The 57,286-nt window shown below is 53.1% G+C and carries 49 protein-coding genes, 1 tRNA gene and 4 pseudogenes (1 of these 54 cut by a window edge); 20 read left to right on the forward strand and 34 right to left on the reverse strand.

The features are described from left to right. Positions 1–7: 7 nt before the first annotated feature. The 5 genes from recF to mutM form a co-directional block, all read right to left on the reverse strand. Positions 8–1,120, reverse strand: coding sequence for a DNA replication/repair protein RecF (gene recF / locus AGA_RS07955; RefSeq protein WP_059023777.1), 1,113 nt, complete (start codon positions 1,118–1,120; stop codon positions 8–10). Positions 1,121–1,188: 68 nt separating this feature from the next. Beyond that, positions 1,189–2,313: a DNA polymerase III subunit beta gene (dnaN, locus tag AGA_RS07960; RefSeq protein ID WP_059023778.1), complete on the reverse strand. Its 1,125-nt coding sequence runs from the start codon at positions 2,311–2,313 to the stop codon at positions 1,189–1,191. 130 nt (positions 2,314–2,443) lie between these two features. Beyond that, entirely contained in the window at positions 2,444–3,880 is a 1,437-nt protein-coding gene (gene dnaA, locus AGA_RS07965) for a chromosomal replication initiator protein DnaA (protein WP_059023779.1), read from the reverse strand. 338 nt (positions 3,881–4,218) lie between these two features. Then, positions 4,219–4,488: a 30S ribosomal protein S20 gene (gene rpsT, locus AGA_RS07970; protein ID WP_059023780.1), complete on the reverse strand. Its 270-nt coding sequence runs from the start codon at positions 4,486–4,488 to the stop codon at positions 4,219–4,221. Between the two features lie 137 nt (positions 4,489–4,625). After that, positions 4,626–5,465, reverse strand: coding sequence for a bifunctional DNA-formamidopyrimidine glycosylase/DNA-(apurinic or apyrimidinic site) lyase (mutM, locus tag AGA_RS07975; protein ID WP_059023781.1), 840 nt, complete (start codon positions 5,463–5,465; stop codon positions 4,626–4,628). Positions 5,466–5,494: 29 nt separating this feature from the next. On the opposite strand from mutM, the gene AGA_RS07980 reads away from it, so the two are divergent. The 5 genes and pseudogenes from AGA_RS07980 (at position 5,495) to AGA_RS08000 (ending at position 11,139) form a co-directional block, all read left to right on the forward strand. Then, positions 5,495–6,277, forward strand: coding sequence for a class I SAM-dependent methyltransferase (locus AGA_RS07980; protein WP_059023782.1), 783 nt, complete (start codon positions 5,495–5,497; stop codon positions 6,275–6,277). A gap of 6 nt (positions 6,278–6,283) precedes the next feature. After that, positions 6,284–7,509 (forward strand): annotated as a pseudogene (gene coaBC / locus AGA_RS07985) (bifunctional phosphopantothenoylcysteine decarboxylase/phosphopantothenate--cysteine ligase CoaBC). A 38-nt stretch (positions 7,510–7,547) separates the two neighbouring features. Then, positions 7,548–8,027 carry a dUTP diphosphatase gene (dut, locus tag AGA_RS07990; protein WP_059023783.1) on the forward strand — a complete coding sequence of 160 codons (480 nt, stop codon included), beginning with the start codon at positions 7,548–7,550 and terminating at the stop codon, positions 8,025–8,027. Continuing rightward, positions 8,024–9,769, forward strand: a complete 1,746-nt coding sequence (locus AGA_RS07995; protein WP_059023784.1) for an ABC transporter permease subunit — start codon at positions 8,024–8,026, stop codon at positions 9,767–9,769. Before dut ends, AGA_RS07995 begins: the two co-directional genes overlap by 4 nt. Before the next feature lie 15 nt (positions 9,770–9,784). Continuing rightward, positions 9,785–11,139: pseudogene (locus AGA_RS08000) on the forward strand (ABC transporter ATP-binding protein). Here AGA_RS08000 and msrA read toward each other — a convergent pair. The 5 genes from msrA to AGA_RS08025 form a co-directional block, all read right to left on the reverse strand. Then, a complete protein-coding gene (gene msrA, locus AGA_RS08005) occupies positions 11,140–11,679 on the reverse strand; it encodes a peptide-methionine (S)-S-oxide reductase MsrA (RefSeq protein ID WP_059023785.1) in 540 nt (179 codons plus the stop codon). A gap of 60 nt (positions 11,680–11,739) precedes the next feature. After that, the gene (locus AGA_RS08010; protein ID WP_059024762.1) at positions 11,740–14,436 is read right to left on the reverse strand and encodes a valine--tRNA ligase; all 2,697 of its coding nucleotides are present in this window, start codon (positions 14,434–14,436) and stop codon (positions 11,740–11,742) included. Between the two features lie 133 nt (positions 14,437–14,569). Further along, positions 14,570–15,196 carry a DUF2497 domain-containing protein gene (locus AGA_RS08015; protein ID WP_059023786.1) on the reverse strand — a complete coding sequence of 209 codons (627 nt, stop codon included), beginning with the start codon at positions 15,194–15,196 and terminating at the stop codon, positions 14,570–14,572. A gap of 30 nt (positions 15,197–15,226) precedes the next feature. Continuing rightward, positions 15,227–16,666, reverse strand: a complete 1,440-nt coding sequence (locus AGA_RS08020) for a TolC family outer membrane protein (protein ID WP_059023787.1) — start codon at positions 16,664–16,666, stop codon at positions 15,227–15,229. A gap of 127 nt (positions 16,667–16,793) precedes the next feature. Then, positions 16,794–17,462, reverse strand: coding sequence for a protein-L-isoaspartate O-methyltransferase family protein (locus tag AGA_RS08025; protein WP_157065326.1), 669 nt, complete (start codon positions 17,460–17,462; stop codon positions 16,794–16,796). Between the two features lie 200 nt (positions 17,463–17,662). Between AGA_RS08025 and AGA_RS08030 the strand changes: the two genes are divergently transcribed. Beyond that, positions 17,663–17,736: transfer RNA gene (locus AGA_RS08030), tRNA-Cys, on the forward strand. Between the two features lie 142 nt (positions 17,737–17,878). On the opposite strand, the gene AGA_RS08035 is transcribed toward AGA_RS08030, so the two are convergent. Then, the gene (locus tag AGA_RS08035) at positions 17,879–18,265 is read right to left on the reverse strand and encodes a nuclear transport factor 2 family protein (protein ID WP_172793761.1); all 387 of its coding nucleotides are present in this window, start codon (positions 18,263–18,265) and stop codon (positions 17,879–17,881) included. Between the two features lie 100 nt (positions 18,266–18,365). On the opposite strand from AGA_RS08035, the gene AGA_RS08040 reads away from it, so the two are divergent. Next, positions 18,366–19,184, forward strand: coding sequence for an AraC family transcriptional regulator (locus AGA_RS08040; protein WP_059023789.1), 819 nt, complete (start codon positions 18,366–18,368; stop codon positions 19,182–19,184). Positions 19,185–19,301: 117 nt separating this feature from the next. Here the strand turns inward: AGA_RS08040 and AGA_RS08045 are convergent, their stop codons facing one another. Beyond that, on the reverse strand, positions 19,302–19,799 hold the full coding sequence (locus tag AGA_RS08045; protein ID WP_059023790.1) for a peptide deformylase: 498 nt from the start codon (positions 19,797–19,799) through the stop codon (positions 19,302–19,304). A 274-nt stretch (positions 19,800–20,073) separates the two neighbouring features. On the opposite strand from AGA_RS08045, the gene AGA_RS08050 reads away from it, so the two are divergent. Next, entirely contained in the window at positions 20,074–21,405 is a 1,332-nt protein-coding gene (locus tag AGA_RS08050) for an Nramp family divalent metal transporter (RefSeq protein WP_059023791.1), read from the forward strand. Positions 21,406–21,460: 55 nt separating this feature from the next. Here AGA_RS08050 and AGA_RS08055 read toward each other — a convergent pair whose 3' ends face one another. From AGA_RS08055 to AGA_RS08075, 5 genes and pseudogenes are all read right to left on the reverse strand, one after another. After that, positions 21,461–22,357 (reverse strand): transporter, encoded by an 897-nt coding sequence (locus tag AGA_RS08055; protein WP_059023792.1) that lies wholly within the window; start codon positions 22,355–22,357, stop codon positions 21,461–21,463. Between the two features lie 111 nt (positions 22,358–22,468). Continuing rightward, positions 22,469–24,918: pseudogene (locus AGA_RS08060) on the reverse strand (membrane-bound PQQ-dependent dehydrogenase, glucose/quinate/shikimate family). A 308-nt stretch (positions 24,919–25,226) separates the two neighbouring features. Then, entirely contained in the window at positions 25,227–26,348 is a 1,122-nt protein-coding gene (locus AGA_RS08065) for an acetoin dehydrogenase dihydrolipoyllysine-residue acetyltransferase subunit (RefSeq protein WP_059023793.1), read from the reverse strand. Positions 26,349–26,351: 3 nt separating this feature from the next. Further along, a complete protein-coding gene (locus AGA_RS08070) occupies positions 26,352–27,383 on the reverse strand; it encodes an alpha-ketoacid dehydrogenase subunit beta (protein ID WP_059023794.1) in 1,032 nt (343 codons plus the stop codon). A gap of 25 nt (positions 27,384–27,408) precedes the next feature. Further along, a complete protein-coding gene (locus tag AGA_RS08075; RefSeq protein WP_059023795.1) occupies positions 27,409–28,374 on the reverse strand; it encodes a thiamine pyrophosphate-dependent dehydrogenase E1 component subunit alpha in 966 nt (321 codons plus the stop codon). Between the two features lie 238 nt (positions 28,375–28,612). Here AGA_RS08075 and AGA_RS08080 point away from each other — a divergent pair, with 238 nt between their 5' ends. After that, positions 28,613–29,545: a helix-turn-helix domain-containing protein gene (locus AGA_RS08080; protein WP_059023796.1), complete on the forward strand. Its 933-nt coding sequence runs from the start codon at positions 28,613–28,615 to the stop codon at positions 29,543–29,545. 17 nt (positions 29,546–29,562) lie between these two features. Here the strand turns inward: AGA_RS08080 and AGA_RS08085 are convergent, their stop codons facing one another. The 3 genes from AGA_RS08085 to AGA_RS08095 all read right to left on the reverse strand — a co-directional run bounded on the left by AGA_RS08085 (position 29,563) and on the right by AGA_RS08095 (position 32,900). Beyond that, the gene (locus AGA_RS08085; protein ID WP_059023797.1) at positions 29,563–30,768 is read right to left on the reverse strand and encodes an acetate/propionate family kinase; all 1,206 of its coding nucleotides are present in this window, start codon (positions 30,766–30,768) and stop codon (positions 29,563–29,565) included. A gap of 27 nt (positions 30,769–30,795) precedes the next feature. Further along, entirely contained in the window at positions 30,796–31,779 is a 984-nt protein-coding gene (locus AGA_RS08090; protein WP_157065327.1) for a bifunctional enoyl-CoA hydratase/phosphate acetyltransferase, read from the reverse strand. A 77-nt stretch (positions 31,780–31,856) separates the two neighbouring features. Then, a complete protein-coding gene (locus tag AGA_RS08095; RefSeq protein WP_157065328.1) occupies positions 31,857–32,900 on the reverse strand; it encodes a L,D-transpeptidase in 1,044 nt (347 codons plus the stop codon). Between the two features lie 455 nt (positions 32,901–33,355). On the opposite strand from AGA_RS08095, the gene AGA_RS08100 reads away from it, so the two are divergent. From AGA_RS08100 to AGA_RS08115, 4 genes are read left to right on the forward strand one after another with little or no spacing between them, the layout of a single operon-like run. Beyond that, positions 33,356–35,623, forward strand: coding sequence for a TonB-dependent siderophore receptor (locus AGA_RS08100; protein ID WP_083503587.1), 2,268 nt, complete (start codon positions 33,356–33,358; stop codon positions 35,621–35,623). Next, positions 35,617–35,904: a hypothetical protein gene (locus tag AGA_RS08105; RefSeq protein ID WP_059023800.1), complete on the forward strand. Its 288-nt coding sequence runs from the start codon at positions 35,617–35,619 to the stop codon at positions 35,902–35,904. Before AGA_RS08100 ends, AGA_RS08105 begins: the two co-directional genes overlap by 7 nt. Continuing rightward, on the forward strand, positions 35,901–36,200 hold the full coding sequence (locus AGA_RS08110; RefSeq protein ID WP_059023801.1) for a hypothetical protein: 300 nt from the start codon (positions 35,901–35,903) through the stop codon (positions 36,198–36,200). The genes AGA_RS08105 and AGA_RS08110 overlap by 4 nt, the downstream gene beginning before the upstream one ends. Beyond that, a complete protein-coding gene (locus AGA_RS08115) occupies positions 36,197–37,780 on the forward strand; it encodes a PepSY-associated TM helix domain-containing protein (protein WP_083503588.1) in 1,584 nt (527 codons plus the stop codon). The genes AGA_RS08110 and AGA_RS08115 overlap by 4 nt, the downstream gene beginning before the upstream one ends. Positions 37,781–37,847: 67 nt before the next feature. Here the strand turns inward: AGA_RS08115 and AGA_RS08120 are convergent, their stop codons facing one another. The 6 genes from AGA_RS08120 to AGA_RS08140 all read right to left on the reverse strand — a co-directional run bounded on the left by AGA_RS08120 (position 37,848) and on the right by AGA_RS08140 (position 43,098). After that, positions 37,848–38,957: an S-(hydroxymethyl)glutathione dehydrogenase/class III alcohol dehydrogenase gene (locus AGA_RS08120; RefSeq protein WP_059023802.1), complete on the reverse strand. Its 1,110-nt coding sequence runs from the start codon at positions 38,955–38,957 to the stop codon at positions 37,848–37,850. A gap of 16 nt (positions 38,958–38,973) precedes the next feature. Then, positions 38,974–39,249 carry a metal-sensing transcriptional repressor gene (locus tag AGA_RS08125; RefSeq protein WP_059023803.1) on the reverse strand — a complete coding sequence of 92 codons (276 nt, stop codon included), beginning with the start codon at positions 39,247–39,249 and terminating at the stop codon, positions 38,974–38,976. A 125-nt stretch (positions 39,250–39,374) separates the two neighbouring features. Beyond that, positions 39,375–39,653 (reverse strand): hypothetical protein, encoded by a 279-nt coding sequence (locus AGA_RS13725; RefSeq protein WP_157065329.1) that lies wholly within the window; start codon positions 39,651–39,653, stop codon positions 39,375–39,377. After that, positions 39,646–41,091, reverse strand: coding sequence for a PepSY-associated TM helix domain-containing protein (locus AGA_RS08130; RefSeq protein ID WP_059023804.1), 1,446 nt, complete (start codon positions 41,089–41,091; stop codon positions 39,646–39,648). The genes AGA_RS13725 and AGA_RS08130 overlap by 8 nt, the downstream gene beginning before the upstream one ends. Positions 41,092–41,603: 512 nt before the next feature. Continuing rightward, entirely contained in the window at positions 41,604–42,173 is a 570-nt protein-coding gene (locus tag AGA_RS08135) for an NADPH-dependent FMN reductase (protein ID WP_059023805.1), read from the reverse strand. Between the two features lie 55 nt (positions 42,174–42,228). Continuing rightward, a complete protein-coding gene (locus AGA_RS08140; RefSeq protein WP_059024765.1) occupies positions 42,229–43,098 on the reverse strand; it encodes a pirin family protein in 870 nt (289 codons plus the stop codon). 125 nt (positions 43,099–43,223) lie between these two features. Here AGA_RS08140 and AGA_RS14110 point away from each other — a divergent pair. Then, positions 43,224–43,400: pseudogene (locus AGA_RS14110) on the forward strand (LysR family transcriptional regulator); the annotation flags it as partial. 36 nt (positions 43,401–43,436) lie between these two features. Then, entirely contained in the window at positions 43,437–44,147 is a 711-nt protein-coding gene (locus tag AGA_RS08145; protein WP_231946119.1) for a LysR substrate-binding domain-containing protein, read from the forward strand. Between the two features lie 549 nt (positions 44,148–44,696). Here the strand turns inward: AGA_RS08145 and hmpA are convergent. Beyond that, complete coding sequence (hmpA, locus tag AGA_RS08155; RefSeq protein ID WP_059024766.1) at positions 44,697–45,908, reverse strand: NO-inducible flavohemoprotein; 1,212 nt, start codon at positions 45,906–45,908, stop codon at positions 44,697–44,699. A 204-nt stretch (positions 45,909–46,112) separates the two neighbouring features. Between hmpA and AGA_RS08160 the strand changes: the two genes are divergently transcribed. The 4 genes from AGA_RS08160 (at position 46,113) to AGA_RS08175 (ending at position 51,272) form a co-directional block, all read left to right on the forward strand. Next, positions 46,113–47,321 (forward strand): cation:proton antiporter, encoded by a 1,209-nt coding sequence (locus tag AGA_RS08160; RefSeq protein WP_059023808.1) that lies wholly within the window; start codon positions 46,113–46,115, stop codon positions 47,319–47,321. 150 nt (positions 47,322–47,471) lie between these two features. Beyond that, positions 47,472–48,665 (forward strand): MFS transporter, encoded by a 1,194-nt coding sequence (locus AGA_RS08165; RefSeq protein ID WP_083503589.1) that lies wholly within the window; start codon positions 47,472–47,474, stop codon positions 48,663–48,665. A gap of 23 nt (positions 48,666–48,688) precedes the next feature. Continuing rightward, a complete protein-coding gene (locus AGA_RS08170; protein ID WP_231945744.1) occupies positions 48,689–50,047 on the forward strand; it encodes an amidohydrolase family protein in 1,359 nt (452 codons plus the stop codon). Between the two features lie 64 nt (positions 50,048–50,111). Continuing rightward, entirely contained in the window at positions 50,112–51,272 is a 1,161-nt protein-coding gene (locus tag AGA_RS08175; protein ID WP_059024768.1) for an SMP-30/gluconolactonase/LRE family protein, read from the forward strand. Positions 51,273–51,297: 25 nt separating this feature from the next. Here the strand turns inward: AGA_RS08175 and fdhD are convergent, their stop codons facing one another. Continuing rightward, positions 51,298–52,041, reverse strand: coding sequence for a formate dehydrogenase accessory sulfurtransferase FdhD (gene fdhD / locus AGA_RS08180; protein ID WP_231945745.1), 744 nt, complete (start codon positions 52,039–52,041; stop codon positions 51,298–51,300). A gap of 70 nt (positions 52,042–52,111) precedes the next feature. After that, positions 52,112–52,750 (reverse strand): molybdenum cofactor guanylyltransferase, encoded by a 639-nt coding sequence (mobA, locus tag AGA_RS08185; RefSeq protein ID WP_059023811.1) that lies wholly within the window; start codon positions 52,748–52,750, stop codon positions 52,112–52,114. 95 nt (positions 52,751–52,845) lie between these two features. Between mobA and mobB the strand changes: the two genes are divergently transcribed. Continuing rightward, positions 52,846–53,382, forward strand: coding sequence for a molybdopterin-guanine dinucleotide biosynthesis protein B (mobB, locus tag AGA_RS08190; protein WP_059023812.1), 537 nt, complete (start codon positions 52,846–52,848; stop codon positions 53,380–53,382). On the opposite strand, the gene AGA_RS08195 is transcribed toward mobB, so the two are convergent. The 5 genes in view from AGA_RS08195 to fdnG are tightly spaced (at most 9 nt apart) and all read right to left on the reverse strand, a layout consistent with a single transcriptional unit that may run on beyond the window. Next, the gene (locus AGA_RS08195) at positions 53,379–54,704 is read right to left on the reverse strand and encodes a molybdopterin molybdotransferase MoeA (RefSeq protein ID WP_306416234.1); all 1,326 of its coding nucleotides are present in this window, start codon (positions 54,702–54,704) and stop codon (positions 53,379–53,381) included. The genes mobB and AGA_RS08195 overlap by 4 nt on opposite strands. Continuing rightward, positions 54,658–55,566, reverse strand: a complete 909-nt coding sequence (gene fdhE, locus AGA_RS08200; protein ID WP_231945747.1) for a formate dehydrogenase accessory protein FdhE — start codon at positions 55,564–55,566, stop codon at positions 54,658–54,660. The genes AGA_RS08195 and fdhE overlap by 47 nt, the downstream gene beginning before the upstream one ends. An 8-nt stretch (positions 55,567–55,574) precedes the next feature. Further along, complete coding sequence (locus AGA_RS08205) at positions 55,575–56,228, reverse strand: formate dehydrogenase subunit gamma (RefSeq protein ID WP_059023815.1); 654 nt, start codon at positions 56,226–56,228, stop codon at positions 55,575–55,577. Next, positions 56,228–57,163, reverse strand: a complete 936-nt coding sequence (gene fdxH, locus AGA_RS08210) for a formate dehydrogenase subunit beta (RefSeq protein WP_059023816.1) — start codon at positions 57,161–57,163, stop codon at positions 56,228–56,230. The genes AGA_RS08205 and fdxH overlap by 1 nt, the downstream gene beginning before the upstream one ends. A gap of 9 nt (positions 57,164–57,172) precedes the next feature. Further along, positions 57,173–57,286, reverse strand: partial view of a formate dehydrogenase-N subunit alpha gene (gene fdnG / locus AGA_RS08215; protein WP_083503679.1) — the end only. 2,940 nt of this gene lie beyond the right edge of the window; the window shows 114 of its 3,054 coding nt (coding positions 2,941–3,054); its start codon lies off the right edge, out of view; it ends in the stop codon at positions 57,173–57,175.

The raw sequence follows: 57,286 nt of genomic DNA on the forward strand, positions 1-57,286 counted from the left end.
TGTTTTGTCAGCAGATCTGCAAAAAACCGCCCTGTTTCAAGGTGGCAAACTGCGCGTGCCTCTGTAAGGGCGCAAAAGGAGCCGAATCAGTGCCGGTTATAAGAACCGTACTTTGAAAATTCTGCAGGATATTTTGTAAGGATAGCCGACGCTGCTCGTCTAGATGAACAAGTGGCTCATCCAGTAGGAGTAAGGGGGCCGTTCCCCTGTGATCCCTGACCAGCCGAGCGTGTGCCAGAATCAACCCGATCAGGAGAGACTTCTGCTGCCCAGTGCTGGCCAACGCGGCTGGTATGCCTTTTTTCAGATCAGTTAGCAGGAAATCGCTTTTATGCACGCCAATGTTTGAGCGCCCTTTTTCTTGGTCGGATGGGCGTGCGGCTACGAGCTTGTCTCTAAGCCAATCCTCAACATGCAGGGCCGCACTGCTTTCCAGCTTGTCGGCTATGGTGCAGGTGAGCTGGATCTGCACAGCGGGAAAAGCGTCCATATCCTGCTGGGCATATAGGTTGATCTGGCGGACTGTCTCGTTACGGGCCGCTGCAACAGAGACGCCATGGCGTGCCATGGCAGCCTCCAGCCCGGTTAGCCAGGTAAGTTCGTATGGGCGGGTTTGTAACAAGCGGTTCCGCTGGCTCATGGCGCGGTCATAAGCGGCAAGTTCTCGCGCATGGTGCGGATAAGCCGCCATAACCAACCGGTCCAGAAAACGGCGACGGCCTGAGGCACTCTCGCTGAACAATCGATCCATCTGAGGTGTCAGCCAAACAGCCGCCAGTGGATTTTCCCATGTATTCTGGTTACGCAGTGGCCGACCATTCAGCAGAAAAACGCGACGAGGCGTTTCAGCTCCGGGTTGGAGGCCTGTGCCTAATTCAGTGGGTTCGTCATCAACTAGAATATGGGAGGCAATACCCCAGTGGGTACTACCATTCTGGCCAAAGTGACTTAAAGGGGCAGCCCGTAGTCCACGCCCCGGTGTCAGGAGTGAGATGGCTTCCAGCAGATTAGTTTTGCCGCTTCCATTTTCCCCAGTCAGCACAACAATGGGAGATTGTGGGCACAGGGTCAGGTTGTCGTAGTTACGAAAGCGGCAAAGGGAAAGCTTGGTCAGTTGCAACCGAGACGAAGGTTGCCCTCCCCCGCCAGTAGGCCGGGGAGGTAAAAAAGAGGCGTGAAGAGTGGTTGTCACACGCGCATCGGCATGAGGACATACAGGGCAGATGGGCTATCCACATCACGCACAATGGTGGGGGAAGCGCTATCTGCAAAGCAGAACTCGACTTCTTTTTCCACCTGATCGGTAATGTCGTTCAGATAGCGCGCCTGAAAGCCAATTTCGAGCGCTTCCGCATCATAGGAAATACGGTTGTCATCCAGTTCTTCCTTAGCCGTTCCCTGCTCTGCACTGCTGGCGGAAAGGGTCAGGAGGCCAGGTTCCAGCATCAGTTTGACGGGCCGGGACCGTTCCTGACTGATAGCGGCAACGCGGGCTACTGCGTCGGAAAAGTCTTTTTTGCCAACACGGAGAACACGCGTATTATTGCGTGGAATAACGCGTTCGTATTCCGGGAAGGTGCCATCAATCAGTTTGGAAGTCAGGGTAATGGGACCGACGGTAAACTGAATCCGTGTTTCTGAAAGAGCAACGGCAATTTCTTCCGGTGCTTCGTCAATCAGCTTGCGCAGTTCTGCAACGGTTTTGCGGGGGACGATTACTCCCGGCATTCCTGCTGCCCCGGCAGGCATATCGGCTTCAACCCGCGCCAGACGGTGCCCGTCGGTGGCGACTGCACGCAGCAGGGACTGCCCGTCAATATCGGCAACATGTAGGTAGATGCCGTTCAGGTAGTACCGTGTTTCTTCCGTGGAAATGGCAAAACGCGTCCGGTCGATCAGAGAGCGGAGCACATTCCCGTTCAGCAGGAATTTATGTGGGAACTCCCCTGCTCCCATGGATGGAAAGTCGTCCACGCTCAGAACATTCAGCCGTGTGGCGTAGCGACCTGCGCGCAGATGAAGCTGGCCATCGCTATCCGTCTGGTCCAGTTCGACTTCAACACCGTCTGGCAGCTTGCGTACGATTTCGTACAGCACCGAAGCAGGAGCAGTTGTGGAACCTTCGCGCGTTATTGTGGCCGGAACAGTTTCGACCACTTCAATTTCCATGTCAGTGGCTTTCAGACACAACTGCCCGTTGGAAGCCTGCATGAGCACGTTGGCGAGGATGGGTATCGTATTGCGTTTTTCCGCCACGCTCTGGATATGAGCCAACGCCTTGAGGAGCGTTGCGCGCTCTGCCGAAAATTTCATTTATCCCTCTTTCCTGCACAGCAAGTCCGACACTCCTGAACTGGAGATGGAACCCGTCTTATATCCGCTATCCGCACTAAAACTAACAGGCGGCGCTTATCAGTCAATCCTTTTGGATATGCTGGCTTTTTCAGCTTTCCAACATGCGGCGCATCAGTTCCACGTCTTCTGCAAAGGCTGCATCACGTTCCATCAGTTCGGTCACCCGGTTTACCGCGTGCATGACGGTTGTATGGTCGCGATTGCCAAATTTGCGACCTATTTCTGGCAGCGAGCGACTGGTCAACTGCTTTGCCAGATACATGGCGACCTGCCGGGGACGCGCTACATTTCGGGCGCGGCGGGCAGAGGACATATCCGTGAGCCGGATATTCCAATGCTCGGCGACTTTTTTCTGTATTTCTTCAATGGTCACGCGCCGGTCATGAGCCTTGAGAATATCATGCAGCACGTCCTGTGTGGCTTCCAACGTCACAGGGCGACCAAAAAGATTGGCATGGGCGATCAGGCGGTTTAGCGCGCCTTCCAGTTCACGCACATTGGATGTGATCTTATGCGCCAGAAATTCCAGCACTTTTGCTGGCACGACAACGCCGGAGGCGGCGGCTTTGGCTTCCAGAATGGAGATGCGCAACTCAAACGTGGTTGCGTGAATATCAGCCACCATGCCGCAACCCAGACGGGTGCGGAGCCGATCTTCCAGCCCGGAAAGGTCCGAGGGAGACTTGTCGGCTGACACCACAATCTGCCGCCCGGCATCAACCAGCGCGTTGAAGGTGTGGAAAAATTCTTCCTGCGTATTGTCCTTGCCGATGAGGAACTGGAGGTCATCAATCATGAGGACATCCACCGAGCGGAGCTGCTCCTTAAACTCGATGGTGGACTGGGAGCGAATGGCGGCAATAAAGCGGTACATGAACTTTTCAGCAGACATGTACGCCACCGAGACATTGCCGCTTTTAACCAATTCTGCGCCGATGGCGTGCATAAGGTGGGTTTTACCCAAGCCAACGCCGCCATAAAGGAAAAGGGGGTTGAAGCCTACGCTGGAGGGTTTTTCTGCCACGCGACGGGCACAGGCATAGGCAAACTCATTGGGTTTGCCGACCACAAACGTATCAAACGTAAACCGGCTATCCAGTGCGGTAACAAGATCGCTGCGCACTTCAGCAACCGGGCGGTTGGCTGGGCCAGCGTCTTCGCTGGAGGGCACGTTTTGCGCAGGGGCAGCGGCGACCTCAGCAAGCTGGAGTGGCGCTGGGTCTCCGGGGCGGGCAACCTGAAGCTCAACCCGGCGGAGTGCGGGAACTTCGTTGTGCCACAGTTCGCTCAGACGATCGCCGTACTGGCTGCGGACCCAGTCTCGCAAAAAACGGGTGGGGAGAAGGAGCGTAATTTCGTCGCCATCAATCGGACCGAGGGCAATCTGGGTCAGCCATGTGCGGTATTCAACCTCGCCGACTTCTCCCTTCAGGCGGCCACAGATACGTAGCCACGATTCCGCAAGCCCTTTGTTGTCTTCCAGTCGGGAAAAGGCGCTTTCGTCATCGTCCACTCCGATTGTCATTTTTGCTCCCGAGCGGTCATATAAAGGCGCATACCATGCGCAAAAAAACTCAACAGGTCAGTGCTCTGGGCACTGACACCTGCGTCTTGCTGTTCTGGTGCGTATACCTTGTCGCAGCGGGACCGGGGATACCCTTTTTGGCCAAGCTTGCTCAAGGGGGCGTCTTACCAGATTAAAGCAGTATCACTCTTGCGGGCAATGAAAAAGCTCGGTCTGGCGAAGGCAGAACGTTAGCAGACAGCAGGTCGGCACAAAAAGCAAAGCCGAATCATCGGCACGATGATTCGGCTTTGCTTCAAACAATCCAGAAGCAACCAGATGGTTGCCTGACTGCTTTCTTATGCTGTTGCCAGAGCCTTGATGCGGGCAGACAGACGGGAAATTTTGCGTGCAACCGTGTTGTGATGTGCAACACCCTTGCTTGCGGCACGCTGGATTTCCGGCTGCGCAACACGCAGGGCTTCACGAGCGCCTGCCTGATCCCCGGCTTCAATTGCGGTTTCTACTTTCTTGATGAAAGTACGCATGCGGGATTTGCGGGCCGTGTTACGGGCAGTCCGCTTCGCGGTCTGCCGGATGCGCTTACGCGCCGAAGCGATATTCGCCATGAGTTTCTATTCTGTCCAGCACTAAGAAAAAAGTAAGGTGCGCGACGCGCCGGAGCCCATCAGCACAAAGAGTAAGCGGTCCTGTAATGCACGCATGCGCTTTCAGTCAAGCATGTTCCGGTCTGAGCGCTCGAAATTTACCCGTTTTTCTGATGTTGGGGGCAGAAAAACGTGGAGCGCCCGGCCTGTGTCATATGCTGCACACCGTTACACGCGGGCGTGCCGGGGCACTTTGGGCAAGGCTGATTTTTTTTACCATAAACCTGCCATGCGTGCTGGAAGTAACCGAGCCCTCCTTCGGGGCGTGCATAATCTTTCAGGCTGGACCCGCCTGCGGCTATGGCTTCCTGTAGAACAGCACGAATGGACTGAACTAGCAGGTCCGCTGCGTGTGGTGTGAGGTTGCAGGCGGGCATGGTGGGGGCAATGGACGCTCTGAATAGTGCCTCACAGACATAAATATTCCCCAGGCCAGCCACAACGTGCTGGTCCAATAAAAAAGACTTTATGGCCGTGCGCCGGTTTTGGCCTGCATTCACTAGTGTCTGTGCGGAAAAATTATTGCTTAGTGGCTCGGGACCCATTTTCAGAAAAGCCCGGTAGGTCTCTTCTGCCGCAGTGGGAATAAGGTCCATCATGCCAAAACGGCGTGGGTCGATGTACGCGCAGCGTTTGCCGTCGTCTGTAACAAACACCACGTGTTCGTGAGCTTGGGGTGTTACAGGAGAATCGAGTAGAATGCGCCCAGACATGCCAAGATGCAGTACAATCGATTGGCCGCAGCACAGGCGGATAAGAATATATTTGCCGCGACGACAAAAACTTAAAATTTTGGAGCCCGTAACTGCCTTGGAAAAATCGGCAGGAATCCGCCATCTCAGATCGTGACGGCGGATGATTGTCTGCTGGATAGTGCGATCTTGCAGGGCGATCTGCATACCGCGCATCACGGTTTCTACTTCGGGGAGTTCCGGCATGGCTATAAAGCAGGGTATAGAGGAAACCCATGACCGACAACTCTTTTGCGCCCTCCCCCGCTCCTTCTGACGTAACAGTGGAAGAAACGGATTTTGGCTTCCGTTCCGTAAGGAAGGAAGAGAAGAAAAACCTTGTCCGCGGTGTGTTCGACAGCGTGGCGGGACAGTACGATGTGATGAATGACATCATGTCGCTTGGTATCCACCGAATATGGAAGCGCATATTCGTGACGGAGCTTGGTCCCCAGCCCGGCCTGACGTTGCTCGACCTTGCCGGTGGTACAGGTGATATTTCATTTGGCTGGCTCAAGGGTGGCGGTGGTCCCGCCATCATGACCGATATTAATCGTAGTATGCTCTCGGTCGGTCGGGACCGGGCTCTTAACCGTGGGCTGGTGTCCGACCTGTCTTTCTGCGTTGTGGATGCCGAGGCCATTCCTTTGCAGGATATGTCAGTGGACCGGGTGTCCATTGCTTTCGGTTTGAGGAACTGCACAGATAAGCTGGCAGTGATTCGCGAAGCCCGGCGGGTTCTCAAGCCCGGCGGTCGCTTTTTGTGCCTCGAATTTTCCCGCGTGCAGGTTGCTGCACTGGCACCGATTTATGACGCATGGTCGTTCAAGGTGCTTCCTGCCATGGGCGAACTCGTCGCCAAGGACCGGGAAAGCTATCAATATCTGGCGGAAAGCATTCGTATGTTCCCCGATCAGGAGACATTGGCGGATATGTTCCGCGAGGCGGGTCTGTCCCATGTGCGGTATCAGTCCCTTTCGGGCGGGATTGCCGCAATTCATTCAGGCTGGCGTATCTGATCTAGTATGTCTGAGGTGCTTCCTCCCCGTTCAGTGTTGTTGATTGTTGGCGGGAGCATTGCCGCCTTCAAAGCTCCTGAACTGCTCCGCCTTCTTCAGGCGGAAGGTATGCAGGTACGGTGCGTTCTGACCGAAGGGGGGCGTCAGTTCGTAACGCCTCTGACGCTACAGGCATTGAGCGGGCAACCGGTCCATACAGACCTGTTCTCCCTGACGGCAGAACAGGAAATGGGGCATATCGCTCTGTCCCGCTGGGCTGATCTTGTGTTGGTTTGCCCGGCGTCCGCCAATCTTCTGGCTCGCATGGCCGGTGGTCTGGCGGACGATTTGGCGGGGGCGTTACTTTTGGCGACTGATGCGCCAGTTATGGCTGTTCCGGCCATGAATGTGCGCATGTGGGAGCATCCGGCAACGCAGGCCAACGTGGCGCTGCTGGCGGAGCGCGGTGTAAGCATTCTCCAGCCTACATGTGGTCCTATGGCGTGTGGCGAGTTTGGCGCCGGACGTATGCCAGAACCGGTCGACATTAAAGATGCGGTGCTGGCTTTTTTTCGGCAACAGCAATGTCAGGCGGGTCCGCTAGCTGGGCGCCGGATATTGGTGACCGCTGGCCCAACGCATGAGCCGCTGGACCCTGTACGTTATCTAGCTAACAGGTCCTCAGGGCAGCAGGGGTTTGCCCTTGCTGCCGGTCTGGCGGATTTGGGGGCGAGTGTTACGCTTGTCAGTGGTCCCGTCTCCCTTCCCGCACCTGCTGGGGTAACTTTTCTGGCTTGTGAAACAGCCCGTGAAATGCAGGCTCTCGTCATGGGGAATGGTCCGTTTGACGTGGCCATCTGCACTGCGGCTGTTGCGGACTGGAGGCCTGAGCACGAAGCTGGGCAAAAAATTAAAAAACGGGGGCGTATGATGCCGCGCCCCCTATAACGTTGGTGCCTAACCCTGATATTCTGGCCGAGCTTTCAACCAAAGGTCCCAATAGACCGAGGCTCGTCATTGGTTTTGCTGCTGAGACTGAAAATGTGATTGGCAATGCAACAGCAAAGAGACAGCGCAAAGGATGCGACTGGATCGTTGCAAATGATGTAAGCCCGCAGACTGGCATAATGGGCGGTATGGAAAATCAGGTTGTGTTGATAACGCCTGACAATGTTGAACAATGGCCCAGAATGAGCAAAGCAGACGTGGCAAAAAAGCTGGCCGCGCGTATAACTGTCTGGCTTTCTGAATAGCATTGATACAATACCTGTTAAAATCCAAGGAGTAGAGTATGTCCGCCTCTGAAAAAACGTCCGGCACCGTTGGCATCAAGGTTCGGCGTCTTTCTCATGGGCAGGATCTGCCTCTTCCAACCTATGCGACCAGTGGCGCTGCCGGGATGGACCTGCTGGCAGCCGTGGATGCACCCATGCGCCTTGAACCGGGGCAAAGGGGGCTGGTGCCAACGGGTTTAAGTATCGCCCTGCCCTCGGGGTATGAATTACAGGTGCGGCCTCGTTCGGGGCTCGCGCTTAAACACGGTATAGTCCTGCCCAATTCTCCGGGCACTATCGATGAAGATTATCGGGGAGAGGTCGGCGTTATTGTGATGAATGCCGGGCAGCAGGCATTTGTGATAGAGCGTGGTATGCGTATTGCGCAGGCTGTTGTTGCCCCAGTTGTGCGTGCGACGTGGCTCGAGTGCGATGATCTGGACAAAACCGAACGCGGTGCGGGAGGTTTTGGCAGTACAGGAACGGGAGCATCATGAGCGACCGGCAGCAGGAATTTCCGTTCTCACCAGAGTTATGTTCCTCTCTTCCCGCCGCGTGCCGTAAGCAGAATGGGAGCTGGCTGGTCGGATTAGTCGTTTTTTCTGTTATCTTGCTCTGTGCCGCGTGGTTGCCTTCAGGTGGCTCGCCTCATGTTGGTAGCGCAGCGGCTGTACTGCCGCTGGAACTGATCTATCTGCCTGACTACGCTTTTCAGACCATGGGGCGGATGGTGGCGGGACTGCTTTTGTCCCTTCTGTCTGCTTTGCTCTGTGTGGCTTTTATCTTCAGGAGCCGGTGGGGGGCAAAGTGCCTGCTGCCTTTGCTGGATGTGGGGCAGTCATTTCCCGTTCTGGCTATTCCTCCGCTGGTTCTGCCATTTTTTCAGCACCAGATGCCAGCGCAGTCTGGCTGCGCAGAGGTGGTGGTAGTTTTAACCATCTGGTGCAGTCAGTTTTGGGGCATGGTGCAGGTTTTGTGCCAACGATTTTATGGCGTTCCTGCTGAGTTGGAGGATGTGGTCTGCTGCTTTGGCCTAACATCGTGGCAGAAGTTTTGGCAGTTGGAAGTGCCTTTTGCCATTCCTGCTCTCGTGCGTAAAACCATGCTTTCCATGGGAGGAAGCTGGTTTGCTGCGCTATATGCAGAAAGTACAGTGCTGGATGGCCATAACTGGCTTTTTGCCGGAATAGGCTCGTATGTTAGGCAGGCTGTGAGTGACCGCAATGTGGTCGCCCTTCTGGCGTCCCTTCTGTCTATGCTGGTTGTGATTGCACTGTTTGACCAGCTTTTGTTTCGTCCGCTTTCAGCTTGGGCTGTCCGTTTTCAGCCCAGCAAGGTGGGCGAGCCACATCTTGCTGAACCTTGGTTTCTAAAGCTTTTGCGCCGTACGCGTGTGTTCCGTCTTATTGTTTTGTTTTGTGTGGAAACCGGGCGCAGGCTTAGCCGCCTCCCTTTGGGGGAACGTTATGGGCAGGATCGCAAGATAGATCTGGTCAGCAAGTATGACTGGATATGGCTTGGTCTCGGCCTGTTGTTTGTGGGGGTGGCAGGAACGCTGGCGTGGCAGCATCTGCATGCCGTTTACGGGTTTCCGGTTATTTTTGCTGTAGTGCTTTCGGACAGCATGACGGCCCTGCGCGTTTTTGTCTTGGTTGGTCTTGTTTCATTCCTCTGGATACCATTGGGCGTCTGGTTAGGATTGAAATCGTCATATGCTGGGCATGTGCAGCGCCTTGTTCAGTATTGTTCCGTCATTCCTGCCAATCTGTTTTTTCCATTATGGGCCGCAGGTTTGATGTGCTGCCCATTGGTTTCCTCTGTTTGGCAGGCACCTCTTATTGTGCTGGGAGCACAGTGGTATATTGCGCTGGGTGTGCTGGCAGGTGTGAGTGCCTACCCTTCCGACTTGCTGGAGGCGGCTAGGAATCTGAATGTCAGGAGGAGCTTGTGGTGGCGCAAAGTGCTGCTGCCGGGCATTCTACCTTATTATCTGGCAGGGCTTGTGGCCGCGACCAGTAGCGCATGGAATGCCGCCATTGCGGCGGAGTGGCTGGTTTGGGGGCAGACGACTTTGAAGCTCAATGGCATCGGGAGCTTTGTTGCCAGCACAGCGGCTAAGGGTGATGTGAGCGCCGTTGCACTTGGTGCTGTTGCTATGTGCCTGTTTATGATGCTTTTAAACGCCTTTTTATGGCGCCCCCTGTCTGATTATGTTTCTCGCCGTCTGAAACTGAATTGAACGGACTGACCTGCAATGGTGTTTCCCTCACAATCTGGGCGTATTGCGTCACAACAGGCAGTGCTGGCCGAGTTGCGCCATATCCGGCAATTCTACCACAAAGATAGTACTGCTGATGTGCAGGTGCTTGATGATGTCAACCTGAGCATCCACGCGGGCGAGATTGTCGGGCTACTGGGGCGATCTGGCTCTGGTAAATCGACCCTGTTGCGAATTATCGCCGGGTTACTGCCGCCCACATCTGGCGAGGTGCTGTGGAAAGGGCAGCCACTTAAAGGGCCTACTCAGGATGTGGCGATTGTTTTTCAATCTTTCGCCCTGTTCCCATGGATGACGGTTGAGGAAAACGTGGCGCTGGGTCTGGATGCCAAAGGCACCCCCATGGCTGAACGGGATGCGTTGGTAGAAAGCGCAATAGAACTGATCGGTCTGGGAGGGTATGAAAATGCCTGGCCCAAGGAACTGTCCGGCGGAATGCAGCAGCGCGTTGGTCTGGCCCGTGCGTTGGTGGTTAACCCAGCATTGCTGCTGATGGACGAGCCTTTTTCTGCTTTGGATGTGCTGACCGCCGAAAACCTGCGAACAGATCTGATAGAGCTTTGGTCCGACAACAAGCTGCCTGTGCAGAGCATGTTGATTGTGACGCACAACATAGAAGAAGCTGTGTTGATGTGTGACCGGATTGTTATCTCCTCCTCCAACCCCGGTCGTATTGCTCATGTTCTGCCGGTTCCCTTCCCTCACCCGCGTAACCGCGAGGATGCAGCGTTCCGTCAACTGGTCGATCACATTTATGCGTTGATGACGCAACGTGCACCCATCATCTCTGAGGCGGATTTGATGAATCGGGTTGCGGCAGCATCTTCCATGGCCCCTGCATTCCGGGCTTTGGTGCCTGTCTCCATTACCATGATGATTGGCATGATGGAGGCTCTGGCCGCCCCCCCTTGAATGGACGCGCTGATTTGCCTGTTCTGGCGGAAAAGCTTCAGTTGGAACTGGATGATCTGTTCCCGCTTGGGGAATCTCTGGAACTTTTGGCATTGGCGGAGCTGGAGGATGGAGACATTCTTCTGACCAATGAAGGTGTTCATTTTGTCTTGAGCGATCTGGAAGAGCGTAAGGCCATAATGGGCCATGCTCTGCGGCATCATGTGCCTTTGGTCAAAATGATCTGTGCTCTTCTTGATGAACGCCCGACACACAGTGTCAAAGCTGAGCGTTTTCGCGATGAACTGGAGGCGAGCATGTCCCCCGACTATGCTCGGCAGACTCTTCAGACCATTATCGGCTGGGCCCGCTTTGCCGAATTGTTTGATTATGATGAAGAGAGCGACCGTTTTTTCTTACCCGATGATAGCCGGGAGTAATCAGGGGCTCGGGACCAAAAGCGCGCTTAGAGTTTGTCGGGCTTTGGCAAGTTTGGGCGCAATAACGGCTTGGCAGTAACCGGCTGTGGGGTGTCGTGCATAATAATTATGATGCTCTGCTTCTGCCGGCCAGAATACACTCAAGGGGTATAGTTCTGTAACGGGCGGTGCACCCCATAAATTGGTGTCAGTTACGGTTTGAATAACTTGCTGGGCAATTTTGTGCTGCTCGGCAGAGGCATAAAAAATAACTGACCGATACTGAGTTCCAACGTCATGCCCCTGTCTGTTCAGGGTCGTTGGGTCGTGTAGCACAAAAAAACTTTCCAGAATTTGACGGTAGCTTAGAACGGTTGGATCCCACTCCAATCTGATAACCTCGGCATGGCCGGTTTGGCCGGAGCACACCTGTTGGTAGGATGGGTCGCTCGTTGTACCCCCAGCATAGCCGGGGGTAACGGACAGTATGCCGCGCATCTGGCGGTACACAGCATCAAGACACCAGAAACAACCGCCACCGATTACTGCTGTTTCTGACATGGTTATGATCCTTTAACAGGGTGCTCCATCTGGTTTTGCACAGATGGAGCGGGTGGAGTGTCAGGCTATGCGTGCGAGGGCAGCCTTAAGGCGTGCACATTCACCTTGCTGGTTTTCCAGACGGTCGCGCATTTCCTGTACGACTTCTGGTTTAGCGCGGTTGACGAAGTTTTCGTTCCCAAGTTTTTTTTCTGTCTTGGCAACTTCGTCTTCTGCCTTGGAAAGCTCCTTCTTGAGCCGTTCGCGTTCAACGCTCAGGTCAATCAGGCCTTCCAGTGGAATGATGATGGTCGCTTCATCCACTACGGCCTGAGCGGACCCTTTGGGAATGTTACCTTCCAGCGAGCCGGTTTCGGTCACCCGAGCCATACGGCAGATAGCTTCCTGCCACCGCTGGATGCGTTCCAACGTTAACGGAGCAGCATCTTTGAGTAGGACAGGTGCAGTCTGGGAGGGCGGGACATTCATTTCTGCCCGGACTGTGCGGACTTCTGTAATCAGACGAATGATCTGTTCACATTCGGCCACAGCTTCCTCGGCGCCTGTGGGGGCAACAGGCTCTGGCCATTGGGCGGCAATCAGGCTGCCTTCCTCACCAAAGCCAAATTCGTGCCAGAGTGTGTCGGTCACAAACGGCACTACAGGCTGGAGCAGGCGCAGAATGATGCCAAGCACATGCCCGGCAACAGCACGGATTTCTGCTGCTTCCTGATCATTCTGGGAGTTGAAGACCGGCTTGGCGAATTCAAGGAACCAGTCACAAAAGCGGTTCCAGACAAAGCGGTAGCAGGTTAGCGCGTATTCATCAAAACGGTAGGCTTCCAGCGCATTGGTTGCATCCGTTATGGCGGTTGCCGCTTCTGCCAAAATCCAGCGGCCCAAAGGAGACTGGACCTGTTTGGGGTCAAAGCCTGTTGGTGCCTTTACCCCGTTCATTTCGCAGAATCGGGCAGCATTCCAGAGTTTGGTAATGAAGGAACGATAATCTTCCACCCGCTTGCGGCCGAGTTTGACGTCGCGCCCAATGCCAGTCAGCGCGCAGATGGTGAAGCGCATGGCATCCGCACCATAATCGTCAATTAACTCCAAGGGGTCGATGCCGTTCCCTTTGCTCTTGGACATCTTCTGTCCATGCTCGTCACGCACCAGACCGTGGATGAAGATGTTACGGAACGGCACATCGTGCATGAAGTGCTGGCCCATCATCATCATTCTAGCAACCCAGAAGAAGATGATGTCAAAGCCAGTTACCAGAACATCTGTTGGGTAATACCGGTCGAGTTCAGGCGTTTTGTCCGGCCAGCCAAGAGTAGAAAACGGCCACAGGGCGGATGAAAACCACGTATCCAGAACATCCTCATCCTGTGTCAGTGGCTCTGCCTTGCCGTAATGGGCTTCGGCCTGTTTTTGGGCATCTTCACCGTCATGGGCGACAAAGACGTGTCCGTCCGGCCCATACCAGGCTGGAATGCGGTGTCCCCACCACAACTGGCGGGAAATGCACCAAGGCTGGATGTCCCGCATCCAGGCAAAAAAGGTGTTCTCCCATTGTTTGGGTATAAAACTGGCGCGGCCGGACGTAATAGCTTCTACCGCCGGGCCAGCAAGCTTGCCTGCATCACAATACCACTGGGTGGTCAGGCGGGGTTCAATAACCGCCCCACCCCGCTCTGCATGGGGGACCTGATGCCGATGTGGTTCAATTTTTTCTAGCCAGCCGGTTTCTTCCAGCTTGGCGACAATAGTCTTACGGGCATTTTCCCGCGAGGTACCGGAAAGCGAGCGTACGAAGTCTGGGTCAGCCAGTCCGTCCTGTGCGGTCAGTTCGGATTCTATTTCGTCCAGCACAATGCAGGCCTGTTCGTCCAGCACGCTAATCATGGGGAGCTGGTGCCTGCGGCCAACTTCAAAGTCATTGAAGTCATGTGCAGGGGTAATTTTGACGGCACCTGTCCCTTTTTCGGGGTCAGAATGCTCATCCGCAACAACGGGGATCAGTCGGCCGGTCAGAGGCAGGCGGACAAATTTGCCGATCAGTCCTTTGTAACGTTCATCTTCAGGATGTACCGCTACGGCTGTATCGCCCAGCATGGTTTCTGGTCGGGTTGTGGCGACCGTAATGGTTGTGTCGCCTTCTCCCTCAACAGGGTAACGGATGTACCACAGGTTGCCTGCAACATCTTTGCTCTCCACTTCCAGATCGGAAATGGCAGAACGGAATGCCGGGTCCCAGTTGACCAGCCGTCGATCCCGATAAATCAGGCCCTCTTTGTAAAGGGATACAAACACTTCCTTAACGGCGCGGGACAGGCCTTCGTCCATTGTGAAGCGTTCACGCGGCCAGTCCAGCGAGGCTCCGAGGCGGCGTAACTGGCGTGTAATGCCACCGCCCGATTCCTCTTTCCATTGCCAGACGCGTTCAATAAAGGCTTCACGGCCCATATCCTGCCGGGTCGTTTTGCCTTCTGCGGCCAATGTGCGTTCGACGACCATCTGCGTGGCAATGCCTGCGTGGTCTGTTCCGGGCTGCCAAAGGGTGTCAAATCCCTGCATGCGCTTCCAGCGGATCAGGGTATCCTGCAACGTCATGGTCAGCGCATGGCCCATGTGGAGCGTGCCGGTAACGTTGGGTGGTGGGATCATAATGGTAAAAGGTTTTTTGTCGCTTGCAGGCTGAGCGGAGAAAGCCTTTTTGCTTTCCCACAGTTCGTACAGCCGGTTTTCTGTTTGTGCAGGCTCAAAAGTCTTGTTCAGCATATTTATCCAACCACACCACGTAAAAAAGGCGGCAGGCTTCTCGCCCCCGCCTTTGCAGAGCAATTAACAGACTACAGGATTGCGCTGCCTACCTCCATCCTTAAGGACGAAGGCAGCGCAGCAGCAGAAAACCTTACAGCCCGCGCTGCGTCAGGCGTTCAACTTCCTTGCGTACAGCAGCCTGCACAATGCCTGCCAGATGGGCATCGAGCCATTTTTTGAGGAAAACGCGCACTTCCTGGCGCACGATGTCTTCAACCGTCAGAGACCCTTCATGCGTGACAGCCACTTTTCTCTCCTCATGTTCTCTAAGATATTTTTCTTGCAGGCTTTTCTGCAGGACAGCAAATGAATTGGCGGTATCGGAAACCGTTTCGTCATTCAAGGGGATGGGCAATGGACCAGACATGGTATGTTCAGCCTTTTTGTTGAGTTCGATCTGCCTGAGATCCGTTACAGATAATACTTCATCATGATCCACGGCCCGCGGTTGCACAAGGTCAGCATCAGCATTGCTGTCTGCTTTGGTGGCTTCCGGGGTGCTGGTGGGGGCCGCGGGCGTGTCTTTTTCGTCCGGCTGCGCAGAGTCCATCATGGATGGGGACAGGACGAGCACATCGTCATCCTGATCATCCTCCGGCTCCGGGGCATGTTCTGCTGTAGCCGAAAGGTGCTCATCATGCAGTACCTGCCGAATGGAAGACAGGGCATCTGCTACTGATTTACCTGTCTCTTCAGATGAATCCTGAGGCGACACCATACACACATCCCTGCTACTTCTGGCTTAACACTATCGACCCGGCTGGTTGAGCGCATAATCGTTCAACCCCCATAACCGATCCTTTACCGCGTTATAGTATGCTTTGTCATCATAAAGGGGAACATTCAGCTTCAGATCAGCCGCCGTCAGGCGTCCAATGGCCGCAGCCACATTATAGGAGGCGATAACCATGTTGCTGAGGCTCTGCACAAGGGCGACCTGAGCCTGTAGCAGAGTCTCCTGCTGCTGGAGCACGGATAGTGTTGTACTGGTGCCAACCATAGCCTGCCGTTCCACACCGCCCAGCGCAACGGTGCCGGCCTTGATGGCAATCCGGTTGCTGGCGATTGAGGCCTGATAGGTCACAAGTTTCTGCCAGTTGGAGACAGCATCCTGCGCAGCGGCACGGCGTTGAATATCCACTTCTCGGTGGGCCTCTTGCGCCAGTTGTTTGGCTTGGCGGACCCCCGCGTATTCTGAACCACCCTGATAAATGGGGACATTAAAATTCAGGGCCGCGTATTTGCTGTCATTCGTCTGATTGTTCAGCGCCTGATTGATCTGCCGTTGATAACCCAGAGTGGCGGAAACTTTTGGCAGGATCGTGGACATGGCAACGCCTACGGCATCCTTATGAGACGCTTCTGTAAAAAGTGCGTGAATGACATCGGGGTTGTTCTTGACTGCCAGGGCCGCTGCCGTCTGCTCGTTTTTAACCGGGAGAACGAGGGGTTGTGGCGGCACAAGGTTGGGCGGTGGCGCTATGCCAACAACCTGCATGTAGGTTGCCTGCGCAGTTTGGAGCGTCCCTTCCGATTGTTGGCGTGTAGCCTGAGCGGAGGCATAGGCGGCTTCGGCCTGTGCAACGTCTGTCCGTGTAATTTCCCCTACCCTGAAACGCTCATTTGTGGCGCGTAACTGCTGTTGCAACACGCGTTCATTGTTAATGTTCAGTTGCAGGAGTTGTTCATCTTCAATGACGCCCACATAGGCGCTTACCACCTGTTTGAAGACTTGCTGCTCAACCGAAATAAGATGTGCCCGTGCCGCCATGACCTGATTAACGGCTTCGTGGGTGGAGGCAGTTGTTTTTCCCCCACTGTAAATGGGCTGGTTGATTGCAACACCCGCAGCATAACCCGGTGTGTCATAACGCCGCAAAGACTGGTGGGTGCGTGGGTGGCCTACACCAGCGTAATCGTTGATGCCGTTATAGTAAGACAGCCCAACCTGCCCGCTTACAGTGGGGTGCCAGCCTGCCAGTGCAGTTGGCACTTCCTCATCGGTTGCGCGGAGTGTAGCGCGGGCAGCCTGTAGGGTTGGGTTGGTGAGGTAGGCGGCCGAAAGGGCCTCCTGCAAGGTATGCGGTATAAAGGAAGGGGAGCCGCTGCCGTCGTATTTTTGCGCCCATGCGGTTGAGCCGCATAGTATGACCGCCAGACTCAGGCCGGTTTCGCAAATACGCCGCATGAGGCTGCTCCTGCTTGCCAGTTACCGCAATGTGCTTGCGGCCTCGTTCAATGCCACGATGTGAGATTAAATTCCAATTTATAGTTTGCAAAAGTCATGCGCATGAGGCGCTGCTGGTGGCAGGATTTTAAAAAGAAAAGGCCCGTTCGGGAGCTATGTTGGGTAAAAGAGGCGCCTGTGCTTCAAACAGATACGTCACCCGGAATTGCTGGGAATACCCGGCCTCCTGAATGGCGAGAAAAGCTTCTGGCAAAGACCCACTTGCTTGCAATAGTCCGATAATACGGCCATCGGCAGCAAGCTGGTCGTTGCAGAAGGTAGGAAAAGCCGCAATGCAGCCATCAAAATAGATCAGGTCATACGGTGCCGACTCTGTAAGACCTTTGGGTAGTGGTCCCTGATGCCAGCTAACAGTTGGAGCGTAGGTTTGGCAGAATGTTTGCCCGACCTGAGCCAACTCTGGATTCGATTCGAGAGCAATGACGTTGAGACCGAGCCGCGCAAAAAGAGCCGCCGTGTACCCTGTTGACGCTCCTACTACCAGAACACGTTGATTGGCTGATGGCTGGGCGGCCTGCACCAGTCGGGCAGTCAGCAATGGCTGCGGCAGCACCCTGCCCTGCGCCAGAGGCAGACTTGTATCTGCATAGGCCGCGTTGCGCAGCTCTGGTTTAACGCAGAGTTCACGTGGGAGGCTGCGCATAATGTCCAGAATGCGCGAATCTGTAATTTCCGAGGGGCGTAACTGGTCATCCACCATCAGGTTGCGTGCTTCAACATACATGGCTGTGTCCATTGACTGTTTTCCTTGAGGCATGGCGGTGGTCGCATGTGCATTCATGTCGCATACTCTCCTGCGTTAGCCATTTGCCCGACCGACCTATGCCGACCATGGGTTTTAAGAGTCTGTCTGGCACACTGTTTTAAAATTGGCACAACACAACGGCTTGACCAATTTGAAAGAAAAGGACATAAGGCTCTCATTCAAACACCGTTGGTCCGGTGGCAGAATGGTGATGTAGCGGACTGCAAATCCGCGTATGTGGGTTCGATTCCCGCCCGGACCTCCACTCCCCCCTGAAAATAAATCAATCCGTTGACATTGCCCGCAGAAAACAGCGGTTTGTTATTCTGCGGCATGTGAAGAACGAAACTCTAGAGGCCAAATCTACACCAGTAGTGGCCTGTGAAGGGCTGTGCCAGCATTTTCACTCATTGTAAGGCCCCAAGCGTCTGGTCCGTCTCATGCCCGTCTAAAAGATGCGTCAGTTCATCCACAAGACAGATGCGCCCATTTTGAAATTGATAAAAAGCCACGACCTTGATCCGACTTTGCGTGCCTGAGAGACGTGTTGCACGCGCCACATGAACGGTGGCTGCTTTATCGCCTTCGCAGACAATATGCTGAATGTTGATTTCCAATGCACTGAGCGTGTTGCGTAAGGCGTGTGTATGGGCTTGGAAGTCCGCCAATGTCATTTCATGCCCATCGACGAATTGCCGATAGTTTGGGGTCATGAAAGCAAACAGCTTATCAGGACTTGAACTGAAGTCCGTGAATGTGGCGAACATGGCCCGGATGATTTGCTCGTAGCTTATAGAAGACATGGAAGCTTTTGAACCTTCTGAGTGCCTGGATCAGAGGATTTTAAAGGACATGCTTTTGGCATTCTTGCGTGGATAGGCCATAATTCGACTCATGTACGCCAAATCATTTTGCTTTCTGCCAACTGGGCCTGTTTCATCATGTGGTGCCCCTTGGTTATCCGGTCGCTCCGTAAGGCAAGCAGATCGCCGGACTACTGAACTGCATGATCACGAAAGAGGGCAGATATTCGTCGTAGAAAGCGGTGTTATGGCCGTGATGACCCAAAGTTCTTACTGGTTAATCGGGCCGCGACAACTGCTCTGGTTGCCCCCAGACTTCGTGCATGAAGAGCGCTCCCACGGGGCTATTACAGGCTGGAGCCTGTATATTATGGCAGAGAGATGCTCTTCAATTACGGATAAACCGTTTGTGGCAGACTGCACACGGTTATTGATGGCTCAGGTTGAGCGTCTGTCGCAAAGTGGCACAGAAACAGCTTGGCAGGAGCCCTTTGCAAGGCTGGCGGAAAGTTTCTGGGATGAATTCCTGTCCATTCCGCGTCATTCAGCCTCGTTGCCTTTTCCTGAAGACACTCGGCTAAAGCGGGTGGCAGAAGCATTGAGCGCCACGCCAGCTGATCCACGTGGGCAGCAGGAATGGGCGGATATGGCTGGAATGTCTCTGCGGTCTTTCATTCGGCATTTTACTGCTGATACAGGCATGCAGTTTTCAGTCTGGCGGCAGCGCCTGCGTATTCTTAATGCGCAGGAGCGGCTGGCGCGACGCGAGCGTGTGACCGATGTTGCCGCCGCAGTCGGTTACGAAAGCTTGGGCGCGTTTGCTGCGGCCTTTAAAAAAGGCACCGGTTATAGCCCCAGCGCCTATGCACAGCGCTGCTCTGAAGGTGGAATTGACCAAAAGCAAACATGAGGCTGGCAGGGTTTGCCTCGGATGGTATTCACAGAGCCGTTGACTGGACAAAGGTCTTTTCACAGTTTGTCTTATTGAGGGGCTTTCGGATCGACTGAACGGTTTTGCGCTCTATAATCATGCATGCCCCAATTTTTTGTAGCGTGCTATCAAACGGTTGCGGCGGAGGCTGGATAGTCTTTGCAGCCAGAATATTCCGTTCAGTTGGTCGATCTCATGTTGTAAACAGACGGAACGGAGGCCTGCCGCCTCCCCTTCATGTATATTTCCGTGCAAATCGGCATAACGGATTTTGATGGAAGTTGGACGTTCGACAGGAGCGGATATTTCAGGCATGGAAATGCTCCCCTCTTCGTTCTGAACTTTATCGTCCGACAACCATGTGATTTCTGGATTGACGTAAAATTCAGGAGCATCCGAGGTGGGAAGATCCAGAACGACCACGCGCAGGTTGATGCCAATATGTGGCCCGGTAATGCCAATTCCGGGAGCGGCACGTAATGTATCCAGAAGATCAATGCTCAGGTCATGCAAAGACTTGTCAAAAGCTACCACGGGAGCAGCAACCTGCCTCAAGCGCTGATCGGGGAAAAAGACAATTGGCTGCACAGTCATGGGAACTCTTTTAATTTTTCAATCAGTTTTGTCGTTGGCTAGCGCAGTTAACCGGCGATGAAGATTCTTTACAATGCGGAAAGCATGGAGCCAATGAGGCCTCGGCGGTTGTCGAAGCGCTTCAAGAAAGCGTTGGGGGCTTGCCCAAAACAGCTGGTGTTGCCACATTCCATAAATGAGGACCATTAAAGTACTTATTTATGGCACTCAGCCGGACCTGTCGGAGCAGGTTTGTTTTTCTGGTGTAACCCAAGCCGCCTGAGTGCAAGACATAATGCAACCATCTGCATTCCAAACAGACCCCATTGATGACCGGCGCTCTCTCCCCGAAGCATTTGCGAGTATTCGGGTGCCACAGGACGATACGCATTGGTTACGGCGCTTTTTAAGTTATGTCGGGCCTGGGTATATGGTGTCGGTCGGGTATATGGACCCGGGCAACTGGGCAACAGATCTGCAAGGCGGTGCGCGTTTTGGTTACACGCTGCTATCTGTCATTCTGTTATCTAATTTTATGGCCATTCTTTTACAGGCGCTTTCGGCCCGGTTGGGGATAGCTACGGGTCTGGACCTTGCGCAGGCGTGTCGGCGGCGCTTCCATCCTGCGCTCAATATTCTACTCTGGCTGGCCTGTGAATTGGCCATTATTGCATGTGATCTTGCGGAGGTCATAGGGACAGCCGTTGCATTGCAACTGCTATTTCATATTCCACTTTTGGTTGGGGCTTTGATATCAAGCCTTGATGCGGTTTTGGTTCTATTTTTGATGAACCGGGGTTTTCGGTATCTGGAAGCTTTTATTATTGGTCTTTTAAGTATTATTGCGCTTTGTTTTGCTGTGCAGCTTATTGCAGCAGCCCCGCCTTGGGCAGATGTTCTGGCTGGACTAAAACCTTCAGCTGCAATTCTGACCAATAGCCAGATGCTCTATATTGCTATTGGCATTATAGGCGCGACGGTTATGCCGCATAATCTGTACCTGCATTCGTCCATTGTACAAAGTCGTGCGTATGAAAGGACGGAGCGAGGCAGGAAGGATGCCATCCGCTGGGCCACTTGGGACAGCACAATAGCCTTAATGCTGGCATTGTTTATTAATGCGGCTATTCTGATTGTTGCCGCTGCTGCTTTTCATACGACAGGTCATCAGGATGTGGCGGAAATACAGGATGCCTATCATCTGCTTTCTCCCCTGTTAGGGTTGGGTATTGCCTCTACCCTATTTGGTCTTGCCCTGCTTGCCGCGGGCACAAATTCAACCATTACAGGTACGTTGGCAGGGCAGATTGTGATGGAAGGCTTTTTGCATCTCAGTTTGCCACCTTGGGCACGGAGGTTGGTAACGCGGGGGCTTGCTATTGTGCCTGTTGTTATTGGAACAACGCTGTATGGCGATGCCAGCGTTGGGCAGCTTTTAATGGCGAGTCAGGTTGTGCTTTCCCTACAACTGCCATTTGCAGTTATTCCTCTGGTCCTGTTTGTGTCTGACCGTAAACTGATGGGAAAATTTGTCATTTCCAAACCGCTGACGATTTTTTCATGGTTGGTTGCCGGGGTTATACTTGGTCTGAACTTTAAACTTCTTTATGATACAGTGGTATTTTAAAATATTTTTGGATTTGCCGCTCCCCTCCCCCCGGGTGGCGAAGGGAGGAAAAGATTTATGGCCATAGATAAAGAAATTTAACGTAATAGGCGTTCGTTTCAGGCGTGTTTCGCCCCTCTATGGAATGTGCATAACGTGCGGTAAAGCTGATGGTCCGGCTGATATTGAACATAATACCCAGACCGGGGGCTATTTCCCGGCTGTTGGAATTACTCAGGTCATAGTGTGCCGTTTGGTCATATGTCCCACCGACATTCTGCCAGTCGAATGCAAAAAAAGGTTCGACCAGTTTTGTTGCTTTCCAGCTAAAGCGCAGGTTGCTGTAAAAGACGACACCGGGGGAATAGCTGTGCTCGTTGGTTTTGTGCTTTGTTGAGCCAACAACTGTGCCAACATCACCATCAAAGCTGAAGTGTTTCCATTCATAGTCAAAAATAATGCTGGATATATTGGCCCAGTAACCGGTCGCCAGTGCGTCCCGTGTGCCTGACGGGGTTTGCAGGAAGGTCTGAAATCCCAAAGTGCTATGTGCATTGGGTTTGAACCAGGCGGCTGGCCCTACAATTGTGCCTCCCAGCCCTCCGTAGTTGGTGCCACCTGCTAGTGTGTAATTTTCCGACTGGATAATTTCAAAAGCAAAGCCAACATGGGGAAGTGCATCAAAAGTGCGAAAGTGCACATATTTGGTCAGGCCGGACCATGTATGGCTACCGCCGTGTGCGGCTATACGTTGGCCAGTGCTGTTGTATGTATTGCCCGATGCATTGCCATTGCCATATTGCACCAGTACGTTGAAGGGCTTGTAATCCACCGGCAGGTCGTATTCATGCGGGCCAATAATGCCGAGCGTGATGTCCGCTGCGTAGGATTGAGACGGTAAGAGCAGCGCAACGCTGCTGCCACACAGGCTCAGAGCCAGTAAGAGCCGTTCGGGCTTTATGCCTGACAGCATGGGACGTCTCCATTATGGAGGCCACCATGTGGAATACATGGCGGCATTGTTGTTTTATGGAATGACCGTTCCTGTTACCCGGTCGGACAGAGCATCCGACCGGGTAATTTGTTACGGTGCGGGCTCGCTAGTCTTCCCGTCGAGCGTATAGGCAACAATGTAGTCACCGCTCCGGGTACCAAGCCCACCATGACCACCTGCGGCGATCACGACGTACTGCTTGCCACCTGTCTCGTAAGACAAGGGGGTAGCCTGACCACCTGCGGGTAGACGGTCACGCCAGATGACCTGACCTGTAGCGACATCAAAAGCACGCAAATAGTCGTCTGCGGTTGCGCCCATGAACACGACGCCACCCTTGGTCACAATGTTCCCGCCGATATTATACATGCCTGTTGGCAGCGGCAGGTTGTTGTGCGTGCGGAAAGGCCCCGTATCACGGGTGGTGCCGACCGGGTGCTGCCAGACGATTTTTTTGGTCACAAGGTCAATCGCTGTCAGTGTGCCCCATACCGGCCCTTTGCAGGGGACCTGAAGCGGGTTCAGCCACGGGTTGGTGTAGGCAACGTAGGGAGTGCCGTAGTTGGGAGAAAGTGCCAGTGCATCTCCTTTAGGGAGCGGTTCATTCCCCGTACCGTCCCATTTTGGCAGAATACCCTGCTGTTCCAGTGTTGTGCGATGGTCAAGTTTAATGCGGAACGGTAGGTAGCTGGCATTGGCAAACATCAGCTTACGGGCGGGGTCAATGGTAATGCCCTGCCAGTCCACAATGCCGTAGAACGCAGGATAGACAATGGTCGTCTTGCCCACGTGCGGCGGCGTAAACTGCCCCTCGTAAGCCGACTGACGGTACTGGATACGGCAGATCATCTGATCCAGCAGGGTTGCGCCCCACATGTCCGTTTCCTTCAGGTCAGGCGGCGTGAGGGACGGCATAGCCGTGGGATAGGGCTGCGTGGGTGAGACGCGGTCATCCGGCGCATGGCCTGCCGTGGGGACGGATTTTTCCGCAACAGGGTAACCCGGTACAGGTTCGCCGGTACGGCGGTCCAGCACGAAGAATTCGCCACGCTTGGTGCTCTGCACGAGAGCGGGAATGGTTTCCCCGTTCGGGCCGGGCAGATCAACCATGGAGGGGCCAGACGGAATGTCCATATCCCACAGGTCGTGGTGGACGGTCTGGTAGATCCAGCGGCGTTCACCGGTTTCGATATCCAGAGCAACAGTGGCGCTGGAGGTCGCGTCATCGAACGGACGGCGTGTGCCACCCCAGTTGTCAGGTGGAGAGTTCCCTGTGCCAACGTAAGCCAGCCCCAGTTCCGGGTCAGCTGTATAAACGCCCCAGGCATTGGGGGTGTCCGGGGTCAGAATGTCGTCAGGCGTGGGGGTAAAGGTTTCTGGCGTATGCCCTGCATCCCAGACCCATGCAATTTTGCCTGTTGTGGCGTCGAATGCTCTGACAGCGCCGGATGGTTCGAAGTTGGCCTGATTGTCAAATATCCAGCCGCCAGTAATCAGACGATTTTTCATGACAAGAGGCGGTGATGTGATGAAGTGAAAACCCAGCGGCACATGGCCCAGATAATCCCGCATGGAGATAAAGCCGTGGTCGCCAAAGTCTTCACACGGTTGGCCGGTTTCTGCGTTTACGGCAACAATGCGCGCATCAGCGACCGGGGAATAGATACGCTCGCGGCAGGAGGTCTGCACCTCGTCAGGAATGCGGTAGTAAGACACGCCACGACAGGCCAGATACACGTTGGCCGCCAGATCCTCCTTGGCGGGGTGTGGGTCATATTTCCATTTTATTTTCCCACTGGCCGCATCCATGGCGATCACCCAGCTATGGGGAGTGCACATGTATAGGGTGTTCCCAACCTTGATCGGTGTGAGTTCCAGATTGAACTCATGTCCTGAATCCGGGCCAGTGACAACGTCCTCCCCGGCCTGCTGGGTATCCCCAGTCTGGGTTACCCATGCGCGTTTGAGATGAGTAATATTATCCGGGGTGATCTGGGCGAGAGGGCTGTACCGTTCACCCTGCGGCGTTCGTCCATAAAAGGGCCAGTCGCTTGCAGGCACGGTGTCCTGAGGTGCCGAGGTTGTTGCCGCCATACGTTCGGCTGGCACGGTGCCATTAATTGAGTAGGAGGCAAAGCAGCTACCGATGATGACGGCATAGCAAAACGCCAAGGCCGCGGCCAACTCCCTTTTGTCGGCCAGCCACGGGCTCTGGGTCCGCCAGACGCCGGGCAGCAGGAGCCATGCCCCAAGTATGCCAAGCGTTAACAACCGGACTTCCAGCCCCCATATGTTAAAGCCGACCTCAAGCAAGGCCCAGAGTGTCGCCAGAATTAACAACCCGGCATAAAGACGGGCTGCCAGAATGGGGTTGCGAAAGCTGATAATCGTTGCAGCAAGCAGAATGCCACCAGCAATGGCGTAGAACCATGACCCTCCAAGAAAGAGGAGTTGCAGCCCACCTAAAAAAGAAAAAGCCCGATAACAGCAAGTAAGACTGCTGTTACGCCAGACCATAGTCTTGTGTAACTTTGTTGCATGTTAATGCCCTCGTAACGCTCCCGGCAAAACAGGTCGCGCGATGCAACAGCCATTGCGCAACTGGCGGGAGACATCCTGCGCCATTAACTTGCAAATAAGTGAATATAGTCTAATCAGAATATGTATGAGTTCACGGGAGTGTGTTTAAGATTTTCCTAAACTGTTCCAATCTTGATACAGAATGAGAATTTTCTTAAAATATTTGAATAGTTGTTTATTTTTCAAATGAAAAAACTATTTGTTAATAAAAAATCCCTGCACGCGAATGCTGCGTGCAGGGATTATGTAAGATTGCAGTGTTAGAGTTTTATCTGGTTATTTTTGTAATCGCTGCATTAACTTCTGTGGCTTTTTCCAGTTGTGGCATATGGCCTGTTTGAGGAAGAAGCGTAACCTCAATAGTGTCAGGAAGTCCCTTTGCATCCGAGGGGGATAAAACTTCGTCTTCAGTGCCCCATATGATCTGCGCTGGCCCGGTAAAGCCTGCCAGAACAGGCCGCAGGTCGTCTGCCTGCCTGCCCTCGGGAAAACAGGCTTTAGCTATGGTCTGCAGGCCCTGCAATGCGCCATCAAGCCGTTTGAAACGAATAATATCCTCAATCATCCTGCGAGAAATCAGTGTTTTATCATACACCAGACACTGCAGAACTGGCTCCAGAGTTTTACGCCGATCAGCAGAGATAAAGCCTTCAATAAAGTTTATGTTGATGTCAGCCCCCAACCCGGCTGGAGCGATGAGAGAAAGGGAGACAACTTTTTGCGGAAAAGCTTTGGCAAGTTCCAGTGCAATGGCCCCCCCAAGTGAATGGCCAACAATATGAGCTTGCGCAATATCCAGTTTGTCCAGCAGGGTGGCTGCCGTTTCTGCAAATGTTGCGGGTCTGCCGTCTTTAACATTTTTGGAAGAACCACCATGTCCCGGTAGATCAAAAGCAATGGTCCGCCGGTCGGATGAGAGGTTGGTCTGGTTTAGCATCCAGTTGGTCAGATCGCCGCCAAAACCATGAATGAACAGGATGGGAGTGCCCTCCCCCTCCCCCGCTTCCTGCACACGAAGCGTCTGGTCTCCAACAGTGACCAAAGTGGGTTCAGCACTGTCTGCTTGGGTTGTGGATGCATTATTGGATGAAAAATCGGCCTGAAACTTTGCAATAAACGCATCAATATCTGCATCACTCACCGCAGGTTCTGCTAATACACCCAGTAGCGCACCGACCGGCAGTGTTTCGCCCTCCGTTGCCGTCTGGCGGCGTAATACACCGGAGGCCGGACTCTCGTAGCCATTTGTAATTTTGGTGGTTTCGATGTCCGCAATTTCCTGCCCGGCATCAATGTGTGCGCCGGGGGCGATGTTCCAACTAGCGATTTTACCTTCGGTCATGGCCAGACCGAATTTGGGCATGGTGATGGGGGTAATGAGATCCGTCATTGTTCAGGCATCCTGCTTTGCTTTTTTGTAAGCCATGACAGAGCGTACAGCGGATTCAATACGGGCTGCGTCTGGCAGGTACAGCTTTTCCAGCACGGTTGCGAATGGCACGGGCGTATGGGGTGGCACCACTTTGCGTATCGGTGCTTTAAGGGCGTCAAATGCCTCTTCCGCCACCAGTGCAGCCACATCTGTCGCCATGTTACAGCGTGGGCTGGACTCATCCACAATAACAAGCCGCCCCGTGTCTTCCACGCATTCCAGTATGGTTGCACTATCCAGTGGAGATGTCGTGCGTGGGTCAAGGACCGTGCAGCTTATGCCGTCTTTTTCCAGCCGGTCGGCGGCTTCGTTGGCAAAATTAACCATGCGCCCGAATGCAACAATGGTTACGTCATCGCCCTCACGCGTTAGATTGGCTTCTCCAAACGGGATGGAGTAAGGCTCATCGGGCACCTCATCCTCGTCGTCATACATTACTTTGTTTTCGAGGAAGATCACGGGATCATCATCCCGTATGGCCTCAATCAGCAGGCCTTTTGCTTCGTAGGGGGAGGATGGCACAACAACCTTCAGGCCCGGAATGTGGGTAAACAGTGGGTAAAGCGCCTGACTGTGCTGGGCGGCGGCGTTAAAGCCTGCACCATACATCGCCCGGATTACCAGTGGTGTACGGGCCTTGCCACCAAACATGTAGCGGAATTTGGCGGCCTGATTCATGATCTGGTCCAGACAGCAGCCAACAAAATCCACAAACATCAGTTCAGCAACCGGGCGCAACCCAGTAGCAGCAGCCCCTACGGCCGCACCAATATAAGATGCCTCGGAAATGGGGGTGTCAAACACACGGTCAGGACCAAATTCGGTATAAAGCCCTTTGGTGACCCCCAGCACGCCGCCCCATGCGTCCGCAATGCCTGCGGTGCCACCCTGCCCGCCAGCAATATCTTCTCCCATAAGAATAATGCGTGGGTCACGCTGCATTTCCTGCCGCAGGGCTTCATTAATAGCCTGACGGAAGCTTTTTTTGGACATGACAAATCTCCGTTCTGCTCTTTGCTCAGTAAGAGACGTAAACGTCTGCTTCCAGGTCTTCTGGTTCAGGCAAGGGGGCGATTTTGGCGGCATTGACGGCGGCGTCGATTTCATCTTTTACGCTGGCGTCAATCTCATCCAGAGCGGATGGCTCAAGCAGGCTTATTTCCGTCACACGCTGCCGGAAGCTTTTGAGGCAGTCATGCTCGGCTCTTAACCGGGCTACTTCGCCATTCGCCCGGTAAGTCATGGCGTCGCCTTCAAAATGCCCATACCAGCGCGCCAGATGGACGTGCAGCATGACCGGGCCATTCCCTGCCCTTGCATGGGCTATGGCCGCACCTGCTGCTTCGTAAACAGCAAAAAAATCTGTTCCGTCACAGTCAAAATAAGGCATTCCGAACCCGGCTGCGCGCGCTTTCTGGTTGCCTGCGCACGCATAGGATGCACCTGTTGCTTCCCCATAGCCGTTGTCTTCACAAACAAACACGGCTGGGAGTTGCCAGACCATGGCCAGATTGAGGCTTTCCAGAGTGGAGCCTTCATTGGATGCGCCATCGCCATAAAATGCCACGGCAACACCACCATCCTTGAGCACTTTGTGGGACAAGGCTGCGCCACAGATAAGTGGCGGACCGCCACCAACAATGCCGTTGGCCCCCAGCATTCCCAAAGACAGATCCGCAATATGCATGGACCCTCCCTTGCCGTGACAGACCCCCGTCTTGCGGCCATAAATTTCGGCCATCATGCCTTCCACCCCAACGCCTTTGGCAATGCAGTGGCCATGACCGCGGTGGGTGCTGGCAATGGTGTCTTTATCTGTCAGGTGGGCGCAGACACCCACGCCAGATGCCTCCTCACCACAGTAGAGGTGAACAAACCCCGGAATCTCTCCGGTAGCGAATTCAACATGAAGACGTTCCTCAAAGTCGCGGATTGTCCGCATGGAACGGTAGGAACGCAGAAGAATGTCGTGTGCGATCTGCATGTCTGCCCCCAGAGCTAATGCGCCGTATGGGTTGAGTGACAACGGACTGAGTTCCACTCCATTCCATGGGAGGGAAAACACAGTACGGAACGGGTATGCACTCAGTTATGGGGAGACATGCCGGAGGGTAAAGGCGGCACAAAATTCTTCTCACGCGTATTTGAGGACGGTGGAGATGAAGTGTCGCAGATCCGAAACGTAATACACGCAGGATACACCCTTGCATGGGCGAAAGCAGATGAATTCGATTGCTTTGTCTTCTGGCGTATGGTCAACCCTCCCGCCACTGATCAGAAAATCATGGCGGCGCTGTGCAGAGCAGTATGGCATTGCTGCGGATAGTGCGCTGACGAGAGATGTCCTGTGTTCAGCTGAATTGCGGCAGGCGCGCGAACGTATGGGCGTGACTATGAAAATAGCTGACCCCGAGTTGGATCGGTTGCATGGCATAGTCTCCACGCTGGATTATAATGTGCTGCTGGCGGACCCTGCCGGTATTGTTGTTGCCCGTCGTGGTGCGCCTCCTTTTGAGAAGGGTTGCCGCCGCTGGCACCTGTGGCCCGGTGCCAACTGGGCTGAGGCCGAGGCCGGGACCAATGGCATAGGCACCTGCCTGATGGAGGGGCAACCTGTTACAGTCCATCGTGACCAGCATTGGCGCACTGGGTTGCGTTATCTGACCTGCTCGGCCGTACCTTTTTATGGTCCGAATGGCTGCGTAGCTGGGGCGCTGGATGCCAGCTCAATCCGTGCGGACCCATCGGGGCGGATCGCTTTGATGATGGAGGCGGTGCTGATCGACGCTGCACGCAGGCTGGAGAGGCGGAGTTTTCTGGAAGCTTTCCGGAGCAGGACAGTTTTGTTGCTGGGGGAAGGCAATGGCATCTCTCTGCCCATGATCGCACTGGATGACAAACGCATAGTGGTTGGTGCAACATTTGCCGCCAGAGCCATGCTGGGGATCGAAAATACCGAGGTTGCAAGTGTATGCTTTGATCTGGGAGCAGGCACCGCAGGTGTGCCTGATTTTCAGGAAGCGGAGCGGACGGTCATAGAAGGTGCTCTGGCTATGTCGCAGGGCAAGATTGCTCCTGCCGCTCGTCTGCTGGGGGTCAGTCGTTCGACCTTGTACCGTAAGTTACGGTCGATGGCGCATGGAGCCGTCTCCTAGACGTCAGACCGGAGGGTCTACAGCTGGTCTTGAACAAATGGCAGGACTTTCTGGCAGATGACCAGCTCCTCATGCGTTGGCTCGACCCGGACACGTATGGTGCTTTCGGGTTGGCTGATAATGCTGGCGTGTCGTGAGTTGGCATCGTCATCCAGTTTCAGGCCCAGCCACCCCAGAGCGCCGCATACATCTTTGCGCAAGGTGGCATCGTGTTCCCCAATACCTGCCGTAAAAACAATACCATCCAGCCCTTCCATAATGGCGACCAGTGCGCCAATTTCCTCTACAATGCGGTAGGCAGACAGCGAAAGAGCCTGCTGAATATGGGTGCGTAGGAGCGGATCTGTTTCATGGGCCAGATGCGCGCGCAGTACTCGCATATCGGATGACAGGCCGGAAACTCCCAGAAGGCCGGATTGGTGGTAGAGCGTGTTGACCAATATGTTCCAGTCGGCATTTTCCTCTTTCAGCATGTAGAGGAGTGCGCCCGGATCAATCATCCCGCATCGGCTGCCCATCATCAGGCCGTCCAAAGCAGAAAACCCCATTGTGGTTTCCAAACTCTTTCCGTCTTTCAGGGCGCATAAGCTGGCCCCGTTACCCAAATGGGCCAGAATGGTACGCCCGCTTGCCAGTTCGGGGTCAATTTGCTGGAGGCGTTGCGCTAGAAAATCGAAGGAAAGACCATGAAAACCATAACGGCGCACGCCTTTCTCTTTGTATCTTTGTGGGAGTGGCAAAAGGCGGGCAATGTCGGGAATGGTCCGGTGGAAAGCGGTATCAAAACAGGCGATCTGCGGCAGGTCCTGGTCGTATTCGGCAATGTTATGGACAGGCGCTAATGTTTGAGGCTGATGGAGGGGGGCAAAGGGCGTTAACGCTTCAAGTTGCTTCAGAACAGTTGGGGTAACGCGCACGGGGTCTAAAAAGTCTGGACCGCCATGGACAATTCTGTGGCCAATACCAACAATATTATGCTGCCTCTGTTCGTGCTCTTTTAGCCAGTTGAAAAGAAATTCTAAAGGTTTGTTTTTGTTTAGAGCATGGGTTTGTTTCTCAATAGTCTGGTCGTTCTGGTTTGATGCAAAAAAATGGAACACATCTTCGTCGTATTCCAGCCGTCCCTTGATGAGTTTTTCGATAAGTGACTTTTGTTCTATTGCAAAAACAGTAAATTTCAGGCTGGAAGAGCCCGCGTTAAAAACAACTATAATATTAGACATGGACGTAATTCCACGGAGTATAACGGCTTAAAAAGCTGCGTCCTGTTGCGCCAGATGTCTGGCGTAGAGCGCGCCGATGGCAGCAGACGCCAGACGTGCCTGCACGCTATCCGCCCGGCTGGTCAGCACAATGGGAACCTTGGCGCCAAGTGCTATACCCGCTGTTTCTGCTCCCGCCATAAAAACCAGATTTTTGGCGAGCATATTGCCCGCTTCCAGATCGGGGGTGACCAGAATTTGTGCCTGACCAGCTACGGCAGATGCCAGACCTTTTATTCTGGCTGCTTCCGGGTTTATGGCGTTATCCATAGCCAATGGCCCGTCCAGCACGCCCCCTGTAATTTGCCCGCGTTCAGCCATTTTGCAAAGACTGGCAGCATCCAGTGTGCTGGGGATCTTGGGGTTGATGACTTCTACGGCTGAAAGAATGGCAACCTTTGGCTGTCCCAGCCCTAGTCCCACATGGAGGTCTATGGCGTTCTGGACAATGTCTCGTTTGGTTAAAAGATCAGGAAAAATGTTGATGGCCGCATCAGTTACAAAAAGCAGGTTTTTGTAATTCGGTACGGCAAGCAGAAAAACATGGCTGATCCTGCGTTCCGTAGAAAGCCCATTAGCTGGGTTAACAACGGCATGCATAAGTGTATCGGTATGCAGGCTGCCCTTCATAATGCCTTGAACGTGGCCGGTTTTGACCAGTTCTATGGCCGTTTGAACTGCTTGTTGGGGTGTTGAAGCGTGGATGATTTGATAGGGGGCGAGGTTAATTTTGTGTTGTAGAGCCGTTTTGCGGATGCAGGCTTCATCACCGATTAAAACAGGCTGGATAATGCCTTTTTCGGCAGCATCCAGCGGGCCAGCCAGAGCATGTTCTTCGCATGGCCAGACAAGGGCGTAAGGAACAGGAGCATGACACAGAGCGCGATTAATGAGTGTCGTAAAAAGCTGATGAGACGTCGAGGCGCGAATATTAGGGTGTGTTTCTGAAAAAAGAGAGTTCGCCTGTATCATATTCGGTATGGCCCGCTGCATGTGGTCTGCTTAACGTGCCGCATGGCGGGAAAACACACCATGGCCTCGCACTGCCCTTAATGAATAGGCGAAGAGGGTATTTTGGCAGATACAAGATTGGGTGATTGGTTTTGTGCCGTAGCAATATTGGACGGAGGTGTGCTGTCTATAACAATGACGGCCATGCCCGCCAAAGGGGACGGCGTTCTGTCTGGGCGTAATAGGGCCTGAAAACGCCTGTCAGTAGCTGCTTTCCGTTCGTATTCGGCATCCAGCAGGCCATTTTTATCTATGAAGATATTAAGGGAGGCGGGAATGCGGATACAGCCTGCTGAAGCCATATGGCCAAGTTGCCGTTCTAGAAAAACGGGGTCTGTTGCGTGCATTTCCAGTCGGATGGGGCCCTGTTCCCGACTGGGTAGCCATCCTTTTTCCGCAACCTGCCAACCAAAATCCCATACACGCATACCTTTGGTACCATTGCCCATAATGCCATTTTGGTTTTTTGTGCCCTGAGCTCGATAGCCCAGCCGGTCTGTTGAGTTGGTAAAAATGCCTAAGGGCGTAATGTAGTGGTGCTTGCGGCCAATTGTTCCAGTCGAGATGCGTGTGCAACCGATGATATTCCAGTCCGGGGTATCCGGCCGCGCCAGAACAATACAGGCGCGTTGCACACTGGGGTTCCGGTCTACGATAATAACCGTCTGTGATGTTTGAATGGCGTATCCCGTCTGGCCGATTTGCTGGTGCGCCAAGGTCAACCACGTGTGTTTTTGGGTTTCCGTCGGTTTGAACGCAACGGGCACATCTTTTTGGAAGAGGCGCTGAAGTCGCTGGATTTCAGCTTGTATCTGACCATCATCCAACTCAACACTTGGTGTTGGTGTGACTGTTAGAGACGTAGTTTGTGCGGGTTTGGCTTGTGCAGCTTTTGCCGTTCCCGGCCCTATGAGGGGCTTGTTCTTTGGGGTAACATGGAGGGGAGCCCCAATATCGCCATTAGGAAAAAAGACGTGGGGCGAGGATGCTCCAACAGCCTTGGAGAGTTCCTCGGCAAAGTCTGTGCTGGGAGAATAAGGTGCCGCCTGAAGAGTTTGAGCGGCAAAAAGGCAGCCAAACATAATCGGGAAGATTAAGTGTTTCGCCGCGCCCACCGGGTTGTGTTCTCCTGTAACTTAAGTGTCGGAGACTATGGCACTTCTTGCTTCCAAGCGGAATATCCAAGATGGCATGTTTGTTTCTGATGCGTTGCATGTAAGGGCTGCGCAAAGGTCGCACCTTGGCTTGCGGCCATAGATCAAAGACACGCTAAGTTATTGAATTAATGGTGTAATTTTTACAAACAAGCTTCAAGGTCTCCCCTTCCCTCGCTCCTGATCCGTAGGGGCTTGGCATTATGGGATTATCTACTCATTCAGCATGAAACCGCAGGTGCTTCGGTGGGGATCAGGCAGATCGACTGTGTTCTGAACACCACAGAATCTTAGCAGTCTGGATGTTCCTGACTGGATGTTGTTGACAGTAATTATTAATTGCATATATCTGCGCTATTCACATTTTTGTGGTGGAAAGACCTATGAGACATTCAGCCTCACTGGCTAGCTTTGTTATGCCTGCCACACTGCTTCTATGCTCCCCTGCCGCCATGGCCGCAGGTTCGGACACCGTGCTTGTTGATCAAGAAAGCAAGTCCGAGGAAAGCGAGAAAAAAAAGGACAAGAAACCGGAAGTTGTTATTGTAACCGCAACGGGGCTGTCTCAGGCCGCGTCTTCCACCAAAACCCGAACACCTATTATTGAATCCCCTCAGTCCATTTCCATCGTTAGCCGTGAGGAAATGGAATTACGGGCTACCCCTACAGTTGCGGATGCTCTGGCCTACACGGCCGGGGTTCAGGCTGAACCATCGGGGATAGATAGCCGCGTGGATGAAGTTTCGGTTCGAGGTTTTGGCGCGGGCGGTTTTTCCTCCAACAATAACTTTGTTGATGGTCTGCGCCTTCCGTCCGGAGGGCAATGGACGCGCACATCGTTTGACCCCTTTGCATTGCAGCAGATCGAGGTGCTGAAAGGTCCATCCGGTGCATTATACGGGCAGACCGCTCCGGGCGGCATTGTTAATCTGACCACCAAGCGGCCAACGCAGAAACAACACGGAGAGTTTTTTCTTCAGACAGCCGGTTTTACTGATCTGGAAAACTGGCAAGGCCAAGCTGCGGGAGATGTATCCGGTGCGCTGAACAAGAAAGGCACAGTGCTGGGGCGTATTGTTGCGCTGGCCCGCTACGGTGGAACACAAGTTAATGATGTTTCCATCGGTCGTTACTATGTTTCTCCTAGTCTGACATGGAAATACGCGGACCATTCTTCTTGGACCCTTTTGGCGCAGTACCAGCGTGATACAGGAGGATCAACGTTTCAGTTCCTTCCAGCCACAGGCACACTTTACTCATCCAAAGGGCGGTATATCGCCAATAATGCGAATATAGGCGAGCGGGACTGGAATAGTTATGACCGAACACAAGCGCTTGTTGGGTCGTTTCTTGAGCATCGGTTCAGCCGCTTCATAACGTTACGTAACAACTCTCGTTATACTTATCTTGATAACCTGTACCGGGCGACAGTTCTATCGGGTGATACGCTTGCGAGCTGTGCGTCTACAATCGTCGGCTGCGTGGCGGGTGAAACTGTTAACCGGCGTGCGGTGGAAGGGCGTGGTCGGTCGCAAGGGGTAGCAACCGATACCCAGCTTGAAGGCCGACTGGCAACCGGCCCGGTCAAACAGACTTTTCTTGTGGGAACAGACTATTTTTATACCAACTGGGAAAGCTCGCGAGACCTTGTCTCCCCTTCCCTTGTTTTGCCTCAACTGGATATTTTTAATCCGTCCTATCGTGGCGCTACAGGGTACGCTGGTGCACTGACGCCACAGGTTTATACAGGAACAGAAAGCCACCAGAATGGCATTTACTTTCAGGATCAGATCAAGTTCGACCGGCTGCGTGTTACCCTCGGAGGGCGGCAGGACTGGGCGCGGGATGATACGCTGAATATCCTGACTCAAAAGCGGTATATCACCACGTCCCAGGCTTTCACGTGGCGGGCGGGTGCTGTTTACCTGTTTGACTTTGGCTTGGCGCCTTACTTCAGTTACGCAACATCGTTTCAGCCACAGGTCTCAGACCCATCAACCTCTCTGGATGGCCTTCCCTTTAAACCAACGACGGGGGATCAGTATGAAGCGGGGTTACGCTACCAGTATGGCAAAAGCATTTATGTAACGTTTGGTGCGTACCAGATTACGCAACAGAACATGACGACCCCAGCGGCAAGTGGTGTGACGTGCGGCACATCAACTTGCCTTGTGCAGACCGGAGAAGGCCGCGTAAGAGGGCTGGAACTGGAAGGGCGTGCCAATCTGCCGTGGGATATGGCCATTATCTTTACAGGAACCCGGAGTGATGCGCGGGTAACGGAGACCAACACAGCCTCCCAACTCCATAATTACCTGCCGCAGGCGCCCAAATGGATGGCTTCTCTCTTTGCAGACCAACGCATTCGTTCCGGAGCGTTCAAAGGCACGGGAGTGGGTGGCGGTGTGCGTTACACGGGCCACAGTTATGGTGATACGGCCAATACGCTCTCTATCCCCGGCTATACTCTGTTCGATATGTTCCTGCGCTACGATGTAGGCGAAGCGCATCCGCGTTATAATGGACTGTCGTTTTCGGTGAACATGCGTAATATTGCCAATAAGCGATTTGTGGCAACGTGTACGGCTCTTGCGGCCTGTTATTATGGGCAGGGCCGGAGTTTGACGATGCGGTTGGAGTACAAATGGTAACACAGTCCGGCCTTGTGCTGCTGAGTGGGGGGGGCTGCACGGCAGCTTCTGGGGTATTGTTCTACCTTTCTTCCAAGCATCAGCGTCTTGTGGTGCATCGCCCTAATCATCGGCTTTGTCTGTTTGGCGCAACAGGTATGGGGATTCTGGCAGTAAGTCTGCTGGGCTGTGCCAGAAGCGTGACAACGGCGTGTTTTATGGTTGTGCTGCTTCTTATGCTGGTCTGCTGCTTTTTCCCGTTGTTTATGGCGACCCTACAGTTTGGCAAAAAACGGCCATGAACACATCTCGGCTGGATAATCGGCAGTGGCTTGCCAAATTGACGGCAGCGCTTGTGTTTGGTGCCCTGTTCTCTTTTGGTTGCATGGCTGTTGTCGGGGTGCTGTGCCACACAACAGGTGATGGACGGACGGTTTCTGCACAATTTTTGATGTGGCTCGCCCTTCTAGTCTGGTTAGTCCTGATCGGAAGCTGTTTTCTGTTCCGTTCAGGGCTGCGGGCATGGTGTGTGCTAGGTGGTGCAACCGTGTTGGTATGGGGCTTGTTTGAAGTGCTGACAAAGGTTGTTGTTGCATGAAAATTCGTCCCGATATCGTGCAGGTTTACCGGGAAGTTCATAGCTGGGTCGGCATTCTTTGCGGGTTATTCCTGTTTGTGGCGTTTTATGCTGGTTCCATAAGCATGTTTGAGCAGCCACTGCAAAACTGGCTTACGCCCAAGGTCTCTCTGCCTGCGCCTGTTAGTGTTGAGAGAATTCCAGACCTTGTGCAAAAGGCTTTTGCGCAAGTTCCTGAGGCTAGCACACATTATACTATTGTTATGAATACGGACAATGCGCGCCCTGCCCGCCTGATGTGGCCGCAGGACCCCACGCACCGTGGCCACGGACCACAAAATTTTGTGCTGGCGGCTTTGTCTTCAACTGGTGACTTGGTAACAGATGTTCGCAAACCATCTGAAATACCTTTTTTTATTGATCAGTTGCACGAACAGGTGGGCCTGCCCCTGCCCCATGTTGTGTCCCGCTACGTTATGGGGTGTGTTGCCTTACTCTATTTTCTGGCATTGGTATCTGGCGTTGTCGCTTTTCTACCAGCATTAAAGAAAATGCTTTTTGCCGTCAGGTTAGATACTGGCGCACGGAAGGTATGGCTGGATCTGCATAATCTGTTAGGGTTTTTCTCCCTGCCTTTCCACGTCATTATTGCTGTAACCGCTGTTGTTTTTGCGTTCCATGAGCCAGTCTTTACTGTGCAGGGTAAGCTCTTCCAGCCTCAGGGAGAGGAAGCCGGGCACAATCCTATGCGCAGGCATGGGCAGTTTGGTGGTCGGGAAAGAGGTGGTGCCCCAGTGGTACCTAATATTGCAGAGCAGTTGCCACCAGCGGCTATTATGGCGGCATTACAGCAGCAGGCTCCGGGTTTTGTGGCGGATACGCTGGAGTACACAACGCAACAGGGTAAAGGAAAAACTAAAACGACCCTCAGAGTTGCAGGGCATGACGACCGTTACCCCATGCGGGGGGCAACAAATGGCTTTGCTATGGTTGACCCCATGAGTGGCAAAATCCTGTCAACTGATTACCTCCCAGGGCACCAGTCTGTTGGTTTTGCCGCATTAACCGCATTTTTTGCACTCCATTTTGGGAGTTATGGCGGCTTGCCAGTGCGTTGGGGGTATTATTGTTTGGGCTTAGGGGGAGCATTTTTATTTTATACGGGCAACAGGCTCTGGATCCTTGCACGGCAGCGTCGTGAGCAGAAAGTGACGGAGGCGACGCAACAAACTCGCGGAACATGGATTTTGTCCTGCCTGACTAGCGGATGTATAGCCGGTTGTATGACGGGTATTGCAATTCTGTTTATTTGTGCACCCTTTTTGCCGTCGGGCGGGCATTATAATGATGCTTTAGCACTTTATTATACGGCTTTTGTTATTTGTCTGGGGGTATCCTTTACCCTGCCTGAACGTCTGCGCGAGCCGCTTCTTTTTTCTGTTGCAGGGGGCGCCAATGTTGCGGTCGCCCCAGCTTTGTTGCTTTCCGTGGCAATGGGGCACGGAAGTTCGCAGGCTGTATGTGTTGCGGTAATAACGATGGGTCTTGGTCTTCTACTATTGTGGTCCGTCAGACGATCTGTCTGCAAAATATCAGCCTGACATGTCGAGGGGTTTTTCCTCCCATTTGTAACGGAATGGGAGGAAAGAAAAACGTGCTAAAATGGGGTCAGTAAATAATCACGGAGCGGATGGATTTACCATCATGCATCAGATCAAAAGCGTGGTTAATGTCATCCAGTCCCATTGTGTGCGTGACAAACGGTTTCAGGTCGATTTCGCCTTTCATGGCATCTTCTACCATTCCGGGAAGTTGGGTCCGCCCTTTAACACCTCCAAATGCGCTTCCTTTCCATGTACGGCCGGTGACAAGCTGGAACGGTCGGGTTGAAATTTCCTGCCCGGCTCCAGCAACACCAATGACAACTGACTGGCCCCAGCCACGGTGCGCACATTCAAGCGCTGCACGCATGACGTTAACATTGCCAATACATTCAAACGTATGGTCCACGCCCCAGCGTGTTATATCCAGAATGACCTGTTGAATGGGTTTATCAAAATCCGCTGGGTTCAGGCAGTCGGTTGCTCCCATGCTTCTGGCAAGCTCAAATTTGGCCGGATTGGTATCAATGCCAAAAATTCGACCAGCTTTTGCCTGACGCGCTCCCTGAATCACAGCAAGCCCAATTCCTCCAAGGCCAAAAACAGCCACGCTATCTCCGGCCTGCACCTTGGCGGTATTATGCACTGCCCCTATGCCTGTTGTTACGCCACATCCCAAAAGGCAAACGTGCTCATGGTCAGCATGAGGGTTTATTTTGGCGAGTGAGACTTCAGCCACGACCGTGTATTCGCTGAAGGTTGAACACCCCATGTAATGATAAAGCGGCTCTCCATTGTAGGAAAAGCGGCTTGTTCCATCCGGCATAACCCCTTTTCCCTGCGTTTCGCGCACAGCAATGCACAGGTTGGTCTTGCCCGACGTACAAAATTCGCACTTACCACATTCGGCTGTATAAAGCGGAATAACGTGGTCCCCAGGCGCAACAGAAGTCACTCCTTCGCCGACTTCAACAACAACCCCTGCCCCTTCATGCCCAAGCACGCAGGGGAACAACCCTTCTGGGTCGCTGCCAGAGAGGGTAAAGGCATCCGTATGGCATACGCCCGTGTGGGTTATACGAACTAGAACCTCGCCTTTTTTAGGAGGCGCTACGTCAATTTCCACAATTTTGAGAGGCTCATTGGGCGCAAAGGCAACAGCAGCACGAGACTTCATGATCGTTCCTTTTGAGTTATTTTAGATACGTGCGGACAAGCGATAGAATGGTTTCGATACTCTTCTTTTTTCCAGCTTCCAGATTGGGAGCGGAGCCAAATTCTTCGTGAAGATACATGCCCATAACTTCGGACATCAGGCCATTCACTGCCCCACGGATGGCGGCAAGCTGCTGAAGCACCGGCGGGCAGTCTGCGCCAGATTCCAGAGCTCTTTCCAGCGCGTCACACTGCCCTTTTATGCGGCGCAGCCGGGTAAGCGCCTTTTTTTTATCTTCTGGCGTATGCGGCATTCTATGCTTTCATCCCCTTGGTACTATGGGGGAGTATAGTATTGCAGAAGCGACTTGGCTATTTTTTTATGAGAATGTATCGCTTCCATATTTTGTAATCAGGAATATAAATAATATCGGTACATCTATTTTTGGGAATGAAAGAAACCAAAAGTACACGCCAGTATTATGCTGTTTGTTGAGACTAACATAATGCAAAGTGCACATGCGGGCATTACGCCCCATGGAACGGCAATTTTAAGACCAATACCCAGTAATGCTAGTGCTGCTAGGCGCAGTAACGTTGTTTGAAAAGAGTTTATTTTTAAGGAAAATTTTTTACAGATAAAGGCTAGGCTGCAAGCCCATAGGGCACAGGCCATGAAGATTGCAATTTCTGTTTCAAGTAATTTTGTATCAGTCATGGCTATTGTTAGAAGGTATGAAGTAAAGGCTGGTAATGGATGCAAGGCCGGTTACGATGCAAAGACTATTCACCGTGAAGTGAAGGGACGTTGCCCATGCACTAGCTGGAACCATAATCCAGTCAATAACCGGGACGGCCATCCCTGCCAGACCGATTGCCCAGCAGACGACTGTACGGTTTTTGTTGGGAGAAAGGGCCATGGATAGGAAAAAACTACAGGCCCAGATACTAAAAAAACCAATGACCTCAAGTGTATTTCTGGTACACCACATGGTAGGGATAAGCCTGTTGAGTATGAAAAGACTCAGGCAGCTGCATATTAATCCCCCCATGACCGCCAGATTGAGACGACGTGCAAGTTGGAATGATGCTGAGGTTTGTTTTTTCTGACGGGCCGTATAATAAACAAGCCCACTGGCGATCATCAGGGTTGAAGCCAGGCCTCCGCCAAACCAGAGCCAGCGCAGTAAAGGCCCCATGCTGCGTGCTATGTGCAGGCCATCCATAATAAAAAAGGCTTCTTCCGCATATGTTGCGGGTGGAGCTGTGTTGAGCAAACGTCCTGTTTGGCTATTAAACGTGACCGAGGTATCGTTGGCGCTTAGGCTATTATGCCGGATAGCGTAAAATGTTGCTTTTCCCGCGTCAAAAAGCACATAGGAAGCAGACGCGCCCAATTGAGTGTGAGCGTTCTGGAGCATAAGGGCTAATGATGCTTCGGGGGCCCATTGAGGGGCGACCGGCGTCGTGCTGGCCTCCTGCACTGGAACCTCATGTCCAAGTTGGATAACTGGCAATGCATTTTCTGCCGTTAAAATCAGGCCAGTCCAAGTGATGATAACATGGAACGGAAGCATTGCGCTGCCTGTTAAGACATGGAGGTCCAGAAGGCAGCGTGGCAGGGAGGCTTTGAGTCTGAGGGTAAAGTAATCGGGCATCAGGCGTTTGAGATGCAGGAGAACCCCAGAGAGCACCATAGCGGAAAATGCAAAAGCTACACAGGCAACCAGCCTCGCCCCCCATGGGGATGGGATGCGAAGTGTATAGTGGAAATTAAAGAAAAAATTCCCTCCCTCGGTTTGTCTTGCTGGTATTTTCTCTCCTGTTCGTGGGTCCAGAATAGGCCCTACAAAATTATGCCCATCGTAATGAAGAATACGGAGTGTGGGGTCGCGTGCGTCAGGTAGCAGCAGGAATGAGGGCGGTGCTCCTGCTTGATTACTGTCACGCAGGATCTGTTGCGCACGGTCAACCGCAGGTAGAGAGAGCTGTGTGCCATAAGGCACTGTTTCTGTTTCGGGCTGCATCCACCGTGTTAATTCGGTATCGAACAGCGAAAGTGTGCCAGTTAAAAAAATTGCAAACGCAATCCAGCCACTAACAAGACCAACCCAGCGATGTAACCATGCGAGCCGTGCGCGCCGTGCGGGGGTCATGGCTGGAAAACCAGTATTAAAAAACCGCTTAAAGCCAGTCCAACACTCACTCTTAAAGCAGTCCGTGGATTATTGACCCAAAATGCCCAGACGATGACGAGAGGAGCCAGAGCGCTGGCTAAAACCCGATACCCCTGTGTTGCTGCCAGTGCGAAGAGTGGGAAATGACCAACGGCTGCCGACCCCCACAGCACAAGCGCAAGCCACAAAAACAAAGCGGCGGCAAAACGGCGCGTATAATCTGGCACTGTGTTCACAAGCAAAGCCGGGACCAGCGTAATGAGGCTTGGTAGTCCCTTCCCGCACTGTTGATTGCTGGTCCGATGTGCGTAGGAGGCCACGTGGGAGGCTCGGCGGGCAAGATAACTCACTTTCGTGGTTTGGACGGGTATGTCCTTTACACTCTAATGCGAACTACTCTCACCCTCAAGATTGACTGAACGCATTTTGCACCTCTCTGCCTGTTTGCGTGTAAAAAACAGGCAGACGAGGCGCGTTCGCCGACTAATGGCTTATTTCTGTAGCGTACGGGCCAGTTCTGCCAGCGCACTTATCTGACGAGTCAGGAAATCCCGTGTTGAAGTATCGGTTAATGTTTGCGTTTGCGGGTCAATTTTGTTGGTAACCTGACCAATCATAGCTTCCGGTTTGTTCAGGACAAAGGCATCCAGAAACACCAGACTTTGGCGTAAATGATACTGGGCTCGTGCCCCACCAATCTGTCCGGGAGAGGCCGTTTGAATGGCAACGGGCTTTTTGGCCAAAGGTTGTGGTGCTACGCGGGAGAGCCAGTCTATAGCGTTTTTGAGCACACCGGGTACGGAGTAATTATATTCTGGTGTGACAATAATAAGTCCGTCAGATGCCCTTATTTGTTCGGCCATGGCCAGAACAGAGGAGGGAAACCCCTCCTCCTGCATGTCCTGATTGTAATGGGGGAAGTCGGCAATACTTCCAAGAGCTGATATGGACACATCCTCTGGTGCTAACTGAGGAAGACTTCTGGCAATTGCGGCGTTAAAGGAGTTGCGCCTCAAACTACCCAGGAGGGTTACAAAATGTAGCTGTGATGGTGCTGTCATGTTTTATTTCGTCCTTGGCAGTATGGCCGTGGTGGGGTGGCTATGGAGGCGATGTTCAAGCCGGAATGCCGCCAAAGCGACCATTATTGAAGTCTTCTATGGCTTGGCGGATCTCCGCGCGTGTGTTCATGACAAATGGGCCGTACCCTTCAATGGGTTCGTTGAGAGGCGCTCCGGTTAAAACAAGAAAACTGGCGGTGGTTTGTGCCTGAATGGTAATATCCGTTCCATTCTGGTCGAGTAGAACGAGTTGAGCGTTACCGAGTTCCTGTATGCCATTCACATTCAGCCGTCCTTCCAGAAGGACAACAGCGGCATTGTGTCCTTCTGGGAGAGAAAGGGGGAGCACGGCACCTTCATTAAGCCGCACATCCCATACATTGATTGGAGAAAACACGCGTGCTGGCCCGCTGGCTTGGTCGTACTGACCGGCAATCACCCGTAAGGCCCCCGCATCGTGTGGGAAGGAAACAGTAGGAATATCCGTAGCCCGTAGGGTCTGATACGCTGGCGGTGTCAGTTTGTCTTTGGCTGGCAGATTGACCCATAGTTGCACCATTTTGAACGGGCCTCCCGTCGCTGCAAAAGCGGGGGAATGAAACTCCTGATGCATAATACCGCTACCGGCTGTCATCCACTGTACGTCACCCGGTCCTATGGTGCCACCACCACCGGATGAATCACGGTGTTCGACTTCCCCATCATAAACGATTGTTACGGTCTCAAACCCTCTATGAGGGTGCTCGCCAACACCACGCCGTTCGTCTGTGGGGTGGAACTGGTGTGGTCCCGCATAGTCCAGCAGCAGGAAAGGGCTCAGGTGCTTGCCAAGATTGGTATAGGAAAACAGGGAGCGAACAGGAAAACCATTGCCAACCCAATGTCCGCGTTCATTGCCATAGAGGCCGAGAATTTTTTTTTGCATGGTAGGTTCCTCCAGTGTTCGAAGCAGGAGCAGTTGCCGCTCCTTTTTGCTGTTTTTGAACATAAGGTTGGCACAGTGTTCTATAAAGATCGGAAAATCAGACGTTGTGTTCTATGAGTGAGACGATGAGAGACCTTAACGATTTCTATTATTTTGTTCAGATTGTGGACTTCGGTGGGTTTTCTTCAGCCGCTCGGAGAATTGGGGTCCAAAAGTCTTTATTAAGCAGGCGTCTGGCTCTGCTGGAGACACGTCTGAATACCAGACTTTTGCACAGGACATCACGCCATTTTTCGGTCACTGAAGCAGGCCGCCGATTTTATGAACACTGCAAAACCATGCTGGCAGAGGCAGAAGCTGCGGAGCAGTCCGTTGCGCAGTTGCAGACGGAGCCATGTGGCTTAATCCGGATGAGTTGCCCTGTAGCACTCCTGAACTTTCAGTTTGGAGCCATTCTTGCGCGTTTTGTCCTACGTTATCCAGCTGTTACCTTGCAGTTGGAAAGCACAAACCGACGGGTGGATGTGTTGGAGGAAGGAATGGACCTTGCCGTGCGGGTGCGCTTTCCGCCCATTGAGCAGTCTGATCTTATCATGCGTGTGCTGGACACAAGTACTCAGTGCCTGGTGGCTGCGCCTGAATTATTGAAGACGCCCCTAACCTCCCCTGCGGATCTGACAACGCTGCCTAGTTTGGACTTTCATACCAATCCGGCGGAGCATTCATGGGTGCTGGAGAACGAACAGGGGCAGACTGCCACAGTTTTTCATGAACCGCGGCTTGCAACGGATGATATGGCGGTATTGCGGGAAGCCGCTTTGTTAGGTGTTGGCGTTGTGCAGCTACCAACAATTATGGTGTGGAAAGACGTAGAAGCCGGAAGGCTGGTTCAGCTTCTACCGCAATGGACGCCGCGGGCGGGCATTGTGCACGCGGTTTTTCCATCGCGGAAAGGGTTGATGCCAGCCGTAAGAACCTTGCTAGACTTTATGGCGGAGGAATGCGCCAGACAAAGGCAGATGGCTACTTCCACGTTCTTAGCACGATAAGGTTTATTTATTGCGATAATATATGCCTGTATTGTCACACTGATAAATGGTCTGGTCTGATGTAAAAAAGCTGGTAGACGGTTGGGTTCCCGTAATCTGGCAATGATGCTCGAGCACAAACTGGTCCCATTGTTTTTGGCGGTAGTTATGCAGGACTATAGAGCCACCCCACATAATTCCACCAACGATAACAAACGCGAGAACCCATAACACAACGTCTTTTGAATACTTGCTCATGTTCCATATCCCTGCTGAATGGATCAGGCTTTAGGCTATTATTTTTGACCTTCGCCCTTCTGAAACAGAGCGATAAACGCTATCTAATTACTTTTTGAGAAAGAGGCAAATAACGTATTCACAACGCTGACTATGTAATAAATGTTCTATTTATTACGTTTGCATATAATTGTGTGCGGGGTTGGCTGGAACTTCTTGTTTTTGTCGCGCATTGGGGCGGTGGAGAAGAATGACTGGCGGCTGCGCCCCCGTTCCCGCCGTATTAGGCGGAGGCGCAGCCTCGTGTAAGGGCCGTTGTGTAGAAGTGCCGGTTTATGCGGCAGCTAACAATTGAGCATCTGATGCAGAGCCGAAGAATTCATAATGGATTTGTTCTGTCCGAACGCCCTGCGCCTTAAGTGCTTTGATGACATCAAGCATGAACTGATCTGGGCCACATATCCGGTAAGTCGTGTTCGGTTCTATTTGTGTTGATAGCCACTCAGCATTAATGCGGCCTGCGTGTCGTGCTAGCCCAGAGGTTGCTGATGCTTTGTTTGGTAATCCGGTACTATAAAAAATATCGGCACGTACAATGCCTTTGGCAGCCAATGCTTGTATGTACGATCCAAAAGCTTCTGTATCGGCGGCGTGTGTTCCATGCACAAAGCGGGTTGGGCCCGGCTGCTGCTCAATCAACCCCAGTGCGGAGATAAAGGGAGTGAGCCCTATTCCTGCGCTGATAAACATGGTTTTTTCTTCTTTGGACGGATCATAGATAAATTCGCCCGCTGGAGCGGAAACCATAAGTGTGTCTCCCTCCCTGACCGTGTCATGGAACCATGAGGAGACGACACCGCCTTCTGCCTTGCGGATACTGATCCGATAATGGTCAGACGCAGGGGCGGAGGAAATGCTGTAATTGCGGCGTTGCGATCCATGCTCGGGAATATCCAGCTTGAAGCTGAGGTATTGGCCGGGTTTGTGCAGCATAACAGGCTTGTTGTCTGAGGGAACAAGCTCGAATGACCGGACTGTGCTGCTTTCCGTAACAATGGAACGAACGGTAAAGCTGCGCCAGCCGGTCCAGCCGCCGGGGGCTTCCGCATGGTCATGATAAATCTGTTTTTCCCGACCAATCAGCACATTGGCCAGAAACCAGTAGGCCTTGCCCCAGGCATCCATAATTTCCGGGGTAGCGGCATCGCCCAGAACATGGGCAATGGCGCCGAGCAGCGCTTCGCCAACAAAGGGGTAATGCTCGGGCAGAATGTTCAGCCCCACATGCTTTTCAGCAATCCGCTCGACCATGCCTCCAAGCGCGCCTAAATTATTGATATTGCGTGCGTAAGCCAGAACGGCCAATGCCAATGCCTTGGGCTGTTCCCCATCTTTTTGATGGGACATATTAAATAAATCGCGAATTTCCGGATTGGCCAAAAGCCGACGATACATTTCCTGCGTTATAGCCAGTCCATGTGCCTCGAGTGCTGGAACACAGGCAGAAACAATTGTCCGGGTTTTGTCGTCAAGCATGGTGCTCATCAGATGCGTCCAAAAGGTGTAAAATACAGATACCTTTTCTATGGAGCCAACCATAAGATGTCAATGGAATACATCTTATGGTTGGCAGTCATGCAATGGCAAAGCCATGATCGCCATGAATAAACAGCGCCCAGGCATGCAAAACTTGCATATCGTGTGACTAATCCGTTACAAGGAACAAAATTCAACAAAAAAGGACACAGTATGGCAAAGCTGACAGCGCTTCTGACCGATGCCGCAATTTTTGTATTTTTCCCATGGGCTTTGTGGCGGCTCCTGCATAAAGCGCTGCCTATTGCTGTGTTGCCTATCCTTGTTGGCATAGCTCTTGCCGTTTGGCATGTGCCCGTTCAGGCAATGGGCATCCCCTCAGTCTATGGGAATAATATTGGCTGGGTTGCCGTGCTGGTACTCGCTTTTACTGCTGGGCTGGAAATGTGGCAGCATCCCGGTGGGGAGCCTACTGGTCAGGATTTTGAGCAACCCACGCTTGGCCGTCTTTTCGGCGGGGCTGTTGTGGCTCTGGGCCTTCCGTTTCTTGTTGGCACATTTCTGGCTTACACAGTTTTTCTGCATCTGCATGGTTGGAAGGCGCCTGATGCCACGCCTATGATAGCGGCTGCCTCCATAGGTTTGTGCATGGCTGTAAGCGCCCTACCCGTTTTGATTGGTGTTGTGCGCGAACTGGACGTGTCTCAAAAACCTTTAGGGCAATTAGCACTTAAATTGGCAGTCGTGGATGACGCCGCGTTATGGATCGGGCTGGCAGCCCTTCAGTTTGCAGCGCGTGGTTCTGCCGCCCTGCATGGCTGGACAGGGTTGGAAGCGCTGGCTGTTCTTCTGCTGGTTGGTCTTGCTGCGGCAGGGTACTGGGCCTCCCATCATTTCCGGCACCCCCCTTTGTGGGTTATCTGGCTGGCTGTGCCGGTTTATCTGGCGGCTGGGTCGTGGGCCAGTATGCAACTGGGTTTGCATGAGCTGATTGGCGCATATTTTGCGGGTGCCATTATGCCACCGAGCTGGGTCCGGCGTTTGCCGGTGGAAGCTGTGGGAACGTTTGCATTGATCTGGTTTGCGCCCATGTTCTTTGGCCACAGTGGGCTACACATCAATGGGGATGCGCTGACATGGCCATCGGTTGTTGCGTCTCTCGCCTTAGTGGGTATCTCAATGGTAACCAAAATTGCAGCTGTTTACCTTTATCCGCCCGCAGCGGGGCTTAAGCCGAGGCAGGCGTTGGGCGTGGGTGCGCTGTTGCAATGCAAAGGCCTGATGGAAATTGTTGCGGCAACCATTCTGCATGGCAACGGTATGCTGTCTGATTTTGGCTTTGCATCCCTTATGGTGCTGGCAGTTATCTCCACAACGCTGACAGGGCCATTGTTCAAGCTATTCTCTCCTCGCAAGGCTTGAATCCATGTGGCCAACCTTGCGTTGGCCACACCTGCCCTCACGGCATTGTCATATACAAAACCCTTGGCAATCAGGCTGACTTAGCCAACCCTTGAGGAGGGTTAGCGGCATTTATGAACATCTCGCCTCTAATAAGGAGCTGGTATGTTAATGCCCGGCACACCCTCTGCTGATCAGGATAAGGCACCCCGTTTGCTGTTATGGCTCGCGGTTGCACTTTTTCTGTCCTACCTTGCGGTAGCCATGTCCATGCCGACAACCACGGTGTATGTGGCAACATCGCTCCATATGGGTAATGCGCTAGCCGGGTTGGCTGTGGGCGTTGCGTTTGTTTCCACCATTATCACACGTGGGTTTGCTGGTCGGTTTGCCGACCATAAGGGTGGCAAACGCTGTATGCTGTATGGGTTAGTATTTTATACCCTGAGCGGGGTTCTGGCTGCCGTAGTTACATGGCTGACTGTTCCGTGGGCAGCATTTGGTATGCTTGTTGTGGCGCGTCTGACGCTTGGCTTGGGCGAAAGCCTGACGGTGGTCGGGCTGCTGGCTTGGGGAATAGGCCTTATGGGGCACCACCGCTCGGGGCGTGTGTTGTCTGTTGTTGGTATGGGGATGTATGGCTCGTTGGCGGCGGGCAGCCCGGTGGGGCTGGGTCTCTACAACCAGGGTGGATATTTGTTGGTCGCCCTTGCCTGCATTGCAACACCGGTGGTTGGTTTTGCAATGGCGGCTCCTGTTACCGCTGTGCCTCCTCTTGGTGGAGATCGGCTCCCCATAAGCCGCATTATTAACAAAATCGCAGATCTTGGGCTGGTTGTATTTGTTCAGGGCATCGGTTTTGCAGCGATTGGCGCATTTATGCCGCTCATGTTCCTGCATCGACATTGGCCCCATGCGGCGCTGGGACTGACGTTTTTTGGTGTAGCCTTTGTGCTGGTCAGAATTTTGTGCAGCCACCTGCCCGATAAGCTGGGTGGCGCACGGGTCGCGTTTGTTTCCATGCTGGTGGAAACCTGTGGGCAGCTTTTGCTCTGGCAGGCCGCGACCCCGAATGTGGCCCTTGCCGGGGCTTTTTTGACCGGATGCGGCTGCTCCATGATTTTCCCTGCCATGGGGGTGGAGGTTGTCAGGCGTGTTGCACCGCAAATGCGGGGCACTGCCATGGGGGGATTTGCCGCTTTTCAGGACCTTGCATACGGGGCAACCGGCCCTTTGACGGGTTTGTTGGCTGAGAGAGCGGGAGATAGCATCGTTTTTATGGTGGGCGGCATGGCTGGCGTTGGGGGGCTGTTACTGTCCGCACGTCTGGCATGGCAGGAACGCATTGCAATGATGCCTGACTGAACAGCACTATGATGGAGATCAGTATGAAACGCGTAGCTTTGGCGGCCACCATTCTTTTGGGTGTTCCTGTTTTGGTTCACGCCCAGACGGTGCCTGTCGCCCTAACTCATATTCGGATCATAGATGGCACCGGCGCTCCTGCCATAGAGAACGGAACCGTCGTTATGCAGGACGGGGTCATTGTGGCTGCGGGCCGGGATGTGGCAATTCCCGCTCATGCTCAGATTCTGGATCGGTCGGGAGAAAGCGTTCTACCCGGTCTCATCTCCGATCATAGCCACATCGGCCAGTTGCAGGGTGTTCATACAGGACCGCAGTTTTACACGTCCGATATTATTTCCTCCGAGTTGGCACAGTATCGACGGTATGGCGTGACCACAGTGACGGCTTTGGGCAATAATGTTCCGCGTGTTTTTGATCCCATGCGCAAAGATGCGCATATGGGGCTACTGCCAGTGGACCTGTTCGGCGTTGATCAGGGTATTGGCGTGCCCCGTGGGGCACCTCCCGTCAATGTCGCACCAGACCAGTTATTCAGGCCTCACACGCCGGAAGAAGCACGGGGCAATGTGGATGCTATGGCAGCGGAAGGGACCGATCTGGTCAAAATCTGGGTAGATGACTTTGACCACTCCCTCCCTGTTAAAATGGACCCGGCCATTATAAAGGCCGTGGTGGATGAATCACATAAAAAGCATTTGCGTGTTGCCGCACATATTCATGATCTGGATGATGCGGAAGACGTTGTGGCCATGGGGGTAGATATTCTGGCTCATGGCGTGCGAGATAAGCCCGTTCCGCCGTCTTTGGTCCAGTCCCTTAAAGAGCGTGGGGTTTGGTATATTGCCACGTTGGAGTTGGATGAAGCGACAACCGTATGGGCGGACCAGCCAGCATGGACGAAAGCCCCATTTATTGTTGCAGGACTTTCTACCCCGCTGATCGAGCAGATCAATAATCCAGAGTGGCGGCAGGAGAACAGGTCTGGCCCCAAGGCGGAGTTTGCTCGCACATCTCTGTCTAATAATCTGCAAAATCTCAAAACACTCTGGAATGCTGGAGTGAGGATCGGTTTTGGCACAGATAGTGGAGCAACCCCGTTACGCGTGCCCGGGGTTGCCGAGCATCGTGAACTTGCTCTTATGGTTCAGGCCGGGCTGACGCCTTTGCAGGCTCTGCACATTGCGACGCAAGAAGCAGCAGAGTTGCTGGACCTCCATGACCGCGGCGTTATTGTTGCTGGCAAAAGGGCTGATTTGCTCATTGTCGCGGGTAATCCCGACCGGTCAGTGGCTGATGCTGACCGTGTGGTGGAAACATGGGAGAATGGTTCTGCCGTAGCTGGCCCCGTACCGATTAAAATGGATCACTCCACCCGCTGATAGGTAACGTTAAAAATCATAGAGCAGGCCGTTATTGCATCCATAGGGGTATTGGGAGGTGAACATGCATAAATTTGGACCATTTTTACTGGGGGTTGGTTTATGGGCTGGTCTGCTGTCATCTGTTCAGGCTCAGACTTTTCCGATTACCAGTAATGCGGACCCGGCTTTTGGCCGAACAGGGCATGTTCAGATTGTTGCCAGCATAACCACGCCAGATCCTTCAGGCATTGCTGTTGTGGGTGGAAAACTGTTTCTTACCTTCCCTAAGCATGATGGGGATCATAGCGGACCGGTTCTGGCGGAATGGAAAGAGGGGCGGCTTATTCCTTTTCCTTCCGCTGCGTTTTCGGCCTCATCTACAGGGGAACCACAAACACGGCTTATTTCTCCGCATGGCATGACAACTGATACGCAAGGGAACCTGTGGATTATTGATGATGGCAAGGTTAAAGGGCAGCCTATTCCGGCTGGTGGAGCTAAGGTTGTGGGCATTAACCCTGTAACTGGGCAGGTTTTTGCGTGTGTTGTCCTCAAGGATGCTTTATTGCCCGGAAGCCATATGAATGACCTTCGTGTTGACCTGACACACGGCAAAAAAGGCGTGGCGTATATAACGGACAGTTCGTTTGATGGGCATCCCGCTCTGGTTGTGCTGGATATTGCAACTGGTCAGCAACGGCGTGTGTTGGCCAATACCGTATCCGTCCTACCCGATACCGGATACCAGACTGTGCTGGATGGGCGTGTTCTGCATTATGACCCTAGCCACCCAACGTTTCCTGCCGGGGGCGCAGACGGTATTACCCTCTCTGCAGATTCGACACGGGTCTATTATGCCCCTTTGGCAAGTCGGCGGCTGTATAGTCTGCCAACGGAAAAATTAGCCGATTTTAGCGTTAGCTCCGAGCAGCTTGCTGCTCTTGTTGTTGATGAAGGGGAAAAGGGCGCTGCTGATGGGCTGGCAACAGACCCATGGGACCGAATTTATACAACGGCAGCGGACCATGACGCGGTCTTCCGCCGAAACCCGGATGGGACTTTTGAACAGATAGCCTCTGACTCACGGTTTGTTTGGCCCGATGGTATTTTTGCAGACCAACAGGCCGTGTACGTTGTGCTTGGGCAATGGAGCCGCCTCCCCCGCCTGCATGACGGGCAGGATATGCGTAAACCGCCTTTTCTGGTTGCCAAAATCCCGATCAACCCGCCTGCGTCACACTAAACGGTAGAATTTGGAGCAGCTAATTCTAGGCCTTGTGCGAGGGAGCGGGATGCAGGCAAATACTTTCCGGTCTGGCTGGAGAAATCAGGGCCAGTCCAGCTTGTTGCGCAGTTCTGAGAGCCAAGGCTGTGGGAGCAGAGAGCGAAACCAGCGCACGCATACCAGAGGCAACGGCCTTAGCGGCCATTTCATAAGAGCAGCGGCTGGTTAACACACAAAAACCGTCTGAGAAATCGAGATGGGTTTGCAGACCGTGGCCAATTAACTTGTCTAAAGCATTGTGTCGGCCGACGTCTTCCCGAATGGATGCAATGTGTCCGTCAGTACTGCACCATGCTGCAGCATGAAGCATACCGATGCCCACATTAAGGGTTTGGTGGTCCCGCAGGTTTGCCAACGCTGTGCGGATTGCCTGTAATTCTGGCGTATAACCCTGAACTGCATGTGGTGTGCATTTGATGACACTGCCCATATCTGAACCGCATATGCCACATCCGGTACGACCGGCTATTGGGCGTCTGCTACGGGCCAGAACCTTCCTGAGTGCATCGGCACCAATACGAATATCCGCTTTTAGGCCATCAGCAACAGGAGAAATGCTAACCTGTTTGATTTCAGATAAAGAACTGACAATTCCTTCCGTCATGGAAAAACCAATAACAAAGTCCGTCATGTCGTGTGGGGTTACCATCATGACCGCATAATCAATGCCATTATAGACCAACGCGAGAGGCACTTCTTCAGCCAATTGCAAAGTGTCTTCTGTCATTGTTTCTGTCTGTTTGGGCCAGGTAATCCGCTCCACATGACAGGCACTTGAAATGGGGAAATGTGTTACGTCATTGGCCATTGCTGTTATTCTTATTCTGATTTTGTAAAATAGCTTTTACTGCCAGCAGATCTTCTGGTGTGTTGATGTTCAAAAACGGGTCTGCTGAATCTGAAGAGGAAAAATCGACGGCGCGCGCATCAAGCGCATGTGCCAGAGTGCAAACCCGTGTGTTCTGTTTTCTGTTCTGTTCAGATATGTTCGCAAGCTGTGAAGCGAGCAGTGCGCGGGCAGAACGCACAGGCCATGCTGCGACCAGGGAGTGGCGCTGCTCCCCATATGTAGCATAGGACGCTGCAGGCAATAACGTTTTGATCAGGTTGCTGGGGATTAATGGCGTATCAACAGGGATGCTGACCAAAACGTCAAATCCTGTTGCCTCAGCCCATTCCAGACCGCGCAATAATCCGGCGAGTGGCCCGGTATCCTGTAGTGTATCTGCCAGAACGGGGCATCCCCACGGAGCAAATCTTTGCGCATCGCCATTAGCGCTTATCGCAATTCCCGCACATTCTGTTTTCAGGCGGGCAATGACCCAGTCAATGCATGGTCGCTTATTGATTTCCATAAACGCTTTGTCAGCACCGAGCATCCGCCGCCCCTGCCCTCCGGCCAGCACTAGTCCCGCTACTTTTAACGTGTGTTGCATGATGGGCGTGTCTCTATCCGTTTAGGCTGGTCATTGTGCTTGAGTCTGGTTAGGAATCAAAGCCCCGCAGTAAAACTACGTAGGTTGGTCTGTCTATGCCGCGTAACGACAAACAACGGATTTTTGGTATTATCGGACGGAGCGGGTCGGGCAAAACGCATCTTATCAGCCGTCTTATCCCTTTTTTTCGCCAGAGCGGGCTGAGTGTTTCCACCATAAAGCACACCCACCACGGTGTGGACATGGATAAACCGGGGAAAGATACCTTCCTGCATAGGGAGGGTGGAGCCACAGAAGTAATGCTGGCAACGCCCGATCGCTGGGTTCTGCAACATGAATGTTCCACTCCACCAGTTCTGGACGAACTTCTAGCTGCCATGCTGCCGGTTGATCTGGTTTTGGTTGAGGGGTTTCATGCCGATGTGCCGGCTTGTCTGGAGGTTTGGCGCTCTGTAACAGGTAAAGACCCGCTTTTTACAAATGAGAAGCAGATTACAGCAATTGCAACCGATAGTTCCGCATCACTACATATACCTAACGGAACAACAGTTTTTTCTATAGAAGATATCCAAAGTATTGCATGTTATATTCAGCAGCAGGCATTTTTATGGTCTTTTTCCCAAAAACCTTAGTTCAAAGGTATGGCAGAACACCAGTCTCCGACGTTCAAGGTTTGTCCAGCCGGAATAAGAAGAAGTCCTGTGGCATGGGAAAAACAGAGTATATCTGAAGCACCCCGGGAAGGAACGGCAGTAAATACACCTTCTTTTCCGCTTTGTGCATAGGTGACGGGTACAAAGCATGTTGTCTCTGCGGGAGATGAAAAAGAAAAACTGCTTCTTCCATCCGACGTATAGGGAATATCAGATTCAGATTTTACGTTTATAAGGGAACGTAAAAATGGAATAACAAAAAACAGGGTGCAGATGGCCGTGGCGCCCGGGTTGCCCGGTAAGCAGAATACGGGTTTATGACCAAGCGTCATAACCGTTAGCGGTTTACCGGGTTTGATTTTGACACGCCTGAACAGGCAGGATGCGCCAAGTTGCTCCATAACAGGCAATACATGGTCTGTTTGCCCGACGGAAATACCGCCAGTGGTTATAAGAACGTCGGACTGGGCCTCCATCTCCAACACTGCATTTTGCAGGTCTTGGCGGTTGTCTGAGCCGACAACACGGGTAACAACATGCAAGCCTAAGCTTTCCAGCATTGCTGTAAGCAAGGGCGTATTGATTTCGGCTCGGCAATCCTGAGCGTTGTCTGCAAATTCGGCACCATTGGCAATAAGACCAATACGAACCTGTTTATAAACGGCCAATTGTTTCATGTTTTGGCTGGCTAACAATGCCACATGGCGCCAGTCCAGTTTCTGTCCTGCTGTCAGGAGTGTGGAGCCGGTTGGAAACTCCTCTCCTTCTCGCCGGATATTTTTCCCCGCAGCTATATCGGACAAGGCCAGACGGAGTGTGCCGTCACACATTTCCACTCGTTCTCGGGCTATAACGCAATCTGCCCCCAAGGGTATGCGTGCGCCGGTTAGGATGGTGGCGGCGGTTCCATTCTGGTGCGGTGGAGGGCACTCTCCCGCAGTAATATAATCCCGCAATGGAAGTGTAACATGGCTTTGGCCTGTGTCTGGAATATCCGCACAGCATAAAGCATACCCGTCCATAGCAGAAATATCAGCTTCCGGCCGAGGCGTACTGGCCTTTAGGTTCTGCGCCAGAATGCGACCTCTTGCCTGACTGAGGGGGATAAACTCGGTTTGTGGCGCAGGCTGCGATTTGGCTAACTGGGCAAGCAGAGCTTGTGCTTGATCGTAATCAACCATCGCGGGAGCCTGACGTTGTTCAGGCCCGGCCGGTGATGGCTGAGGAAAATGTACGCGGCAATCCATAATCGGACTATGCAGGAAAGGAGAAGGGATTGATGCCAATACGCATAAAGCCATTTTCTTCTATGGCATTATCAAGCGAGAAACTGCCCAGATCATCCGCCATGGCTTCCAGTTCGGGATCGTAGTCCAGCCGGAAGGTCTTAATGTAACCTTTACAGTCACCACAGGTTTCAATCTGGATGGGAGATTTAGCGTCGTCCAGTGTCCAATGGTCGATTTTGTCACTGGCACCACAGTCAACGCAGACGGCCCGCACGCGGTGCCAACGTGTTTCACACAGGCTACACTGCAAATACCGCAGTCCTTCACGGGCACCACCAAGGACCAGACTGCCCACGGGGGGCGCATGGCAGCAGGGACAGCATACAGCCGCACCGATCGGCTGCGTAACGGCCTCCTCCTGCTGTGTCGCAACAGCTTGCGCCCAGCAGATGGAAAGAGCCGCCCATAACACAACAGCCGCTCCTGCGTTCACTTGTTGATACTGGGACCACAAAAGGTCAGTAGCAGCGCGTATAAGCCGAGGTTTATCAGCGGCAAGTTCGGTCAGATTTTGCTGTATGGGAGATGGCAGAAACGCAGAAATCTGCTGGAGCAGTGTAGTATAGGCATTCTGCCAGCACGTTATGCTGGCAAGACTGTCCTCTAAGAGTTCTGAATCCAAACCGTGGCTGAAAAGTCCGAGAATGGCGCGACGATTGGGCTGATCGAGCGGCATATGCTCCAGAATATGCTTCTGGGCGTGGACCAGATGGGAGAGAAAGCGGAAATATTCCCCGTTTTCTTCTTGCTTGGTTGCTAGCACATTCAGCCGTTGAAGGCGGCGATCATACAGTTTCTCCAGTATGGGAAAAAGAACTGGATCAATCGCCACAATACCGGGAGTGCGTTTGTCTGGTGAGACGATGTCAGACATATTTGGCATCAGTAATGTCTCTTTGCCGAAGATGGCTGAGGGGGGGCGACCTCTTCCTCATACCAGCGGTCATGATGCTGCCTTGCCCACGCGCGGGATACATATCCACTAATCATGCCGCCAATGGAGCCACGGACCCATATGCCCATATAAATATGCCCGATCACAAGTAATATGAGTCCAAGACCCGCTAGTGAATGGGCCAGTAACGCTAGACGGAGCACGGGGATGGGAAAGAGTGCCGCAAAATAAGCGCGCCAGATCATTAACCCGCTGACAAACAGAAGGCTGATAAAGGACATAATGCTCCAGAAGAGAATTTTCTGGCCTGCATTATATTTGCCAATCTGAAGTTTCTGGCCATGTTTGTTCAGTAGCACATCTACAATATGCCGGAACCATATCAGATCAGTGCGAACAAACAGGTTATGGTGCACAAAACGTACAAACATGCACATCAGCAAACCAAATACGGCAATGCCTAAAAAGGGATGCAATACGCGGGCAAGTTGTGGTGGACCAAGCACATACCCCAACCAGTTCAGGCTTGGGAAAAACCATGAGAGGCCAGACAGTGCAACCAGAGTGAAGCATGAAACCATGCTCCAGTGGAGCATACGGTCAATCAGCTTGGTGCGTAATACCAGATTGCCGTTATCCATTATGCTTCCCTCCCATTTTTGTCAGGGCCTTCCTGCGCATTTTCCAGCTCTTTTTCTGGCTCGGGCGGTGGTGTTTCGTCCGTAGTATTGGCCCCTACCCCCATGTAATGGGCAAATGCTCCTGCTAGTGTGGCAATAAAACCAAGAGCCCCAACAGGTTTGAGCCATTCTTTCCATCCCCGGACAACGGGGCTGATGTGCGGATCATCAGGGAGGCGGTGGTACAGGCTGGGTTTGTCCGCATGTGTCAGAACGTACATGACGTGCGTGCCCCCCACACCCGCAGGGTCATACAGGCCTGCATCATCATGTCCCCGACCTTTGAGTTCCTCAATGCGTGTTGCAGCAAGGTCTTTCATTTCGGCTTTTGAGCCAAAGGAAATGGCGCCAGTCGGGCAGGTTTTAACGCAGGCAGGCTCCTGCCCTACCGCAACTCTGTCTGCACAGAGCGTGCATTTGTAGGCTCTATTGTCTTTTGAACTAATGCGGGGAACGTCAAACGGGCAGCCCGCAACGCAGTAACCGCAGCCAATACATTGTTCGGACTGAAAATCGACAATACCATTAGCAAACTGCAAGATAGCACCGGGGCTTGGGCAGGCTTTCAGGCAACCGGGGTCGGCGCAGTGCATGCAGCCTTCCTTGCGTAAAAGCCATTCCAGCTTGCCGCTTTCATCCTCATATTCATCAAATCGGATGACTGTCCATGTTTCGGAGGACAGGTTGGCAGGGTTATCATACACCCCCACGTTATGACCAACCTCGTCGCGCAGATCGTTCCATTCGGAACAAGCAACCTGACATCCCTTGCAGCCTGTGCAAAGGGAGACATCAATCAGCTTGGCCACTTCCTGCTCGTGGCTGCGGGCCTGCGGCAGCTGCGTCAGTCCATTGGTGGCGGAGCGGCGAAGGATGTCTTGTGACTGCATACCCATCAGCGCACCTCAGACTTTCTCAACGTTAACAAGAAAAGCTTTGAACTCAGGGGTCTGGGAGTTGGCATCCCCGATGGCGGGTGTGAGCGTGTTAGCCAGATACCCCTTGCGCGCGGCCCCCTT

Source organism: Acetobacter ghanensis (assembly GCF_001499675.1).
GTDB classification, from domain to species: Bacteria; Pseudomonadota; Alphaproteobacteria; order Acetobacterales; family Acetobacteraceae; genus Acetobacter; species Acetobacter ghanensis.

What these genes read in the sequence shown, in the direction of transcription:
- dnaN (WP_059023778.1), bottom strand. Translation starts at nt 2,313, where the DNA reads ATGAAATTTTCGGCAGAGCGCGCAACGCTCCTCAAGGCGTTGGCTCAT.
- dnaA (WP_059023779.1), bottom strand. Translation starts at nt 3,880, where the DNA reads ATGACAATCGGAGTGGACGATGACGAAAGCGCCTTTTCCCGACTGGAA.
- rpsT (WP_059023780.1), bottom strand. Translation starts at nt 4,488, where the DNA reads ATGGCGAATATCGCTTCGGCGCGTAAGCGCATCCGGCAGACCGCGAAG.
- mutM (WP_059023781.1), bottom strand. Translation starts at nt 5,465, where the DNA reads ATGCCGGAACTCCCCGAAGTAGAAACCGTGATGCGCGGTATGCAGATC.
- AGA_RS07980 (WP_059023782.1), top strand. Translation starts at nt 5,495, where the DNA reads ATGACCGACAACTCTTTTGCGCCCTCCCCCGCTCCTTCTGACGTAACA.
- dut (WP_059023783.1), top strand. Translation starts at nt 7,548, where the DNA reads ATGTCCGCCTCTGAAAAAACGTCCGGCACCGTTGGCATCAAGGTTCGG.
- AGA_RS07995 (WP_059023784.1), top strand. Translation starts at nt 8,024, where the DNA reads ATGAGCGACCGGCAGCAGGAATTTCCGTTCTCACCAGAGTTATGTTCC.
- msrA (WP_059023785.1), bottom strand. Translation starts at nt 11,679, where the DNA reads ATGTCAGAAACAGCAGTAATCGGTGGCGGTTGTTTCTGGTGTCTTGAT.
- AGA_RS08010 (WP_059024762.1), bottom strand. Translation starts at nt 14,436, where the DNA reads ATGCTGAACAAGACTTTTGAGCCTGCACAAACAGAAAACCGGCTGTAC.
- AGA_RS08015 (WP_059023786.1), bottom strand. Translation starts at nt 15,196, where the DNA reads ATGGTGTCGCCTCAGGATTCATCTGAAGAGACAGGTAAATCAGTAGCA.
- AGA_RS08020 (WP_059023787.1), bottom strand. Translation starts at nt 16,666, where the DNA reads ATGCGGCGTATTTGCGAAACCGGCCTGAGTCTGGCGGTCATACTATGC.
- AGA_RS08025 (WP_157065326.1), bottom strand. Translation starts at nt 17,462, where the DNA reads ATGGACACAGCCATGTATGTTGAAGCACGCAACCTGATGGTGGATGAC.
- AGA_RS08040 (WP_059023789.1), top strand. Translation starts at nt 18,366, where the DNA reads ATGTACGCCAAATCATTTTGCTTTCTGCCAACTGGGCCTGTTTCATCA.
- AGA_RS08045 (WP_059023790.1), bottom strand. Translation starts at nt 19,799, where the DNA reads ATGACTGTGCAGCCAATTGTCTTTTTCCCCGATCAGCGCTTGAGGCAG.
- AGA_RS08050 (WP_059023791.1), top strand. Translation starts at nt 20,074, where the DNA reads ATGCAACCATCTGCATTCCAAACAGACCCCATTGATGACCGGCGCTCT.
- AGA_RS08055 (WP_059023792.1), bottom strand. Translation starts at nt 22,357, where the DNA reads ATGCTGTCAGGCATAAAGCCCGAACGGCTCTTACTGGCTCTGAGCCTG.
- AGA_RS08065 (WP_059023793.1), bottom strand. Translation starts at nt 26,348, where the DNA reads ATGACGGATCTCATTACCCCCATCACCATGCCCAAATTCGGTCTGGCC.
- AGA_RS08070 (WP_059023794.1), bottom strand. Translation starts at nt 27,383, where the DNA reads ATGTCCAAAAAAAGCTTCCGTCAGGCTATTAATGAAGCCCTGCGGCAG.
- AGA_RS08075 (WP_059023795.1), bottom strand. Translation starts at nt 28,374, where the DNA reads ATGCAGATCGCACACGACATTCTTCTGCGTTCCTACCGTTCCATGCGG.
- AGA_RS08080 (WP_059023796.1), top strand. Translation starts at nt 28,613, where the DNA reads ATGAATTCGATTGCTTTGTCTTCTGGCGTATGGTCAACCCTCCCGCCA.
- AGA_RS08085 (WP_059023797.1), bottom strand. Translation starts at nt 30,768, where the DNA reads ATGTCTAATATTATAGTTGTTTTTAACGCGGGCTCTTCCAGCCTGAAA.
- AGA_RS08090 (WP_157065327.1), bottom strand. Translation starts at nt 31,779, where the DNA reads ATGATACAGGCGAACTCTCTTTTTTCAGAAACACACCCTAATATTCGC.
- AGA_RS08095 (WP_157065328.1), bottom strand. Translation starts at nt 32,900, where the DNA reads ATGTTTGGCTGCCTTTTTGCCGCTCAAACTCTTCAGGCGGCACCTTAT.
- AGA_RS08100 (WP_083503587.1), top strand. Translation starts at nt 33,356, where the DNA reads ATGAGACATTCAGCCTCACTGGCTAGCTTTGTTATGCCTGCCACACTG.
- AGA_RS08105 (WP_059023800.1), top strand. Translation starts at nt 35,617, where the DNA reads ATGGTAACACAGTCCGGCCTTGTGCTGCTGAGTGGGGGGGGCTGCACG.
- AGA_RS08110 (WP_059023801.1), top strand. Translation starts at nt 35,901, where the DNA reads ATGAACACATCTCGGCTGGATAATCGGCAGTGGCTTGCCAAATTGACG.
- AGA_RS08115 (WP_083503588.1), top strand. Translation starts at nt 36,197, where the DNA reads ATGAAAATTCGTCCCGATATCGTGCAGGTTTACCGGGAAGTTCATAGC.
- AGA_RS08120 (WP_059023802.1), bottom strand. Translation starts at nt 38,957, where the DNA reads ATGAAGTCTCGTGCTGCTGTTGCCTTTGCGCCCAATGAGCCTCTCAAA.
- AGA_RS08125 (WP_059023803.1), bottom strand. Translation starts at nt 39,249, where the DNA reads ATGCCGCATACGCCAGAAGATAAAAAAAAGGCGCTTACCCGGCTGCGC.
- AGA_RS13725 (WP_157065329.1), bottom strand. Translation starts at nt 39,653, where the DNA reads ATGACTGATACAAAATTACTTGAAACAGAAATTGCAATCTTCATGGCC.
- AGA_RS08130 (WP_059023804.1), bottom strand. Translation starts at nt 41,091, where the DNA reads ATGACCCCCGCACGGCGCGCACGGCTCGCATGGTTACATCGCTGGGTT.
- AGA_RS08135 (WP_059023805.1), bottom strand. Translation starts at nt 42,173, where the DNA reads ATGACAGCACCATCACAGCTACATTTTGTAACCCTCCTGGGTAGTTTG.
- AGA_RS08140 (WP_059024765.1), bottom strand. Translation starts at nt 43,098, where the DNA reads ATGCAAAAAAAAATTCTCGGCCTCTATGGCAATGAACGCGGACATTGG.
- AGA_RS08145 (WP_231946119.1), top strand. Translation starts at nt 43,437, where the DNA reads ATGCTGGCAGAGGCAGAAGCTGCGGAGCAGTCCGTTGCGCAGTTGCAG.
- hmpA (WP_059024766.1), bottom strand. Translation starts at nt 45,908, where the DNA reads ATGAGCACCATGCTTGACGACAAAACCCGGACAATTGTTTCTGCCTGT.
- AGA_RS08160 (WP_059023808.1), top strand. Translation starts at nt 46,113, where the DNA reads ATGGCAAAGCTGACAGCGCTTCTGACCGATGCCGCAATTTTTGTATTT.
- AGA_RS08165 (WP_083503589.1), top strand. Translation starts at nt 47,472, where the DNA reads ATGCCCGGCACACCCTCTGCTGATCAGGATAAGGCACCCCGTTTGCTG.
- AGA_RS08170 (WP_231945744.1), top strand. Translation starts at nt 48,689, where the DNA reads ATGAAACGCGTAGCTTTGGCGGCCACCATTCTTTTGGGTGTTCCTGTT.
- AGA_RS08175 (WP_059024768.1), top strand. Translation starts at nt 50,112, where the DNA reads ATGCATAAATTTGGACCATTTTTACTGGGGGTTGGTTTATGGGCTGGT.
- fdhD (WP_231945745.1), bottom strand. Translation starts at nt 52,041, where the DNA reads ATGACAGAAGACACTTTGCAATTGGCTGAAGAAGTGCCTCTCGCGTTG.
- mobA (WP_059023811.1), bottom strand. Translation starts at nt 52,750, where the DNA reads ATGCAACACACGTTAAAAGTAGCGGGACTAGTGCTGGCCGGAGGGCAG.
- mobB (WP_059023812.1), top strand. Translation starts at nt 52,846, where the DNA reads ATGCCGCGTAACGACAAACAACGGATTTTTGGTATTATCGGACGGAGC.
- AGA_RS08195 (WP_306416234.1), bottom strand. Translation starts at nt 54,704, where the DNA reads ATGGCTTTATGCGTATTGGCATCAATCCCTTCTCCTTTCCTGCATAGT.
- fdhE (WP_231945747.1), bottom strand. Translation starts at nt 55,566, where the DNA reads ATGTCTGACATCGTCTCACCAGACAAACGCACTCCCGGTATTGTGGCG.
- AGA_RS08205 (WP_059023815.1), bottom strand. Translation starts at nt 56,228, where the DNA reads ATGGATAACGGCAATCTGGTATTACGCACCAAGCTGATTGACCGTATG.
- fdxH (WP_059023816.1), bottom strand. Translation starts at nt 57,163, where the DNA reads ATGGGTATGCAGTCACAAGACATCCTTCGCCGCTCCGCCACCAATGGA.